Genomic DNA, 56,462 nt, shown 5'->3' on the forward strand with positions numbered 1-56,462 from the left:
CGAGCAGGTATCGCGCGTATCGGGATCCGCCGAACGGAGCGGCGACGGCCACCATGGACCACACCCGGTCGGCGTGCCGCCCGAACGCCATCACGTGCTTGCCGATGAGCCCGCCCTTGCTGTGCGCCAGGAGCACGACGTCGGCCAGCCCGGCCGCGGCGAGATACTCGTCCACGATTCGCGCCCCCTCGGCGACGGGAACACGGTTGTTGCGCAACGGGTCGAGCACGTGCACGGGGTGCCCGTCGCGATGCAGCCGTCGGATCAGCGGCAGCATGAACCGCCAGGGCTCGTACACGCCGGGAATCACGACGACCGGCGATTCCGAGCCGTTCAGGAAATCGCGCGGACCCGAGCGATCCCAGAGCGCGCGAGCCTGCCGGCGCACCGCGTAGACATAGTCAGCGGCCCACCAGGCCAGGCGCCGCACGGTGCTGAAGCGGCGCTCGGCCGGGGCGCTCGTCGACGCGCGAGGCGCTGGGACTCGCGGCGCGTTCGTGTTCGTCGTTTCCCCCCGAGATCGTCATCGCACCGCGGCCCGAGGTCACTTGGTCGCCGTGGCAGTACGTTCTTGCTCGCGTGCGACGGTATCGCGCTCAGGCCCGCGTGACAAGCGCCAGGCCTCCCACATCGCGGCCGACACGGGGGCATGGCGCGACCCATCCTGTCGGCCGTGGTACGCGCGCGATAAGATTGCTGCGGGCGACTCGCGTCGCCCCCTCGCTGTGGCCCATCGCGTTCTGTGCGACTTTGTGTCGATGGCATTTTTGAAAGGTACGCAATGAACGTCAGTACGAGCAGCCTCGCGGGAGCGATCACGTGGGCGAGAATCGAAGACGATTTCTTCGTCGGGAGCAGGGACGGCGAGTTCCTCGGCTTCATCGATATCGAGGAATCCGGCATGTACGTGGTCTGCAACCAGTTCTCTCGTCCGGTCGGGCAGTACTCGGAGCTCGACAGCGCGATGGCCGCGCTGAGCGACGCATCGCTCGCCGCTCTCGAACAGACAGGAGTCGCCTGATATGCAGACCAACATCGCATCCACCGAGACGCGCACCGAGACGCTCAAGTCGCTCGTCTATTCGAGCGTCGCCGTCGCCCCCTTCAGCGATGCCGAACTCGACGCCCTGCTGCTGCAGGCGCGTGCGCGCAACGAGGCACTGGGTGTGACCGGCATGCTCTCGTACCGCGGTGGCAGCTTCATCCAGTTCCTCGAAGGCTCCGAGGAGCACGTCGCGGAACTCATGGCCGATATTGAGGCCGACCCGCGCCACACGGACGTGCGCATTCTCATCGACGAGCGCATCTCGGAGCGGCAGTTCTCCAGTTGGACCATGGGGTATCAGCGCATGCGCACGACCGAGACACCCGTTCCCACGGGGTTCCGCGATACGTTCACGGACCTCGAGCAGGGCGCAGATGACGTGATCACCGCTCGCGCGGCGCGCGAGCTCACATTCTGGTTCAAAGTTCGATCCGCTCGCTGACCAGTCGGAAAGCCGCTGTCGCAGGCGACCGGAAGCTCGTAGGCACTGGAATAGTCGTATTCTGTACTAAAACCTGACTTAAAATGGTCAAGGGACCAAGAATACGCGCGTGAAGGAAGTGTCGTGAAGAGCATCATCAGCAGCGAAGAGGAGCATCTGTACTCCACGGAGCCCATCACGGACTCCGCGCGCGCGCTCATCACCGCGATGCAGCAGTTGCGAGGCGCCCAGCAGCGCCAGGAGGCCCGGTCGCTCGATCAGTCGGGGTTGCACAGTCAGGACCTGCGCGCGCTGCGATACATCGTGCAGGCAGACCGCAGCGGGCAGCCGATCAGCCCGAAGGATCTGATCACCATGCTCAAGACGTCGAGCGCGAATGTGACCAACGTCATCGACCGCCTCGTGAAGAAGTCGCTGGTCACGCGCGATCCGCACCCGACCGACCGGCGCGCGCGGTTCTTGAAGCCGACCGGGGTCGCGATCAATGAAGTCGATGCCGCGTTCGAAGAGCATCATGCCGCACTGATCGCCGCCGCGAACGGCATTCCGCAGAAGGACGTGGATACCACGATTCGCGTGCTCGGCGAACTCACCGCCGCACTGAACGACGTCGCGTAACCGCCCGGACCCGGAGCGTCTGGCCCGAGCTACCGATCGAGGAGCCGCGGTCGCCGACCCGCCCGGCGGTCGAAGTGACTGCGCACTTCGAAGTGCGCCCGCACGGCATCAGCCATCTGCTCATCGAGCACCCAGGGCTGGTGGCTCGGATGATCGGGGTAGCGGAGGCGCAGAAACTTGCGCACGCGATGCCCGGGATGCACCCCTGGGGTGTGGCCGAGTTCATCGGCGAGTTCGCTCGGGCTCATCGGGTACTGCAACGCTGGTCTCCCCTCGGGCGCACGGCTCACTGAGGCTGTGCCGGTGCGCCATTGATCGTTCGCCGCTCACCCGTTCGAGGGGTACGCGGATCAAAGTCGCCGTCACCGACTCCACCGGTAGCGTGCCAGGAGATCACAGTTCGGTCACGCGGCGCGCCGCGAAAGGTAAGAAGTTGACTTTAATTCTTTCTTAAACCAAATCCAATTTTCGCGAGGGGCCACGCTCTCCCGCGAGCGTCGAGCCGCCGCTGCATCCCGCGAACACGCGAGCGCAACGGCGGCTCAGATCACCTCGCTTAGGGCTGCAACCCTGCGATCGCCGGTTTGAAGCCGAGCCGCGGGTTCTCGCAGCACCCGGGGCGGCAGACGTCGAACCACGGACCGATCGAGGTGGCGTTCGCACGCTCCTCGACCGGCCGCCCCTCGATGCGCTCCTGCACCAGATCGACGAGGGCTTCGACGAACGCGGCGTGCACCCCCGGAGTGGGCACGCGCGTCACCCAGAGCCCGCGCTCGGTCGCCGTCTCCGTCGCCTCCTCGTCGAGATCCCACATCACCTCCATGTGATCGCTGACGAACCCGAGCGGAACGATGACCACAGCCGTGCGGCCCTCGAGTGCAGTGATCGCGTCGTTGATGTCGGGCTCGAGCCACGGCTGCGACGGCGGGCCGGAACGGGACTGATACACCAACTGCCACGAGAACTCCGGGGCGGCCTGAGCGATGATCTCGGCGGCTGCGGCCAGGTGCTGCGCGGCGTACCCTCCGCCATCAGAGTCAGGGAAGAGACCGGCGCCGGACAGCTCGGCGTCAGCGGTCGGAATGCTGTGCGTCGCGAACATGATCTCGACCTGATCCCCGCGGTTCCCTGCGGCGAGCGCCTGCTCGACGCCGGCACGCACCCCCTCGACGAACGGCTGCAGAAAGCCCGGATGGGAGAAGAACTGCCGCACCTTGTCGATGCGGAGCGTCTCCTGCAGGCCAGCACTCTCGAGCGCATCCGCCCAGTCCTCCCGGTACTGACGGCACGACGAGTACGAGGAGTACGCGCTCGTCGGAATCGCCAGCATCGTGCGCACCCCGTCCGCGGCCGCTGCCGCGAGCGCCTCATCGAGATACGGCGCCCAGTTGCGGTTGCCCCAGTACACGGGCAGGTCGATACCCGCGGCGCTCAATGCCGAACGCAACTCCGTGAGCAACTCCCGGTTGTGATCGTTGATCGGGCTCACGCCGCCGAAGTGCCGGTAGTGGTGCGCCACCTCTTCCAGACGCTCATCCGGGATTCCGCGGCCGCGTGTGACGTTGCGCAGAAACGGCAGCACGTCGTCCTGACCCTCCGGTCCGCCAAACCCCGAGAGCAGGATCGCGTCGTAGGCGAACGGCACGGTGGTGTGCTCTGGTCCGTCCTTCGTCGCAGAGGTCGCACTCGGCACGCGTGCGCCCGGGTCGAGATGCACCCGAGTCGCTGCGGGCGGCTTCGTCTCCCGGCGACCCGTAGGCCGGTAGCCCGTTTCCCCTGGAGCGCTCTCGGTCAACGATGCGTCACTACTGTCCATCACGGTTCCTCCCATCACACCTGCTCCAATCAGCATAGATCTGATCTATGAGCATTCTTGCCAGGCTTCTCAGCAGCAGGCGCCGGCTCACGGGATCGACGCCACTCAGCAAATGAGAAAGAAACTGTGTTACAAAGTGAGTGTTGGAACGCGGTGGTGCCATCGCAAGCGGGCTCCGGCTCGAACCAACCGACGAAAGGGGATCATCATGGGACTCGACGACAAGATCAAGAATGCAGCTGAAGACCTCGGCGGCAAGGCGAAGGAAGCCGCAGGCAAGGCGACGGGCAACGAGAAGCTCGAAGCTGAAGGGCGCGCCGATCAGGCGAAGGCCGATATGAAGCAGGCCGCCGAAAAGGCGAAGGACGCCTTCAAGAACTGATTCTCGGGAATACGCAGGTGGGGCGCGGAACGCGAGTTCCGCGCCCCACCTGTGCGTGAGGCCCTTCTTCGAGCGACTGCCAGCACCCGGCTACTCTGGCACTGGTTCGAGATGCACGACCTTCACCGTCGACATCTCGTCCAGCAATTCCGGCCCGTACCCGAACCCGGCACCGCTGCGGCCGCGAGGCTGAGCGGCCCCTCCGGGAGCGCCGCCGAAAACATTGTTGATCTTCACGGTACCCACCGCCAAGCGATCGATCGCGGCGTGCGCGTGCCTCAGGCTCGGCGTCAGCACCGACGCCGAGAGACCGTACTCGTCTGCTGCGGCACGCTCGAGCGCCTCCGCGAAATCATCGACGACCATGACCGGAGCGACGGGCCCGAACGTCTCCTCCCGCATCACGGCCATATCGGGTGTGCACGCTTCGAGCACCGTGGCGGGATACCGACTCCCCGGCCCCTCCGGCACCACACCTCCGACGCGCGCTCGCGCCCCGCGATCCATCGCCGAGCGCACCTGCTCATGCACCTCGTCCCGCATCCGATCGTCGACGAGCGGAGGAACACGCTCTTCGGCGTCCCACCGCTGCGCCTCGGCGGCGAGCGCATCGATGAATTCGGTCGCGATGTCGCGATGGACGAAGATGCGTTCGACAGAGGTGCAGATCTGGCCGGCGTTCGTGAACGCCCCGATCGCCGCCTGCTCGGCAGCCCAGCGCACGGGAACGCCGGAATCGACGATCAAGGCGTCGTTTCCGCCGTTCTCGCGCACCAGGTGGGCTCCGGTGAGCGCGACGCTCCGCGCGATCCGCTCACCGGCATGCGTGGACCCCACGTGGGCGACGAGGTCCACCTCGGCAGAGCCGACGAGCACCTCGCCCTCTCGGGCGCCGCCGGTGACGGTCGAGAGCACGCCGTGCGGGAAGTGCTCGGCGAGAATCTCACCCAGCAGCCCTCCCAGGTGCGGGCAGCGCTCGCTCGGCTTGTGGACGACGGTGTTCCCCATCGCGAGCGCGGCTCCGAGCAGACCGGCGCTCACCGCGACCGGGTCGTTCCACGGCGTCACGATCGCCGCGACCCCGCGGGGCTCTGGGCGCATCATGTCGAGCGACGTGCCAGAGCCCAAGAGGCTCTTCCCCCGGTGCACGGGTGCCAGTTCGGAGTACTGCAGCAGGGTGTCCACAGCTGCCCGCACTCCGCCGAGCGCGCCTTCGAGATCCTTCCCCGTCTCTCGGCGGTGGAGCTCGGCGACCTCCGCTTCACGTTCCGCCAGCGCGCGACCGGCTGCGCGAAGCATCTGTCCTCGCTCGCCCGCTGAGGTTCCCCGCCATCCGGGAAGCGCCTCCCGCGCACGCTGAATGGTCTCGCGGATCTCAGCCTCCCCGGTCTTGGCGATACTGCCAACGCTCGTGCCGTCTGCCGGATTCGTGATGTGCAGTTCGCTCTCGGCGGCTGCGTTCGTGTCGCTCTGATGCACGCGCATCCCTTCTGTACTTGGATCAGTGGTTGGTGGGGAGTTCTCGGGGGTCTCTGCCGCAAGCGGGCTGTGCGCTGTGGCCAGCGCGGGCCTCACTGCTCAGCGGCTGCGGCGATGTGCTCGTACGCTTCGAGGAGACGAAGCGCCTCGGTGCCGCGAGCGCCTTCGGCATCGAGGCCGGCCCGAACCGACGACAGCTTCTCCTCCGCCCCCGGGAACGGCGGCAGGAGCGGAACGTGCTGGGACACTGCCGCTTCGATGACGACCGGGCGCTGCGCCTGAAAGGCCTCGTCCAGCGCAGATCCGAGCTGCTCGGGGGCTTCCACTCGGATCCCCTCCAGCCCGAGCAGCTTCGCGTACTCGGCGTAGGCGAACTCGGGCAGCTCCTGGGACGGAACGAAGCGCGGCTGCGCCCCCATCTCGCGTTGCTCCCAGCTCACCTCCGCGAGATCTCGGTTGTTGAGCACCAGCACGATGAACTGCGGGTTCTCCCAGCTCTGCCATCGCTGCGCGACGGTGATCAGCTCAGCGTTTCCGAGCATCTGCATCGCGCCGTCGCCGGCCAGTACGGCGACAGGCCGACTGGAATCGGCTTCCTTCGCAGCGACGCCGTAAGGTACGCCGCAGCCCATGCTGGCCAGCGTGCTCGACAGGTGCGCCGGCACCTCACCCGAGAGCGGGATCTGCCGCGCGTAGTGGTAGACGCAGCTGCCGACGTCGCAGGCCAGACGCATCGGCGGCGCGAGGCGCGACCCGAAATCCCGCACCGCGAGCTCCGGGTTGATGGGAGGAGCCGGCACCTCGGAGCGCAGTCGCACCGTCTCGCGCCACTGCGTCACGCTGCCTTCGACCTCGTCGCGCCACGGCGTCCGGTCGCGCGGCTTCACTCGAGCAAGCAGCACCTCGAGGGTTTCGCCGGCATCGCCGACGAGACCCACTTCGACCGGGTATCGGTTGCCGAGCACGGCTGCGTCGACGTCGATCTGCACCGCCCGAGCGCCGCCGGGGGCGGGGTAGAACTCCGTCCACGGGTCATTCGAGCCGACGATCACCAGGGTGTCGCAGTGCTGCAGTGCGAAGGCCGACGCGTCGGAGCCGAGGTGCCCCATCGTTCCGGCCACGAGCGGGTGCGACTCGTCGACGTACGGCTTCCCGAGCAGACTCGTGGTGACGGCCGCTCCGAGGTGATCTGCGAGGCGGAGCAGCTCCGACTGCGCATTCGCGACTCCCCGCCCGGCGAGGATCGTGATGCGCTCCCCCGCTTCGAGCACGTTCACGGCGGCATCCAGATCCGCCGCGAGCGGGCGCGGCGTTCCTCGCGTGGAGAGCGGCGCGGTCACCAGGTGGCCGTGCTCCTGTCCGAGGTCGGGGGCGGGGGCCTCCTGCACGTCGTGGGGAAGGATCACCACGGTCGGCTGCGATCGGGCGCGCGCCGATCGGAAAGCGCGGTCGATCGCGAGGTAGATCTGCTCGGGAGAGCTCACGAGCTGCACGAACGGCGCGGCGACATCGTGGAAGAGGGTTTGGAGGTCCACCTCCTGCTGGTAATCCGATCCGAGCACGCTGCGGTGCTGCTGCGCGACCAGGGCGACGACGGGAACGCTGTCGAGCTTCGCGTCGTAGAGCCCGTTGAGCAAGTGGATCGCCCCGGGGCCCTGCGTCGACGTGACCACTCCGACTCCGCCGGAGTATTTGGCGTCGCCGACGGCCATGAATGCCGCGCTCTCTTCGTGCCGGGCTTGGATGAACCGCGGCGCACGGTCACTCCGATCGAGCGATCCGAGGAGCGGGTTGTTCCCGTCGCCCGAGTAGCCGTACAGTCGCTCGACTCCCCAGGCCGACAAGCGCTCGACGATCGCGTCTGCGACGGTGCCGCGTTCTTCCTCTGACTGTCCCATTACCGTTCCCTCCGTATTCGACGTGCTCGTCCCACCGCGGCGCGGCCCTACCAGCGCAGCAGCGCGAACGGCGGGCGCGGCTCGCGGGCTTCCCGGGCCGCGTCATCGGCCTCGGGTTCGTCTTCGATGATCCGAATCTGGGCATCGGTGAGCACCGCGGCCCGCGCGAGCGCTTCGGCGACAGGCACTCGCGCGATCTCGTGCGCCGCCGCGAACGTACCGCTCTCGGAGGCGACCCACGGCTCCGCATCCAAGACGCAGAGCGTCGCGGCCGAATCCTCGGTCGGACCCGGGATCAGACGCGCGTCGAGGAAGAGCTGCGCGACCTGAGCCTGCTGCAGCGCGGCGACGACCGCTTCCACGCCTTCCGCTCGGAGGCGCCCGCCTTCGGCGTGGGATGCGTCGATCGCTCCCGCCGTCTCCTCCGCGATGACGCGATCGAGCGCGGTCTCGATCGCCTCCGTCAACGCCGCATCATCCGCGCCGTCTGCTCGGGTGTTCGCGTCGACTTCGACGACGAGCGCCGAACTGTCGGGTGACAGCTGATCGCGCAGCAGCTGACGCGCCCGCACGTCGCCGGAGAGCGCGATGAATGCCGGCGACGCCTGCCGCGTCAATCGCTCGACGACCTCCGCCACTTCTGACTGGGTGTGCTTCCAGATCTCCTCCGAGTGGCGTTGCCAACGCGGCTGAGACCATCCGCCTGCCTGCACCTTCGGAAGGGAATCGGTGCGCCCCTCAACGCTCTCAGCCGATTCGACGCCGCGCTGCCCGGCGGTCTCGAGGCGCACATCGGCTCCGTCGCGAGCGGTCTCCACGACGAGATAGCGAAGCATCGTGCCTCGGTGCCTGATGAGCGGGAGGAGCTGGGGAAGGCGCCCGTGCGCGAAGATTTCCGGGCCGCGACGGGGGCCCGCGAACGCTTCGCGGATCACGATGCTCCCGTCGCGCGCGAGGAGAAACAGCGTCGTCGGGTCGACCGCTCCAGTGCGGTCGCGAAGCACTTCGCGGATCGCCTCCACATCTGCGTCGGGCGCGCCGGCGGTCGCCACTCCGCGCAGCGTCCGCTCCTCGCGGGCCTCTGCTACGACCTGGGGCTCATCGCTGGTTCCGTCGGTGTACACCGTCGTCCACGGCCCAGGCGCCTGCGCTGCGTCCCGAAGTTCTCGTCCTGCGGTCATCACATCTCCTCTCGGTGATCGAAAGGCCTCGGCATCGAAGCTCCACTTCTAACCTGGGGCGTCGGGGTCGTCTTCGCGACGGCCTTGAAGCAATGCCGGAGTCCCCCTAAACTCCCCCATCACCGGCTCATGAGGCCGCCGCACGAGGCGGCGGCCAGACTCCGCTGATGCAGCCGGTCAGGATCCGCGCCGGCAGGCGCACCGATCCGCACCGAGAGAAAGGGAATCCGATGGAAGACCAGAATCCAGAAGTGATCCGTGACAGCGCGGACAAGGCCGAAGAGGACGTCGAGACCACTCAGGAGAGCGACACTCCCCAGCAGGCGGAATCCGAGCGCGACGAGGAAGACGGGGGGCAGCAGGTGCTCCCGGAGACCGACCTCGGATAGCCGGATCGAAGCGCAACCCCGCCCAGAGGATCTCACTGCTCAGTGAATGCGCGGCTCGCCGGTCGCGGTGATCGTCCTCTGGGCGACACGGGTGGGTCTCCCGGCGTGGAGTGATCCGGCGTCGGGAGGCGCACGTCGCGACCCGGTTCGAGCTGCGCCTCGTCACCGAAATGCCGGATGCGGAGCGGTGGCCCCTCGCGCAGCCGATACGTCGTCGCGTCCGGGGTGATATCCAGTTCGATCACGGAGCCGTGGAGGCGCACCGCGAAACTGAGACGGCTGAGGCGCGCAGGCAGCCGCGGGCTCAAGCTCGGCGCTGCAGCGCTGTCGCGGAGGCCCCCGAATCCGCACACGAGCGCCGTCCATACGCCTGCGAGCGCCGCGACGTGGAGGCCCTGGTCCGTGTTCTCGTGGAGGTCGTCGAGGTCGAGGGTCGCGACCTCCGCGAGATAGTCGTACGCGAGGTCGAGGTGACCGAGTTCTGCGGCCACCACGGCTTGAGCGGCAGCGGAGAGCGAGGAGTCACGCACGGTGAGCGCCTCGTAGTAGGCGAAGGCGCGATCCTTCTCCTCGCGCGAGAAGTGCTCGTGCGCGAAGAACAGCGCGAGTACGAGGTCCGCCTGCTTGACCACCTGCTTGCGGTAGAGATCGAAATACGGGAAGTGATCGTGCAGCGAGTACTGCTCGGGATGCGTCGACTCGAAGTCCCAGCGCTCGAGCTCCGTGTACCCGGCCGATTGCGGATGCACCTCGCGCTGGGCATCGAACGGGATGTGCATCGCATCTGCCGCAGCATCCCAGGCGGCGACCTCGTCGTCCGCGATGCCGAGGCGGCGTGCGACGTCGGGGTGCGCCCGTGCCGCCGACACGGCTCCCCGCAGATTCACCTGAGCCATCAGGTTCGTGTAGACGTTGTCGTTCATGACGGCTGAGTACTCGTCCGGGCCGGTCACGCCGTCGATGTGGAAGGCGCCCTGGCCATCGGTACGGCCGAGCGAGAGCCAGAGCCGCGCGGTCTCGGCGAGCATCTCCACCCCGCACTCGCGTTCGAAGTCGATGTCGCCCGTGGCGCGCACATACTGCACGACGGCGGCCGCGATGTCGGCGTTGATGTGGAACGCCGCGGTGCTGGCCGGCCAGTACCCCGAGCTCTCACGCCCATCGATCGTGCGCCAGGCGAACGACGCTCCCCGCAGATGCAGCAGCTTGGCGCGCTCGCGTGCGTGGTCGAGCGTTGCGTACCGCCAGCGGAGCGCCTGCTCGGCAGCGCCGGGCATGGTGGAGATGAGCACCGGAAGCACGAACGCTTCGAAGTCCCAGAACGTGTGCCCCTCGTACCCCGACCCGGTGAGCCCTTTGCCCGGGATCGAGCGCAGCTCCAACCGCGCTGAGGCTTGGTGCATCTGGAACAGGGCGAAGCGCACCGCCTGCTGCAGCCGTGGCTCGCCTTCGACGCGAACGTCGGCGCCCCTCCAGAACTCGTCGAGGCGCTGCCTCTGGCTCTCCAGCAGGCCGTCCCAGCCCAGGCGCACGGCGCCCGCGACGGCTGCAGCCACCTGTTCCTGCAGTGTGGCGTCGGATGCTCTCGCGGACCATTCGTGGCCGACGAATTTGACGAACTCCAGCGTCTCTCCCGCACCCAATGAGGCTCGGATCGTCGTCCGCGCAACATCGCCCTCGGCGTGAGAGCGCAGGGTCGCTCCGACACCCCCGGCCGTCCGTCCGCCGCAGAGCACGTGATCCATGGAGGTCGCGACCGTCAACCCGCTCTCCCTGGTGCGGTGCACGACGGTGGCACAAGTACCGGCGACCGCACTGGAGCGGCCGATGAGCGGCTGGGCGAGCAGATCCTTCACACGAGGATCGCCATGATCGGTCGGGAGCGGTTCGTTGGCCAGCACTTCGGATTCCACCGTGATGTCGACGGGCGATTCCAGCGCCCGAACGGAGTACCGCACCGCCGCGATGGATCGGTGTTCGAACGAGACCATTCGCGTGGAGCGGATCTCGACAGCTTCGCCCGCCGGCGTCGTCCAGGTCAGACTCCTGCTCAGCGTCCCCTCCCGGAAATCGAGGCGTCGCACGTGGTCGTCGACCGTTCCGTGTTGCACGGTGAACGGCTCCCCATTCACCGTGAGCCGGATGATCTGCCCGTTCGGCACGTTGATGACGCTTTGGCCGGTCTCCGGGTACCCGTAGCCGTCTTCTGCATACGGCATCGGATGCTCTTCGAAGACGCCGTTGAGATAGCTGCCGGCGACACCGCGAGGGTCGCCCTCGTCGAGGTTCCCGCGCCACCCGACGTGACCGTTGGACAATCCGAAGATCGTCTCCTCGTGCGCGAGGTACCCCGCGTCGATCCCGCCGGTGCTGAGGCCCCACGGGTCCACGTCGAACTTCGGTGCCGTCACAGGATCCTCCTCAATTCGGGCAGCAACTCGGTCTCGCATCGCCTCAGAAACGTCAGCTGATCGCGCCCCACGTGATGCAGGTACACGTGATCGAAACCAGCGGCGAGCTGCGCGATGCGATCGGCCATGTCGATCGCCGAATCGGAGATCACCACTGCGTCTTCGAGCGCCCCGTCCGACAATCGGGCGACGGCCTCGTAGTCCTCGGGATCCTCCAGATCCCACATGAGCTCGCTCGAGACGGTGCTGTGCGCCCACTGCTCCTCGGCTTCGCGCGTCGCCTCCTCCGCGGTCTCGCCCAGACTGACATGCACCTGCAGCCGGGCACTCCCCTCAGCGTTCCCTGCTCGAAATCGTTCGAGGATGCCCTGCGTCTCCGCTGGCGTCGACGCCACCGTGATCAGCCCGTCCGCCCAACCTGCCACCCACTGCGCCGTTTCGGCGCTCGCCGCGGCGCCGAGCAGCGGCACACGTTCGTCCGGGCGACTCCACACCCTGGCGTTGTGCACGTGGGTGAGGTCGCCGCGAACACTCACCCGTTCTCCGTCGAGCAGTCGTCGGATCACGTCGTGGCACTCCCGCAACCGGTCCTGGCGCGCAGACTTCACGGGCCAATCTTCGCCGGTGACATGCTCATTGAGCGCCTCGCCGCTGCCCAGCGCTGCCCAGAAGCGGCCAGGGAACATCTCGGCGAGGGTTGCGATCGCCTGGGCGACGATCACCGGATGGTACCGCTGCCCCGGCGCGTTCACGACGCCGAAGGTCAGGTCGGTCGTCGCCATCGCCGCTCCCAACCAGCTCCACGCGAACCCTGATTCGCCCTGCTGTCGTGTCCAAGGCGCGAGATGATCCGAGCACATCGCCGCTTCGAATCCGGCTTGCTCGGCGAGGCGGACCGTCTCCAGCAGCTCTCTCGGAGAGTGCTGCTCGTGCGACGCGTGGTAGCCGATCACTGCCATCTGTCAGACCCCTTTCCGGCCGGGCACGGGCTCGGCCGCTCGCGCCCGTGCGCACGACTGCGCACTGTTGAAACACGAGGCTACTGAGGCCCGCCGGGGTGCATCAACGGCTTGCGCTCGGCCCACCCGATTCCCTATGCGGCGGTTCCGGCCAGTGCCACTGCTGCCGCGGCCCCGTCAATCCCCCTGCGCCCGGCCCGTCGGTGCGTCATGCTCAGACCAGAGAAGCGGGGGGCGAGGAGAGAAGGCGAGGACGCTGTGCGGCAGCATGAACGCAACAACAGAATCTCCCAGGCGGTTCCGTTCTGGGCGTGGATGACGATCGTGGTCGTCGGCCTCGTCGTCATGATCGCACTGCCGCTGATGGGGCGGTGAGGCGTGATGCGGGAGTTCATGCGGAGTACACGACTCAGCCTCGTGTTCCTGATCATCTTCTTGCTGACGCTCATCGGGCAGTCCGTCGTGGGGTTTCTCTACAACAACGAGGAGCTCACCCAGCACGGCCAACCGGAGATCGGCTACTTCGAATTCGTGACCACCTCGGCGTTCCTCGTGGACGTCGCCGAGAACTGGCAGTCCGAGTTCCTGCAGTTCTTCCTCTTCATTCTGGCGACGATCTGGTTCATCCAGAAAGGGTCGCCGGAATCGAAGAAGCCTGGTGACGAAGGGCTCGGCTCGGATGAGGATCAGCTCGTTGGAAGTCATGCGCGGCGCGATTCTCCGCGCTGGGCCCGCGCGCACGGTGTGCGACTGTGGATCTATTCCAATTCCCTCCTGCTCACCATGGGTGCCGTGTTCGTGCTCTCCTGGTTCGCCCAGTCGCTGGCCGGGCACATCGTGGCGAACGATGAGAACATGCAGCACGGTCTTCCGCCCGAGAGCTGGGGCGCATACGTCGTGTCGGCGGAGTTCTGGAACCGCACGCTCCAGAACTGGCAGTCCGAGTTCCTGGCTGTGGGCGCGATGGTGGCGTTCTCGATCTACCTGCGTCAGCGCGGGTCCAGCGAGTCGAAGCCGGTGGGCATGCCGCACCACACGAGCAGCGAGGAGTCGCAATAGGGGGCTCGCGATGTGCACCCCTCGCGGGGAACGCACGCCCTCCTAGACTGACGACCATGTCTGCGCCGCTGAACTTCGTCGGTTCCATTCGCATCTCAGCGGATCCCCTCACCGTGTACGGCGTGGTGTCTGACGTGACGCGCACCGGCGAGTGGTCGCCGACGTGCCGTGAGTGCTGGTGGGATGAGGATCATGGCCCGCGCCAGGGCGCCTGGTTCACCGGGCTCAACGTCACGTCCGAGCGGGAGTGGAAGACCCGCAGCCAGGTCGTCGTCGCCGACCCCGGGGTCGCGTTCGGCTGGAGCGTCGGCCCGGGCCGCGTCGTATGGACCTACCGCATGGAGCCGTCGGGTGACGGGACCCTGCTCAGCGAATCATGGGAGTTCACGCCGGAGGGGCAGGCGTACTTCGCCGAGCGTTTCGGTGAGCACGCCCCAGAACAGGTGGCGGTGCGCAGCGCGGCGGCGCGCGAGGACATCCCCGCGACGCTCGCCGCGCTCAAGCGCATCATCGAGCAGTAGGCCAGCCGCAGTTCAGGATGTGAGGCGGCAACGAGACGCACTCGATGACCACTTGCTCGCGCATCTGAAATAGACCATATATCCCGGTCACGTTTCACTTCTGTGGCAGCAGGGAACCGCCGATGAGTGAAGCGTGGGTGCACTTCTCTGAACGGCTCCCCATGTGTCCCGCGACCTCGTCGTGCTGAGTGGCGCAGTAGCCGAGCAGTACGTCAAGAAGAATGCTGATCTCATGTGAGTGATCCTCCTTCCAAGGACGAAGCCTGCCCACTGTCCTCAGAGGTCCCGTCAGAGATGCATGACTACCGGTCGCGGCGCGCAGAGCACTCAATGTAATCGAGCGAATACGGCTTTTATGCGGGCGAGTGCGCAAATGTGCACCAACGCTGCTGCATGAGCGTCGGCGAGTGCTGTACTTATCGGCGAAACGCTTGAGCGCCGGTGTGCCGTATCCGCGGCACCGCCAGGGCTCATCGAAGCCAGGACGCGCTCGACCTGCAGACGCATGTGGTCGCCCGCCAACCGAACCGTTGCACGAATACGTCGAGAGTTAGATCGCATGCTGGTAGAGAGCTGCCCCGATGGGGAAGCCGCGCGTCGAATTGCAGCGGAGAACCGGGTCGACACTGAGTCGTTCGCTCCACCGTGGGCCGACGCATCTCGCGTGCTCTTTCAGGGCACCTTCGACCAACTGTGGGAAGTGCGTTGCAAGTCCATTCTCGAAACCGTCATCGACCTTCGCGCACTCGAACCACTCGTACTGCTTCCCGACGACATCCAGTTCGACCACTACAGGAGCCGGTACGAGACGCTCTACGGCGATGCCGCGCTCGATGTACTGGCCTCGCTCACGATGGGCGAAACGGACATCGCCCGTGGTCGCTTCATCTTCATCGATCTCGAGCCCGTCATGCTTGCGCTCAGCACCGAGTTCGACATCGCTCTGCACCGACTGCTGCACAGTGGACGGCTTGGCCTCCCGATGGTCGGTGTCGCCACGTCGCGTCCGGAGTGCATTGCCGTCACCGGCTTTGACCATCTCACCGACCAGACGATGCCGGGGCGTGACAGCGGCACGGCCCATTCTTCGACTGCGCAGTGACCGGGATTTCGAGCGCGTAGCCGCCATCGTTGCTGCTGCCGTGCACCGGGTTCCCTGGATCGCGCGCCTCGCTGAACTGGAAGCCGGTCCCCCGGCCGTGCCAGAGTAACCAAAGCACGTCGGTCACCTCTCCCGGGAACCAAGAAACCCCCTCCGAAGAGGGGGTTTCTCAGAGACTCTCTGTAGCTGAGGCGGGGCTCGATCCCGCGACCTCACGATTATGAGTCGTGCGCTCTAACCAGCTGAGCTACTCAGCCAAACTGGCCCGCACGAGTGCGAGCCAGAGAGTCAGAGCCCCGACCGGGATTTGAACCCGGGACCCCTTCCTTACCATGGAAGTGCTCTACCACTGAGCTATCGGGGCGTGGCCACCGTGCGATGACAACCGTTAGAGAATAGCACTGTTCGCGGCACAAAGTGAAATCTGGTTGGCTAGTACTGCGCACCCGGGCGGGTCTTCTGCCGGAGGTGCTGAGCACAGGTGAGGAGCAGGCGTGCGGAGCCCGGTCGTAGTCGTCGTCGGAGTGGTATTGGCGCTGTGGATGGCGGCCGGCCGCTGGCTGTTCGGCATCGGTGGCAGCCTGACCTGGTGGTACCTCCCGACAATCGGGTTGGTGTTCATCTGGTTGCAGGTGTGGCAGGCGCGCCGGCTGCGCGTGACCGCATCCCGCGGGCGTCGCACGAGCCGGAGCACGATCGTCACGCTGATCCTCGCGTGGGTCTGCGCGATCGGTTTCGGCCTGACCGTTCCCGACCGCGTGGGCGACGACCTCGTCTCCATCCTCAGCCTCGCCGGGGGTTCCGCGTTCTCGGCGGAGATGTCGCTCGCGCTCTGCAACCCGTTCGGCATCCTGGCGTTCACGCTCGCGATCGCCTCGCTCGCATTCGCGTATGCGGATGCCCGTGACCCGAAGCCGGAAGAGGACGAGCACCTGGACGAGCACCCGGGTGGCAGCACTGCCATGATGGCTCACCCGCTCGCCTGAGCATTCCCCTCCCGTGAGCACGAGGGTTCCCGTCGACCGTGCACCGAGAAACGCAGCTCAAACCCTCGGAGTCGAGAGGAACCCTCGCTGTCAGCGCGAAGACGCTGGCAGTGCAGCCTCGATCGCCGTGAGCGACCGGGCGAGCGCGGGCCGGGGGTCGATCGCGTAGCTTCCGTCCCCGAACAGTTCCACGGTCATCCAACACGAGTAGCCGTGCCGGTCGAGGGCCACCAGAATGTCCTCGAGCGGAAGCTCGCCGTCGCGCCAGGCGAGGTGCCCAGTCGGCGTGCCGTCGATGAGGTGCACGTGACGCACACGGTCTGCGAGCAGCTCGAAGTATCCGTCCACCGTGTCTCCCGCCGCCGCCATCGCCACGGTGTCGAGCGCGACGCCGAGGTTCGCAGCGCCCACGTCTTCGAGCGCTCGAGCGGCGTCTTGAGCGGTGTTCACGAGGTTCGACTCCACCCGCTGCAACGGCTCGAGGAGGCACTCGAGTCCGAGCGTCTGCGCGTATGCGGCGATCTCCCCGAGTGCGTCGATCGATCGCCGCCACGCCGATTCTCGAGCCTCGCTCTCGAACCCGCGGCCGGGGGTGAGAAAGAGCTTCGGTGCGCCGAGCTCGACGGCCAACTCGGCCGCACGTCGGAACGTTGCAACGCTCGTCGCACGCATCCGGGGATCAGGGGATGCGATATTCACGGGGTACATCACCTGCTCGGGCGTGAAGCAGACGATCTCGAGACCGCGCGATGCCGCAGCACGACGCATCGCCCGAGCATCGGCGCCACTCATCCACGGCACGTGCAACTGCGGTGCGACGCCCCACAGCTCGACGCCGGTGCGGCCGAGAGCCGCAAGATCGTCGAGGCACTGGTCGAGCGGGTGGTGCTGATACGAGAAATTGGATCCACTGACCTGCGTGAGCGCGAGCGACACGATGCGTCTCCTTACTTTCCGACCCCGTCGGCGAGGCCCTTCACGAAATAGCGCTGGCAGGCGAGAAACAGCACGACGACCGGCACCGCCGCGATGACCATCCCGGCGAAGACCACCGGGTAATCAGTGCCGTGCTTGCTCATCAGGCTCGTCAGCCCCACCGGCAGCGTCTGCGCGCCGACGCTGCTGGTGAAGACCATCGCGAAGAGGTATTCGTTCCATGCGAAGAGCACGTGCAGCAGCACCGTGGAGACGAGAATGGGTTTGCACATCGGCAGAATGATCCGCCAGAACGTCGTCCAGCGGCTCGCGCCATCGATCTGCGCGGCCTCGTCGACCTCCATCGGCAAGTCGATCATGTAAGAGCGGATCAAGAACGTCGTGAAGGGAATGCGGAAGGCGGTGTAGAGCACCATGAGCGCCCAGAAGGTGTTGTAGAGCCCGAGCGCCTGGAACATCTTGACGAGCGGTACCAGTGCGACGGCGGGGGCGAGCATGAGCCCGCCGAGAATGATGCCCGACCAGAATGCGCTGAACGGGATCTTCACGCGAGTGAGCCCGTATGCGGCCCAGGCGCTCACGAGCACCGTCGTGACCGTCGAGACGACCGTGACGAGCAGGCTCGTGGTGAGGAAGTCGCTCACGCCGCGATTCCAGGCGTTCGCGTAGTTCTCCCAGCTCCACTGCTGCGGCAGGGCGAACGGATTGCCGAACAGCTCGGTGTTGGTCTTGAAGCCGTTGAAGATCATCCACAGCAGCGGGTAGATGACGATCACCGCGAGGCCGATCAAGAAGGACCAGGCGAAGACACGACCGATGATCCCGAGAAAACCCGCTCTGCCGATGCGAGCTCGCTGCGGTCGCACCGTCAGCAGTACTGCCGTCTCGGTACTCATACCTCGACCCTCCGTTTCCGTGTGTACCAGAGCTGTGCGAGGCCGATCCCGAGCGATAGCAGGAAGATCACGACGGCGATCGCCGCCGCGTACCCGAAGTCGTTCCTCACGAACCCGTTGCGGTACAGCCATGTGCCGAGCACCTGCGTCGAGTTGTTGGGTCCGCCACTCGTCATCACCATGACCTCGTTGAACACCTGGAATGCGCCCGAGATGGTGACGATCATCATAAGCCCCGACATCTCGCGAACGAGCGGGAGGGTGATGGTGAAGAACCGCCGGAACGGGCCGACGCCATCGATCTGCGCCGCCTCGTAGAGTTCGGTCGGGATCCGCTGGATCGCGACGGTGAAGAGCAGGGCGGAGTAGCCGAATCCCTGCCACTGGCTCATCGCGATGATCCCGAACATCGCCGTGCTCTCCTGCCCGAGCCAGGGTTGCGCGAGGGCGTCGAGGCCGAAGAACCCGAGGGCGCTGTTGAGCATGCCGATGTTCGGCTCGTAGATGAAGTAGAAGAGCAGGCCCGAGACCGTGATCGAGATGGCCGATGGGATGAAGTAGATCACCCTCAGTGCGTTGCGCACCCGGGCATTCCTGACGCTCTCCACCATGGAGGCGATGACCAGCGCACCACCGACCTGGAAGATGATCGAGGCGGCAGCGTAGAGCAGGTTGTTGCCGAGCGAGCGCCAGAAGATCGGATCGTGCAGCAGCTTCTCGAAGTTCTTCGCTCCGACGAACTCCTGCGTTCCCGAGTAGATATCCCACTCGCCGGTCGCAAAACCGAAGTTCTGCACGAGGGGAAGATAGACGAAGGCGATGAGGATGAGAATCGCGGGGGCCAGCCACAGCAGCCCTCTGAGCGATGCGAGGCGCTTTTGCATGTCAGTCACCTATCCGTTCAGGATCCGGCGGGGCGGCCGAGCTGCAGCACTCGACCGCCCCGAGCAGGATCACTGCGCCATCGAATTCGCGTTCTGCACGCTCGCGAGGATCTCATCGGGTGACGTATCACCGCTGATCAGCGCCTCACCGCCCGCGAGCCACGCGTCGGCCACTTCCGGAACGGTGACGGTGTCGAGCCAGACCACGAGCTGCGAGGCATCATTGACCTGCTCGATCCCGCTGAAGACCGCTGCGCTCGAGGTCTCCTCGGTCACCGCTCCGATGACGGTACTCGGCTGACCGTAGGGCGGAGATGAGAGTGTCTGGGCGTTGGCCTGGTCGGTAGCGAACTTCATGAAGTCCACGGCGAGCGGAGCACGAGGAGACTTCGCGTTGATGAGGTAGCCCTCGGGCGACCCTTGGATGGCGTCGGTGTCGCCCTTCGCCCCCTCTGGAACCGGCAGCTTGAAGATGCCGAAGTTCTCGGGAGTGAGTGCTGCGCCCTCGGCCGTAACCGTGTCGAATTCGAGGATCTCCTGGTAGTACATGGCCGCTCGGCCCCCGGAGAGGGCCTCCTGCGCGGTGGTGTACAGCACCCCGTTGGTTCCCCTGCCGGAGTCCGTGCACTCCGTGACCAGCTGATCGAACTGCTCGAGCGACTCGACGTAGCCCGGGTCGCTCCACTCGGCCGTCGCGGGGTCGAAATCGGCGTGCAGGGTATCGGATGGCACGTTGTACCCGAATAGCTGCTGCAGGTAGTGCAGGGCGGGCCAGCCGTCCTTGTTTCCGAACGCGATCGGCTCGTATCCGGCCTCGCGCAGGGGCCCGCAGGTATCGATGAGCTCCTCGAACGTCGTCGGCACCTCCACGCCGGCCTGCTCGAATGCCTCGACGTTGTAGCCCATGAACTTGCCATTGTTGTAGAGCGGTACGCCGAAGTACTTGTCATCGAACTTGAAGGCGTCGAGCGAGGCTTCGCCGAACTGCCCGCCCCACTCCGTTCCCGGCGCGATCACTTCGCTAAGGTCTGCGGCGAGCCCGCCCTCCACGAAGTTCTGAGCCCATGTGCCCGCCCACGTGAAGTAGATATCGGGGAGCGCCCCTGAAGCCGTCAGCGTCTTCGTCTTGTCCTTGACCGACTGATCCGTCTCCTGGATGAACTCGAACTCCACGTCCGGGTGCTGCTTCTGGTATTCCTCGGCGACGTCGAGAAAGTACGGCTCGAGTGGTTCGCCGGCGAACTTGGTGAGGACGCTGAGCGTGCCAGAGTACTCAGGCTCGGCCGTGACGTCGACGGCTTCACCGCCGCCACCGCCGCCCCCGGTGCATCCGCTGAGCGCGATCGCCGCCGCGGCGGCCATCACCATGACCGATGTTGTCTTCCGATGCATATTCATGCCCTCCTCGTTGAGAGCGCCGCTGGTGCGCGACGGCCCGCCAGGTGTATTGAACGGCGTCGGCAAGTTTTCGTCCGGCGTACTGATACCGGTCCCACCTGCCTGAAAAGTATTGTGACCGAATGGCGGCGGCACCGCAAGCCCCGATGACGTGAGCACTCGGTATTTTCGGGCATGAAGCCGCGTGTTATGGGAAATGTGTTGACGGGGTCGGATTCGTCATGGCACGATACTCGAACGTGATACCGGTATCAGACCGGGTCAAGGAAGCGTCACGAAAGGAACGTCACCATGCTCGGTTTCAACGAGGAAGAACTGCGTGAGCAGCTCAGCAGTGCGGTCGCCCTCCGCCCGCAGATCGAATCACTCGTCGATCAGCTGCAGAACATCGACAACGTGCTCCTCATCGGCTCCGGAGGCACCTACGCCCAGATGTGGCCCTACGAGTACCTGGCCCGCCGCCACTCCAAGCTCCCCGTGCGCGCCGCCATCTCCCGTGAGCTCATCGAATCGGGCGACGCCTGGCTCGGCACCGGCACGCTCGCGGTGTTCGCCTCGGCATCCGGCACCACCGAGGACGTGCTGCTGGCGATCGACTACGTGAAGAGCAAGGGAGCGACCACGGTCGCGTTCACCGGCATCGGAGACTCCCCGATCGCGCAGAACGTCGATCATGCGCTCGTCTGCGCGCCCAAGACCTGGCCGTTCGATCCGCAGCTGCTGCTCCTCGTGGGCCGCATCATGCACGTTCGGGGCGAATTCGACGGATACCCGTCGCTCGCAGACGAGCTCGTGCACCTGCCCGACGCCGTGATCGAGGCCGCCAAGGCGACGGAGGAGAAGGCCAGGGCATTCGCGGAGACGCACAAGGACTCCGACTACTACTTCCTCATCGGCGGCGGCCCGCTCTGGGGGCTCACCTACCTCTACTCGATGTGCGTGCTCGAAGAGATGCAGTGGCTCCACACCACGCGCGTGAATGCTGCGGAGTTCTTCCACGGCTCGCTCGAGCTGCTCGAAGAGGACACGCCGGTGCTCATCTTCCAGGGAGAAGACGAGACGCGTCCCCTCACCGATCGCGCCGAGGCATTCGCGAAGCGGATCTCGAAGGACGTCACCGTACTCGACAACCGCGATTATGAACTCGCCGGCTTCAGCCAGGAGAATCGGGCACTCATCGCGCCGATCGTGCTCGACATCGCCGTCGGGCGCTTCAGCAAGCATCTCGAGCGAGTTCGGGATCACTCGCTCGACCTCCGCCGCTACTACCGCGTCATGGACTACTGACCCGGATTCCCACCCGGGCCTGCGCAGACCTCGCCGCGCAGGCCCGGGTCACCCCTCCCCTCCGTGCGCGACGCCCGTTCCGCACGACTATCGCGCTTGAGAGGAACGCTCAGTGAAGATCCTCGGATTCGGCGACAACATCGTCGACCGCTTTCTCGATCGCCGTCTCGACTACCCAGGCGGCAACGCCGTCAACGTCGCCGTGTACGCTCGTCGCCTGGGCGCGAGCGCCGGGTATCTCGGAGTCTTCGGCGACGATCCCCTCGCACGCTTTCTGCAGGCCGCGCTCTCGAACGCGGGTGTGGACCATTCCCGCTCCATCGTGCGTCACGGCGAGACCGGCATCTCCACCCTGAATGTGATCGACGGCGAGCGCGTCTTCCTCGAATGGAACGACGGCGGCGTCACCGTGCGGGAGCCCATCGATCTGAATGAGGGCCGGTCTGAGTATGTGGCAACCTTCGACCTCGTGCACTCCAGCGTGTATTCGCGCACCGAACCCGAACTTCCGCGTCTGCGCCAGACCCCCGCGCTCGTGAGCTTCGACTTCTCCTCTGAACCGGAGTTTCGCACGAACGCGTACATCTCCCGTGTCGCGCCGCACATCGACCTCGCGCTCGTCTCGTGCTCCGATCAGAGCGTCACGCAGACGCACCAGTTGCTCGACCGACTGATCTCGGCCGGCGCCGGCATCGCCCTCGCCACTCGCGGCACCGACGGGGCGATCGTGACGGATGGAACGCAGCGCGTCTCGGCGCCCGCCGCCATCATCAGCGATCCGGCGACCATCGTCGACACCATGGGCTGCGGGGACGCGTTCGTGACCGGATTCATGGTGGAGCTGCTCGAACGCGGGTGGAGCCGTCAACACGCGCCGAGCCACGACGCGCTGCGCGCCGGCCTCGACGCCGGGAACGCATCATCACGCGCGCAGTGCTTCGTCGAGTCGGCGTTCGGCGGAGGCCGGGCGATCCCCGACGAGGAACTGCAGCGCTACGCTTCGACCGGCGACGCCGTTCGCAGCGGCCCCTAAACTGGAGTCTTCGGCATCGAGGAGGTAGACCGTGGGCAAGCCTCGCCCTTCCGCCCCGACGATTTCAGAAGTCGCAGCCGCCGCCGGCGTCGGGCGGGCCACCGCAGCGCGCACACTGGGCGGGTACGGCTATGTCAGCGCCGAGATGCGAGACCGCGTGCTCGCCGCGGCCGATGCCCTGGGGTATCGCACCAATCAGCTCGCACGGAGCGTCTCCACCGGCGTCAGTCACACGATCGGCGTGGTCGTCGCCGACATCTCGAATCCGTTCTTCGGCGGCGTCGCGCTCGGCATATCCGAGGTGGCGAGCGCGCGCGGGTTCGACGCGCTGGTGCTGAGCACCGCAGAGCACCTCGAAGAAGAGATCAACGCCGTCAACGTACTCGTGGACAAACGGGTCGACGGCATCATCCTGTCCTCCGCGGCGTGCGCCGCCGATTCGACGGCGCACCTCCAGCTGCCGAACGAGCAGGGCATCCCACTCGTACTCCTCGACCGACTGATCCCGGGGCTCGACCTCGACGCCGTCGTCATCGACAATCGCGCTGCCGCTCGGCATGCGACGACGGAGCTGATCGCTGCGGGACACTCGCGCATCGGCTTCATCTGGGGCCCGCCCGTGCCGGAGCGGATCGAGTACCGTCGAGAGCTCGTCGAGGCCGCCGGCCGCAATCTCTGGTCGGACGGCGAGCGACTCACCGGGTACCTCGACGCCCTCGACGATGCAGCGATTCCGCTCGACCTCGACCACATCATGCTCGGCGAGAAGACTGAGATGAGAGCGTACGAGGCGGTGACCCGCATGCTCGCACTCGATGCAGCGCCCACCGCGTTCTTCTGCACCGAGACCGATGCGCTGACCGGCACTCTGCACGCACTCCGAGATGCCGGCCTCGCGATCCCGAGCCAGGTCTCGATCGTCGGGTTCGATGACAGCTCGTGGGCTGCGGTGATGAACCCTCCGCTCACGATGGTGCGTCAGCCGATGCTCGAACTCGGCCGCCAGGCCGCCGAATTGCTGCTCAGCCGCATCGACTCGGGAGCGGGCGATGCCGAGCCGCCGATGCAGCGCGAGCTCGAGACGGAGTTCATCGAGCGGGAGTCGGTGGCCCCCGCTCCCACGCACAGCTGAACGGCTGAACAGCTGAACAGCTGAACAGCTGAACAGCTGAACAGCTCGAGGGTCAGCGCGACTATCGCTGGCGCAGCACCGTGAACGATATCTCGCTCCCGCGATGGTAGTCCTTCGCGTGCAGCACGCGGCGCCCGGAGATGCTGAGTCCCACCTCGGTGACCAGCAGCCACGGTCCCATGCCGGAGAGATTGAACTGCGCTTCCCAGTCGGCCGGCAGTTCCACCGCTGAGAGGGTCGCGAGCGCGGTCTGCACGTACTCCCCGTGCGCGGCGAGGGCCGCGGTCAACGAACCGCCCCAGTCCCGATGCTCGATCGGACCGGGGAGGAGCTCTCTGGGTACGATGTTCTCGCTCACCACGAGCGGGCGGTCGTCTCCGAAGCGAATCCTCACGAGCCGGATCACAGGCGCACCGATCTCGACTTCGAGGGCAGCGGCCGCTTCGGCGTCCGCCTCCGCTTCAGAGACGCTCAGCACGGCACTCGTCACGCGGTAGCCGCGTGCGGTGAGCACCTCGGTGATGCTCTCGTACTTCGTCACCGGCCGCTCGACGCGCAGTCCGCCGGAAGCGGAGAGAAAGCGCCCCTGCCCCTGCACCGCGACGACGATGCCGCTCTGCTCGAGCTGACGAAATGCCTCCCGTACCGTGGAGCGGGACGTCTTCAGGCGGTCGGTCAGGGCCGCCTCGGTCGGGAGACGCTCGCCCGGCCGAAGGGCGAGCTCGTCGATGAGCGCGGTGATCTGCGATCGAGTGCGGTCGACGGCACTCTCCCGAGCCCCGCTTCCCGCGGTCGTGTCGGACAAGGCTCCTCCTCTGACAGAACATGCTCGGCGGCCCAATGGTGCGCCGCGCATCTCCGCTTCAGCTTAACGAGATTGCGCATCGCATGGAGAATGCGGAGCTTGCGCGGATGTTGTTGCACTTCTAGATTAGTTGTCAGACAATGAACTACATCAACAGACAGGAGCAATGATGCTGAAGTTCGATCCCGAGTCCTATCTCGCCGTGCAGCGCGGAGCCGTCGCGCTCGCCCCCGAGATCCGCACCGCCGTGCGCGCCTGGCTCGACGACGGAGGCAGGAATCTGTTCTTCATGGGCGCAGGTGGAGTGAACTTCCTCATGCTGCCGGCGGCTCGCCTCCTGCAGACCCGATCCACCCTCCCGGTGCACATCGAGATGAGCGCCGAGATCGTGCACTCCGGCAGTGCGCACCTCGGTCCCGGATCACTCGCCGTCTTCCCCTCGGTCTCAGGCACCACGAAGGAGGCGGTGGCCGCGCTTCGATTCGCCCGGTCGCGCGGCGCGACGATCCTGAGCCTCACCTCTCACCCGTCCACCCCGATCGCGGAACTCGCCGACATCGCATTCTCCAACGCTTGCGCCGATCCGACCTCGAGCGAGAACTTCCACCTGCAGTCGCTGCTGCTCGCACTCGCCATCATGGATGCCCGGGGCGAACTCGACGACTACGACGCCGTCGTGGCAGAGCTGCGCCGACTCCCCGATCTCCTGGTCGCGGCGAAGCAGGCCTTCGAGGCGCGCGCCGAAGCGCTCGCGATCGAGATCGCCGACGAACAGCATCACATCATGACGAGCGCGGGCGGCTCCTGGTTCGAGGCGATGTATTACGGCATGTGCATTCTCGAAGAGATGCAGTGGATCTGGACCCGCCCCGTGCACGCGTCGGACTTCTTCCACGGCACCCTGGAACTTCTGGAGTCAGACACGAGCGTGTTCATCCTCAAGGGCGAGGACGAGCAACGACCATTGACGGATCGAGTCGAGCGCTTCGCACGCACGGTGACCGAACGCGTCAGAGTCATCGACACGCTCGATTTCGAACTCCCCGGACTCAGCCCGCGTGTGCGGGCGCTCGTCTCACCGATCGTGCTCGCCGCCGTGCTCGAACGCCTGAGCACGCACTTGGAGCGCGTGCGCGGCCACGACCTCACGATCCGCAGGTACTACAAGAAGGGAGACTTCTGAGCGGCACCACCACCGTGCCGAACCCGAGGGTTACAGCCGCAGCACTCAGCGCACGCAGCCGCAGCAGCCGGTCAGGCGGTCGTCGGCGCCGCCTCGGACTCGACGGGACGGCGCTTCCGCCCGATCTCGTTGAACAGCAGGTTCAGCAGTACCGCGGCGATCGCGGCCGAGCTGATCCCCGAGTGGAAGATCGTGCTGAACCAGGAGGGGAACTGATCGAAGAAGTCGGGTGCGACGACCGGGATGCACCCGATGGCGAGTGATGCCGCGACGATCAAGAAGTTGAAGTTGTTCTCGTACTGCACCTTGCTCAAGGTGCGGATGCCCGACGCGGCGACCGTGCCGAAGAGCAGAATGCCCGCCCCACCGAGTACGGCCATCGGCAGGGTGGCGACGACGCGGCCGAGCACGGGCAGCAGGCCGAGAACGAGCAGGATCCCGCCTCCCGTCGCGACGACGAATCGGCTTTTCACGCCGGTGATCGCGACGAGCCCGACGTTCTGGGCGAACGCGCTCTGCGTGAACGTGTTGAAGACGGGGGCGACGACGCTCGACAGCATGTCGGCGCGGAGTCCGTCCGCGATGCGACGCGAGTCGACTCTCGATCCGGTGATCTGCCCGACGGCGAGCATGTCGGCCGTCGTCTCGGTGAGGATCACGAGCACGACGATGACCATCGAGATGATTCCGCTGATCTCGAAGACGGGCAGCCCGAAGGCGAAGGGCTGCGGAATCGCGAAGATCGCTCCGTCACCGACCGACGAGAAGTCGGTCTTGCCCGCGATGAAGGCGATGACCGTGCCCAGCGCGAGGGCGAGCAGGATCGCCATCCGGTTGATACCGAAGGCTCGCACGCGAGAGAGCACGAGCGCGATGAGCAGCGTGGCCCCGGCGAGCGCGATGTTCCCCACACTGCCGTAGTCGTCGGCGGTCGCCGATCCTCCCATCGCCCAGCGCGCCGCGACGGGAATGAGGGAGATGCCGATCGTGGTGATCACGACGCCGGTGACCACGGGCGGGAAGAACCGCACGATCCTCGCGAAGAAGGGTGCGATCAGGAGGCCGATGGCGGCGGCGCCGAGCACCGCTCCGAACACGGCTGGCATGCCGCCGCCGCCTCCGACGATGGCGACGAGAGTCGCGACCGAGGCGAAGGAGGTGCCCTGCACGAGCGGGAGCTGACTGCCGAAGAACGGGAGGCCGATGGTCTGCAGGATCGTCGCGAGCCCTCCGATGAAGAGGCAGCTCGCGATGAGCACGCCGATCTCCGTGCTCGACAGGCCCGCGGCGGTGCCGATGATGAGCGGTGGGGCGATGATGCCGCCGTACATGCTCAGCACGTGCTGCATGCCGTGGGCGAGGTTCTTCGTCCAGTGCAGTCGTTCGTCCTCGGGACGAGGAGCTCTGCGGGAGATTCGCGTATTCACAGCCGATGACTCAACTCTCGGTAGAGACTGATGCAGAGACGGAGCCGATGCCGCTTCCTTACCCGTCAGATGATGACCTACCGCGACAATAGCTTAGAATTTGTGTAAAACACATCTAAGCTTAAAATCTAAGCAATTATCGACAGGACGTGGGTGCGGCATGACAGTGGAATCGCTGCTGCGAACGATGCGCGAAACGGGCAGTCTCACCCAGGTGCTCATGGCGTCCGAACGGCTCTCCGACGCGGCGCGAGACGAGCCGACGTCCGTCGATGCCCTGACCGCGGCGATCGAGGGCGAAGATCAGGCCGTCGCAATCGCGGCATTGCACGCCGTCGCGCACATCGAGCACGACGGGCCCGACCCCCACGGAGCTGCCGGTGCGGCCGACGCGGTACTGGCAGAAGCACTGCGCGATCCTCGAGCGTTCATGCGCGCGCACGCAGCCTGGGGCGCCGCGCGGCGGCGCACGCACCTCCCCTCCATCGCCCCGCTCGTCGCCCTGCTGACTGCGGGAGGTCTGGACGGCATGCTCGCTCAACGAGCGCTGGAGGCCTGGTGCATCGACGCGAGCGACGCGATCGTCGACCATCTGACCGTCGCACTCCAGACGCGATCGGACGCACCCGTGCGACGCCGGTTGACGGAAACCCTCGGGCTCATGAGCGGCCCGAGCGCGATCGCAGCACTCGAGAGCATCGCACTCGATACCGGCGAGGCCGACGCAGTGCGCGAAGCCGCACGAGACGCGCTTGACGACGCCCGACGAGGCGACGCCGCACCTCGCGCAACCACACCCGTGGACCCGGGCGCAGACGAAGCGCTGACCGTCGCCCAGCTCTTCCTCGGCGCCGACATCGACTCCGGCCTGCGCACCGTGGGGAGCGGCAACAACGGGGGCATCGCCACACTCCTGGTCCGGCTCGGCGATGCGCTCCTGGCCGGCAGCGATGCGGGTGCAGAAGCGCACTCCGAGAACCCCGCCATCGGCCGTGTACTCACGATCTCCCGAGGCGGTGACGCGGCGGCCGACGGCGATGCGAAGGCCGCCCCGGACGGTCACGCCTACTCGCAGATCGGGCTCCCCGTCGCCGTCACGCGCGCCGAAGACGCCTGGTCGAACTACGTCGCCGCGCGACGCGGCATCGCCCGGGCACTGGCCGCGCACGGCACCGTCCACGCGATCCACCTGCGCATGGCCGACGTGGGAACGCTCGCGGCATGGGATGTCGCTCGTGCAGCCGGGATACCGGTGATCTTCACCGCTGCGCCCGATCCTCACGCGCTCATCGAATCATTGGAGCTCGCAGGCGCCCTCACACGCGAGAACTTCGGAGATCACGACGCGCAGGATCGCTACTGGTTCCGAGCCCAACTCGTCCGAGAGCTCGCGGAAGCCGCCGCGCACACCGTGCTCATGCCGCGCGAGCACCTGCAGGCCGACCTGCAGCGTCTCGTCGGAATCGACATCGACGACCCCGCACAGTACACGCCCGTCGCCGAGGGGATCGACGTGTCCGTCATCGACGCCGCCGTTGCCGAGGCCCGCGCAGCCGCGGCGGGTGCGCCTGCCGGCACCGCACTGCGGGAGCTCACCGGCCTGCTCGAGGAGCTTCCGCCGCACCGCCGCGGCCTCCCACTCCTCATCAGTGTGGGACGCCTGCACCGCGTCAAGGGCATGTCGACGATCGTCGACGCCTGGGCCGACCCCGCACTGCAGGAGCGCTGCAACCTGCTGATCGTGGGAGGCAACCTCGCGCGTCCATCAGCCGACGAAGCCGACCAGCTCGCGCTGATCGACGCCGTGGTGGACCCGCAGGCGCGCGCAGCGCGCGGCCTGCTCATCGTTGGGCACCGCCCGAATCAGGTCGCCGCCCAGTGGATCGCCGCCGCCCGCTTCGGCGTTCCGGGACTCGCCGCGCCGCACGGCGTGTACGTCTGCGGCAGCATGAAGGAGGAATTCGGTCTGGCGATCCTCGAGGCCATGGCCGCAGGGCTCTTCGTCATCGCCCCGCGCCGCGGCGGCCCGGCGACGTACATCGAGCCGAGACGCACCGGGATCCTCACTGACACGACGGACGCCGGGTGCCTGCGAGCCGCGATCGTGGAGGGACTCGGCCTGGCTGCGGAGCGCCCCGACGATCGCGCCGCCGCATCGCGCACGCTCGTATCCGACCGATTCTCCATTCACACGATGGCCCGCACGCTCGCGGGCATCTACGCAACAGCTCATCGACGTCGCACTGCTGCTGGGCTCCCCAGAGACTTGGAAACGAACGCATGACCCTCCTCATCATCAGTCCCGACTACGCATCGCACCTGTACCCCCTGGCAGCCATCGGCCAGGCCTGGCGGGATCACGGGCACCGCGTCGTCGTCGCCACAGGCCCGGCGACGGCGCCCATCGTGCGGTCATTCGACTACGAGCACGTGCCGCTGAGTCTCGGCAAGGGATCCAACCCCGGAACGATTCGCGCCGAGCAGCAGCCGAAAGGTGAGGACGACGTGCTGCGCGGCTTCTTCGATGCGACCCGCGCCGGGATGATCGAGACGCTCGCCTTCCAGGCGCGTGCGCGGCTGCACGACCTCATGTGGCAGCCCGTCCAAACCGCGCGCCGTGTGCTCGACATCGTCGCGGAGGTGCAGCCCGACGAGATCGTGGTGGATCACCTCGCATTCAGCGCGCGACTCGCCCTGCGATCGGCCGGCATCGACTCCATCGACATGGTGCTGGGGCACCCGACGGCGCTGCCGCTGCCCGCGTTTGGCGAGCTCTACGGATACCCGTCGGCGTGGCCTCGGGCGTTCTCGCCGAGCGCGCACGAACTCGATGCGCTTCGCGAACTCTGCTCCCGTGTCAGCGCGTCGTTCACCGCTGAGTGGAACCACGCGCTCGCGGAATTGGATCCTGCACTGCCCCCCTCGCACGAGGCGTTCGCCGAGCACGGCGACTTCTTGGTCTTCAACTATCCGGCAGAGCTCGTGCCCGAGGAGCGCCGCGAGATACTGCCGCCGCACACCTTCATCGGCTCGTCACTGCGACCAGAACAGCCCGACGCCGCAGTGCAGCGTTGGCTCGATGCGAGCGCCGAGCCCTTCGTGTACGTGAGCTTCGGCAGCTTCCTGTCGGTGCGGGGCGACGTCCTGCGGAAGATCGTCGAAGCGCTGCGCCTGCTCGGCGTGCGGGCGGCGATCGCCCACGGCTCGTCGGATGTCGACTCACTCGGGGAGCTGCCCGCCGACTGGCTCGTGCAGGAGTTCCTGCCGCAGGTGACGCTGCTCGAACGCGCGGCAGGCGCGGTGTCGCACGGCGGCAACAACAGCGTGACCGAGTCCTTCTCGTTCGGCACTCCGCTTGTGGTGCTCCCCTTCTCCACCGACCAGTTCGCCGGCGCCGAAGCGCTCGAGCGGGCCGGGCTCGCCGAGGTGCTCGCACCGAACGAGGCGACCGTGCCCGAGCTGCAAGAGGCGATCGCGTCGATGCTCACGCGGCGTCCGCCGCGTCGCACGCTCCCCGAGGCGCTTGCCGATAGCCGCCGCAGCGCCGAGGCGGCGTACGGCGCGCGCCAGGTGGTGCGCGCCTAGCGACGTCGTGGCGCTCAGCGACCGTTCAGCCCAGGAGATAGATCCAGACATTTTCCGCGCCCTGCTCCACTGGCTCGACGGCGCGAACAGCAAGAGCTGACGGTGAGGAGGTGACGGTCAGGCGCTGACCGTCAGGAGTACCCGCTGCCAACCGCTCGACCCGTCGGGGGCAATCGGCGTGCGCTCCTCGGTCTGGGTCTCGCCGTTCTTGTTGATGGCCCGCACCTCGACGTAATGGGTTCCGGCGGTGGCCTCCCACGGCATCATCCACTGCACCCACGTGTCGGAGTTGATGGGATTCGAGAGGGTGGCGGACTGCCAGTCGCCGTCGTCGATTCGCACCTCGACGCGATCGATGCCGACGGTCTGGGCCCACGCGACGCCCGCAACGGCGACTGTGCCCGCCACGACCGGCTTACCGGTACGAGGCGTGTCGATGCGCGAGGCGAACTTGATGGGCGCTTGCGCGGCGTATCCGCGAGGTGTCCAGTACGCCTCGTCGGCGTCGAACGTCGTGACTTTCAACTCGGTGACCCACTTGGTCGCCGAGACGTAGCCGTACAGGCCGGGCACGACCATGCGCACGGGGAAGCCGTGCTCAAGGGGCAGCGGCTCGCCGTTCATCGCGACAGCGAAGATCGCGTCGAGCCCGTCGTCGGTGAGTGATTCGAGCGGGGTGGATGCCGTGTAGCCGTCGACGCTGCGCGAGAGCACCATGTCGGCTCCTGCTTGAGGCCCCGCCATCTTCAGGATGTCGCGGATGGGGACGCCCTGCCAGATCGCGTTGCCGACGAGCCCGCCGCCGACCTCGTTCGAGACGCACGTAAGCGTGACCGAATACTCGTCGAGCCCCATGCCGACGAGATCGTCGAAACTCAGCTCCACCCGCTCGCGGACCATCCCGTCGATCACGAGCCGCCATGTGGTGGGATCGACCGCGGGCACCGTCAAAGCCGTGTCGACGCGGTAGAAGTCGGCGTTGGGGGTGATGAGCGGTGACAGACCATCAACCTCGAACTCGGCACCTTGAGGGATCGTGACGGTCGTCCGCGGCTCAGGCAGCCGCAACTCGCGGCGGGCGGCGTCAATGGAAGCGCTCGTGGCGTTGAGCATGCGAGCCCCGATCCCGACAACCACGGCCGACAGGCCCACAGCGCCAGTGACGATCAAAAACGACCGGCGGCCGACCTCGCGTGCTGCGGGTGTCTCGGCGTCAGGCGGCCCGGTCCGAGCCGCGGAACCCGCGACGACGTCACCCGACCACACGCGCAGCCGGGTAATGAGCAGGATGAGCACGGCGCAGCCGACTAAGGTTCCCAGGACCGGCGGGGCGGCGGCGAGCACCGATGCACCGGAACGAGTGACGGTCGCGGCAGTCGAGAGCGCTCCGGCGATGACGAGGACGACGAGCCCGAACGGGCGCGCGAAGAACTGCAGGATGCCGCCGATCGCGGCGGCGACGGCGACCGCCAGGCCGAGACTGCAGAGCAGAACGACCTTGTCGGCTTCGCCGAAGGTCGCGATTGCGAACTCTTTGATGGGTTGCGGCACGATGTCGATCACGAACGACCCGACCGCGAGGATCGGGCTGCTCTCAGGGGCGACGAGCAGAGTGACGAGTTCGGCGACGGCGAGGAACGCCGCAGCGCTCACAATGCCGGCGAGCGCGCTCCAAAGGGCCCAGACCCCGCGGCGGTTCTTCGACTTGGTCGTTGGTGCCGTCGATTTCGCCATCATCGTCGCCTCTCGATCGGCAGATCATTTTTGCCCTGCACAGTGTGTTCGTCGCCGAGCACGCAACGGATGGAATTTCCGCCGCGCACGGTATTCCAAGAACGCACCGACCAGGCGAGAGGGGACGCTGCGCGGTACACCCTCGCCGTGACGGCACGTTCTCAGCGTCGGATGCCGCTCGGACTCCAGATACTGCTCACGAGTCGATACCCGCGCGTACCCAACGACGTCGACCATCTGACGCCCTCTTCGTGAGCATCCCAGACCACTTTTTCGACGCCTTGGACGCCGCCGTCGCGGAGTAGTCCCTGAAGCGAGAATCCTCCCGACCGGAACTCGGTCGGGAGGATTCACTGGTGGCGGAGGGTAGGGGATTTGAACCCCTGACTGGGGGTTACCCAGTGCTTGTTTTCAAGACAAGTTCCTTCGGCCGCTCGGACAACCCTCCGCGAACGAGCTTAGCAAACGGGGCGCGGCCAGAATGACGGCGAAGCGCGCCGCGAGCTATCGGATCACGGGGAAGCGATCGCGCAGCGCGGCGAGCAGACCGACCTCGTCGATCGTGCCGGTGACGCGACTGGCGACTGCCCGCACATCGTCGACGGCCTGGCCCATGGCGACCGCGTCACCGCGCTTCGCAGCCCACTGCAGCATCTCGATGTCGTTGCGCCCGTCACCCGCCGCGAAGACGCGCGATCCGTCGATCCCCAGGTGCGAGGCGACGACCTCGAGCGCGCTCGCCTTGGTGACCCCGTGGGGGGCGATGTCGAGCCACGACGTGCTGCCGACCGCGTACGACACGTGCGTCAGCCCGAGCGTGTTCACCACGTCGAGGAACTCCTCGAGCCGATGGTCGGGCGAGACGACGACGACGCGCGACGCCTGCACGCCGAGCAGCTGCTCGAACGGCACCCGCCGCTGCCGCGACGGCAGCGTGCCCGTGGGGATGTCGTCGGTGTACAGGAATCCGCCGTCTGCGAGTTCCACCGCGAAACGCGCCGTCACGAGCTGCGTGCGGATCTTCCGCAGGGCATCGCTCGGGTCGAAGGCTTCGACGAACTCGCGTCGGTACGCCCGGTGGGCGAGCGGGTCGCGACGCAGCGTCACCGCGCCGTTCGCCGAGACCACCCACTCGGGGCGGATCCCGAGCCGCTCGACGATGGGCAGCGTCGCGTCGACCGAGCGCCCGGTCGCGAAGACGACCTCATGCCCCATCTCATGGAGGGCGAGGATCGCGTCGGCCAGGTCGGGGTCGATGTGACCGCCGGCGGAATCGTCCCCAGCGCCCGCGCCGAACCCGTGGTTGAGCACGGTCCCGTCGATGTCGAGCGCGATGAGGTGCCGTTCATCGGCGGAGATGCGAGGCGCGGCACTCATCGGCTCACACCCCCGCGATCGGTGTGAGCACGTCGAGTCCGCCGAGGTACGGGCGGAGCGCCTCCGGCACGATGACGCTGCCGTCGGCCTGCTGGTGCGTTTCGAGGATCGCGACGATCCATCGCGTGGTGGCGAGCGTACCGTTCAGCGTCGCCACCGCAGCGGTCTTGCCGCTTTCCGTGCGGTAGCGGGTCGACAGCCGGCGCGACTGGTACGTGGTGCAATTGCTCGTCGAGGTGAGCTCCCGGTACGCGTCTTGCGTCGGCACCCAGGCCTCGATGTCGAACTTGCGCGCAGCGCTCGAGCCCAGATCACCTGCGGCGACGTCGATCACGCGGTAGTGCAGGCCGAGCGCCTGGAGGATCTCCTCCTGCCAGCCCACGAGCCGATCATGCTCAGCTTCCGCCTCTGCGGGGTCGGCGTAGACGAACATCTCCAGCTTGTTGAACTGATGCACGCGCAGGATCCCGCGCGTATCCTTGCCGTGCGAACCGGCCTCGCTGCGGTAGCACGTCGACCACCCGGCGTACCGGATCGGGCCGGCAGAGACGTCGATGATCTCGTCGGAGTGGTAGCCGGCCAGTGCGACCTCGCTCGTGCCGGTGAGGTACAGATCCTGCGCGGGAAGGTGGTACACCTCGTCCGCGTGCTCCCCCAGGAATCCGGTGCCCTGCATGATCTCGGGCTTGACCAGCGTCGGGGTGATGAGCGGCGTGAATCCGTGCTGCAGGGCGCGATCGAGGGCCATGTTCATGAGCGCCAGTTCGAGCCGTGCGCCGACGCCGCGCAAGAAGTAGAAGCGCGCGCCCGACACCTTGGCGCCGCGCTCCATGTCGATCGCCCCGAGCATCTCGCCCAGTTCGAGGTGGTCGCGCGGTGCGAAGTCGAAGGTCGGCTGCTCGCCCACCTCGCGCAGCGTGACGAAGTTCTCCTCGCCGCCCGCCGGCACGCCGTCGATGACCAGGTTCTCGATGCGCAGCGAGATCGCATCGAATTCGGCTTCCGCCGCCTTCGCGCGAGCGTCGGCCGCCTTGACCGAAGCGGCGAGCTGCTGGGCCTGCTGAATCAGTGCCGGCTTCTCGTCTTTGGAGGCCGCCTTCACGCGCTTGCCGAACTCGTTCTGCTCGGCGCGCAGCGTCTCGAACTCTCCGAGCGCGGCTCGGCGAGTCGCGTCGGCGGCGAGCGCCTCATCTACCACCGCCTCGTCATTTCCTCGAGCGCGCTGCGAGCGCTTCACGGCTTCGGGATCGTTGCGGAGGAGGACTGGATCGATCACGCGCTCCAGCTTACCCGCGCCCAGCATCAGAACTGCTGCCCGCCGTTACGCTGGACGCATGCCAGATACCCGCTCGCACCACATTCCGTGGGCGGCGGTCGTGTATCAGCCGTTCAAGACCGACCTCTCGGCACTGCGAGCGGCCGTCGCGCAGCAGGAGCAGGCCTCCGGGTGGGGTGCAGCCCGGTGGTACGAGACCAGCGCGGAGGATGCGGGCGTCTCGGCGGCTCGCCGAGCGGTCGACGACGGCGCGAATGTCGTGCTCGCGAGCGGCGGCGACGGAACGATTCGGGCAGTGGCCGAGGCGCTCAGGGGCAGCGGGGTTCCGGTCGCCGTCGTCCCGCAGGGCACGGGCAACCTGCTCGCGAGGAATCTCGGCGCCCCGCTGAATCGCCTCGACGATGTCGTGCGTGCCGCGTTCACCGGGCGCAACCGACCGATCGACCTCGGCATCGTGCGCATCGTGCGAGAGGACGAGTCGGAGAGCGAGCACGTCTTCCTCGTGCTCGCCGGGATGGGCCTCGACGCGCGCGCCATCTCGGCGACGAAGTCAACGTTGAAGAAGCGGCTCGGGTGGCTGGCCTACGTCGACGCCGGCGTGCGCACCATGATCTCCGACCGACCGCTGCAGATCCACTACTCCATCGACCGTTCGCCGGTGCGGCCGTTGTCGGTCTACACGGTGATGATCGGCAACTGCGGGTTGATGCCGGGAGGCGTGCTGCTGATCCCCGACGCCCAGCTCGACGACGGCAAGCTCGATGTCGTCGCCCTCCACCCGCTCGGCGCGTTCTCGTGGCTGCGCATCTGGCGCAAGATCGGATGGGAGAACGGGGTGCTGCGCCGCTCGCGCACGGGGCGGAAGATCATCGATCTCGTGCGCGACACACGGAGCGTCTCGTACATGCGCGCCGAACGCTATGCGCTCGCGGTGGCGGAGCCGGAGCCCGTGCAGCTCGACGGCGACGATTTCGGGTTCGCGCTCACCGTGAGCGGCGAGGTGGACCCGGGATCGCTCATCGTGCGCGTGCTGCCCGAGTGGCAGGCGCGCGCGTAGGCGTCACGCCTCGCCGTCGCGGGTGCCCTCGATCACTCCGCGCAGCCAATCCCGCGCATCCCGGAACGTGTCGTCGTCGTGCAGGTCGCGGATGGTCGCCGCAACCCGGTCGGCGCGCGGGTACGAACCCAAGAACGAGACCTTCGGGCTAAAGCGCTTCACGCCGAGCAGCGCGTCGGCGACGCGCTCATCCTTGACGTGCCCTTCAGCGTCGATCACGAAGCGGTACCGGCCCATGCGATCCCCGATCGGACGCGATGCGAGCAGCGTGAGGTTCACGCCGCGCGCTGCGAACTGCTCGAGCAGATCGAGCAGAGCGCCCGGCCGATCCTCCGGCAGTTCCACCATGAGCGACGTCTTGTCGGCTCCGGTGGGCTCCCCCACCGGCACGCTGCGGCTCACGAGCACGAAGCGCGTCACCGCGTCGGGGTTCTCGGCGATGCCCTCCGCGAGCACCTCGACGTCGTAGTGCGCCTCGATGCCGGGCGGCGCGATCGCGGCGTCGACGCCCTTCGTCGGGTCGAAGAGGTCGGCGGCGGCCTGCACGTTCGACGTCGCCACCAGGTGGCGATGCGTGGGCGCCGCTCCGTCGAGCCATACGCGGCACTGCCCGTACGCGACCGGGTGCCCGGCGACGACGCTGACGTCGGAGAGCGCGGTTCCCGGCCTCGCCACGAGCACGAAGCGCACCGGCACGAGGTATTCGCCGATGATGCGGAGGCCGGGGATCGTGGCGAGCGCATCCTGCGCGACGGTGACTCCGCCGTCGATCGAGTTCTCAATGGCGATCATCGCCGCGTCGCTGGCGCCCCTGACGACATCGTTCAGCGCCTCGCCGAGGTTGTCGACCGGGTTCCAGACCTGCCCCTCGGCCTCCGGCACCTGCCGCAGCGCCGCCTCGGTGAACGTTCCAGCCGGCCCCAGGTAGGAGTACCGGCGGGGGGCTGCTGAGGCGTGCGACATGCCTCTTAGCGTACCGGCGTCAGTCGGAGAGCACGCGCCCGACCAGCGCCTGCGCGGCTGCCTGCACCTCCGCGAGATGCTCGGCGCCGCGGAAGGACTCCGCGTAGATCTTCATGACGTCCTCGGTGCCGGAGGGTCGGGCAGCGAACCACGCGTGCTCCGTCTGCACTGTGAGCCCCCCGATCGGCGCACCGTTGCCGGGAGCCTCGGTGAGGATCGCCGTGATGCGATCCCCCGCGAGCTCGGTGTCGGTGACGTCGTCGGGCGATAGCGCACCGAGCCGGGCCTTCTGCTCGGGAGTCGCCGCCGCGTCGACGCGCGCGTATGCCGGTTCGCCGAACTGCGCAGTGAGTTCTCGGTAGCGCTCTGACGGGGACTGCCCCGTCACCGCCTGGATCTCGGCGGCGAGCAGTGCGAGCAGGATGCCGTCTTTGTCGGTGCTCCACGCGCTGCCGTCGAAGCAGAGGAATGAGGCGCCAGCACTCTCCTCGCCGCCGAAGACGACGCTCCCGTCGGCGAGCCCCGGCACGAACCATTTGAAGCCGACCGGAACCTCGAGCAGGTCGCGGCCCTGGGCGGCGACGACGCGATCGATGATGCCGGAGGAGACGAGCGTCTTGCCGATGCCCGCCTCGGCAGACCAGTCGGGGCGGTGCCCGAGCAGGTAGTCGATGGCGACGGCGAGGTAGTGGTTGGGGTTCATCAAGCCGTCGCTCGTGACGATGCCGTGACGGTCGGCATCCGCATCGTTGCCCGCGATGATGGCGAACGGGCCGCGGTGCTCGTCGACCGTCGACATGACGTTGGCCGACGACGGATCCATGCGGATCTTGCCGTCCCAGTCGAGATGCATGAAGCCCCACTGCGGGTCGACGCCCGGGCCGAGCACGGTGAGCTCGATGCCGAGTCGATCGCGGATCGCCGCCCAGTAGGCCACGCTCGCCCCGCCCAGCGGGTGCACGGCGAGCGGCACCTTCGCGGCGCGGATCGCGTCGAGGTCGATCGCCTCGCCGAGGGTGTCGACGTAGGCGTTCACGAAGTCGTACCGCTCGACGGCGGCGACCGCTCCCGCGTCCGCGCGCGCGATGTCGGCGCCGGCCTCGAGCAACTCGTTCGCCCGAGCTGCGATCCAACCGGTCGCGTCGCTGTCCGCCGGGCCGCCGTGGGGCGGGTTGTATTTGAACCCGCCGTCGCTCGGCGGGTTGTGGCTGGGGGTGACCACGATGCCGTCGGCTCGGCCGGCGTCATCGGCGTCGCGACCGCGGTTGTGGCGCAGGATCGCATGGCTCAGCGCTGGTGTCGGCACGAAGGCCGCGTCGCCGTCGCCCGCAGCGGCGATCACGCGCACGCCGGCCGCGAGCAGCACCTCGATGGCGGTGCGCTGGGCGGGCGCCGAGAGCGCGTGGGTGTCTGCGCCGATGAACAGCGGGCCGTCGATGCCCTGCGCGGCTCGGTACTCCGCGATCGCCGCGCTGATCGCAGCGATGTGCGCCTCGTTGAAGGAGGCGGCGAGCGCCGAGCCGCGGTGACCGGACGTGCCGAACACGACGCGCTGCGCCGGGTTCGCGGGATCAGGGACGATCTCCGTGTACGCCGCGAGCAGCGCGTCGACGTCGATCAGGTCTTCGGGGCGGGCGGGCGTGCCGGCTCGTTCGTGCATGCTTCCAGTGTGCCAGGCGCCCGGCTGGCGCGGGGCGGGCTTGACGCGCGCCCGGCTAAGTCTCGTGCCGCGTTCGAACGCCCGGCGATCCGCACAGGCCCTTCTCCCTCGCCCCACCCCTATCCATCAAGAGATCGGCGAAACAAAGTCGGTGCAAACGTCTCTCATGAACGGACTTTCTGTCGCATCTCTGGGCATCGGGGAGGGCGGACCGGGAGCGGGAGCGGGAGTGCGCCGCGAAACTGCCTGTTCACACGTGCGAGATACGCTGTGGGCATGACTCAGAACGAACCGCACCCTCGCCGCGCTGAGATCGAATGCTGGCTCACCGATATGGACGGCGTGCTGGTGCACGAGAACCGCGCCGTTCCCGGCGCCGCCGACCTCATCAAGCACTGGCGCGAGAACGAGATCCCCTACCTCGTGCTCACGAACAACTCCATCTTCACCGCACGCGACCTCAGTGCCCGTCTCGCCGCCTCGGGAATCTCGGTGCCCGAGGACCGCATCTGGACGAGCGCGCTCGCCACGGCCGCCTTCTTGAAGCAGCAACAGCCCGGCGGCTCGGCGTTCGTGATCGGCGAGGCCGGGATCCTCACCGCGCTGCACGATGCGGGCTACGTCATGACCGAATCGAACCCCGACTTCGTGGTGGTCGGCGAGACCCGCAATTACTCGTTCGAGGCGATCACGAAGGCGATCCGGCTCATCATCAAGGGCGCTCGCTTCATCTCGACCAATCCCGACGCGACCGGGCCGAGCCACGAAGGGCCCCTTCCCGCAACGGGAGCGATCAACGCGCTCATCACGAAGGCGACGGGCAAGCACCCCTACATCATCGGCAAGCCGAACCCGATGATGTTCCGCTCGGCTCTCAACCAGATCGGCGCCCACTCGCACAACACCGGCATGATCGGCGACCGCATGGACACCGACGTGGTGGCCGGCATCGAGGCGGGCCTGCACACGGTGCTCGTGATGACCGGCATCTCGGACCGCGCAGAGATCGAGCGCTTCCCGTTCCGCCCCGACGAGGTGCTCGGCTCGGTCGCCGACCTGCTGTAGACGCTGTTACCCCTTTCTCTTCTCCCCCTCCCCCGTGCGAGCGGGGTCACTCTTCGTGCGTGTCGGCGGTGCAACACGCACGAAGAGTGACCCCGCTGCAGAGGGCAGTGGTGGCAGTGGGCAGTGGTGCCACGGCCCAGTCCACCCAGCCTGACCCAGCCCAGCCCAGCCCCGCCCAGCGAGGCGGGTCACTTCGGGAGCGTGTCGGAGTTGTGACCGGCCGCGACACCCTCCCGAAGTGACCCGGCTACCGGCCGGACGGGCGGGCGGGCGGCTACCGGGCGGGCGCGGGGCGGCTACGGCGCCGGCGGGGCCCCGGCGGCGGGTGCGACGGGATCGAGCGATTTCGGGTCGATCTCGGGGAGCAGGCGCGGGCCCGGTCCGTCGACGGACAGCGCGTCTCCGGGATTGAAGACCCGACAGGTACCGAGTGACAGGCATCCGCAACCGATGCAGCCCGTGAGTTCGCGCTCCATGCGTTCGATCTCGAGCCTGCGCGCTTCGAGCTTGCCGCGCCAGTGCTCGCTGATGCGCTCCCAATCGCGTCGACTCGGCATGCGGTCCGCCGGCAGGCTGGAGAGTTCCTCTGCGACTTCGGCGAGCGGCACCCCCATGCGGGCCGCCACCCGGATGATGGCGATGCGGCGCAGCACGTGTCGTGCGTAGCGGCGCTGGTTGCCCGCGGTCCGCACGCTGCTGATGAGGCCCTCGCGCTCGTAGAAGTGGAGTGCTGAGACGGCTACTCCCGTGCGCGCGGCCACCTCGCCGACGGAGAGCAGGTCGGTCGGTGCACGCGTCACGGGCTCGGATTCAGGCATCTTCCCTCCCACCAGCAGTCGACACCACATCGACCACTTGACCTCAACCTTAGTTCAGGTTTTACGGTACAGGAATGCCGAATCACACCGCTGACCTCCCGATCATCGCAACCGATGCCGCCGCCCAGGGGCGCGGCCGCCTCCGCAGCGGGCGACCGCCGAGGCCGGGGAGCTGGAGCGAGTTGTTCAGCCCAGGCCACCTCCCGGCCGCCCTCGTTCTCGCGGGCGGCGTCGCACTGTACGCGACGAACGTCTACGTGACAGCCGCGCTTCTGCCATCCGCGGTGGACGAATTCGGGGGCGCTCAGTACTTCGCGTGGGCAGCGACCGTGTTTCTCACCGCCTCAGTCATCTCATCGATGCTCGTGACGCGCACCGTCGCCCGCTCGGGTGCGGCGAGAGCGTACGTCGGGGCGTTCGCGGTGTTCGCCCTGGGCACGCTCATCAACATGCTCGCACCATCCATGGAGCTGCTGCTCGTCGGGCGCACCGTGCAGGGCCTCGGCGGCGGCCTGCTCGCGGGCCTCGGGTACGCGGTGATCCGCACGGCGCTGCCCGAGCGGCTGTGGACACGAGCTGCGGGCCTCGTCTCCGCGATGTGGGGCGTCGGCAATCTTCTCGGGCCGGCCCTCGGAGGGCTCTTCGCGCAGATCGGACTCTGGCGAGGGGCGTTCGCGACGATGGCTCTGCTCGCCCTCGTTCTCGCCTGGGTGTCGCGCAACGCGGTTCCGGGTGGCGCCGAGCAGACGGGGGAGGTTCCGTCGGTGCCGGTGCTCTCGCTCGCGCTCCTCGCATCGACGGCGGCCGCGTTCAGCGTCGCATCGGTGCTGCCCCGCGGTGCGAGCACGGTCGCGTGCCTGGCGGCCGCAGTGCTCCTGCTGTTCGCCTTCGTGCTCCGTGAACGATTCGGCGCGACGACGGTGCTGCCGAAGCTCACGTACCGACGCGGCAATGCGCTGAAGTGGGTGTATCTCGCGCTCGGGCTCTTGAGCGCCGGGGCGATGACCGAGGCCTTCATTCCGCTGTTCGGACAGGAACTCGCCGGCCTGCCACCGCTCCTCGCCGGCTTCCTCGGTGCGTCGCTCTCCGTCGGGTGGACCGCCGCGCAACTCTGCAGCGTCAACATCGAGTCACAGCGCGGCCGAAACGCGGTCATGCTGCTCGGCCCGGCGATCCTCGCCGCCGGACTCTTCGGCTACGCAGCTCTCGTCACTCCTGAAGCCGGCGCCTGGCTCGTCGTGGCCTGGGCGGCTGTGCTGTTCGCAGCCGGAAGTGGCATCGGCATGGCATTCCCCCATCTCAGCGTCGCGGCGATGCGCAGCACCGATGACCCGGTCGAGGGCGGGAAGGCGGCGGCCGGTGTCAGCACCACGCAGCTCATCGCCAACGCCGTATCGTCGTCCGTCGTCGGCATGCTCGTCGTGGCTGGCGGCCCGACCGCGGCGGGTTCGGCTCAGACGATGGCCGTCGGGATCGGGATCGTCGCCGTGCTCGGTGCGGCGTGCGCTCTCCAGGCGATTCGCGGACGCGCCACGCGATGAGACGGGCGCTCTTCGGGCGCTTTTCGGGCGGCGAGCGGGGTCACTCTTCGTGCGTGTCGGCGGTGCAACACGCACGAAGAGTGACCCCGCTGCCACGCGCGCGCCGAGGCGGGTCACTTGCGGAGGGTGTTGCTGTCGCGCACCGCTGCGACACCCTCCGAGAGTGACCCCGCTCGCAGCGGCAGCGGGGCGGAGCGCGCCGGGGCGCTACTTCTTCTTGCGGAGCTTGCGCACCAGCATCTGGATGAGGATGAAGACGAGGTAGATCGAGAAGGCCACGTTGCCCCAGAAGGGGTCGATCAGCACGGCGAAGAGGTTGCCGACCGGCACGAAGACGCACGCGCCGAGCCCCACGATCGCCGCAGCGCGCAGGTCGACGTTCTGCCTGCGGAAGTTGCCGATGGTGCCCGAGATCGATCCGGGAATCATCATGAAGAGCGAGGTTCCCTTCGCGATGAGGTCGCTCGAGCTGAAGAAGAACATGAGCACGGGCACGACGACGACGCCGCCGCCGACGCCGAGCAGGCCCGACAGCACACCCGTGATGAAGCCGGTCACGATGAGCATGATCACCGTCAACACGGAGATCTCGATCTCGTCACCGCGCTGCGGCACGACGAACCAGAGACTCACGATCACGATCGCGAGGAAGCCCATGAACCCCCACTGGATCGCGCCGACCGGCAGTTTCGCGAGCAGCGCGGCGCCCAGCTGCGCCCCGGCAACGATGCCGACGGCGAGGCAGGCGCCGGCGATCCAGTCGACGTGGCCCTGCAGCCCGTAGGTCGTCGCACCGACGATCGCGGTGGGCAGGATCGCCGCTACCGACGTTCCGGCCGAGAGCTTCTGGGGCATGCTCAACCAGAGCGCGAGTGCGGGCACGATGATGGTGCCGCCGCCGATTCCGAAGAGCCCGGACAGAATGCCGCCGGCGATGCCGACGAGGAGGAGCGGGAGAAATCCGGGGCGGACAATCTGGTTCATGTGCTGCTTTCTCGCTGAAGCTGGTGCTGAGAGTTCGTGTGGGACGCGCGCGTTCGGGTGCATGCCGGCTGGTCGTTTCAGACGACGATCGCGGAGCCGTCGGATCGCGGATCGCTCGCGGCGTCGACGCCGTCGGCCCCGTGGACGCCCTCCTGCGCGAGTCGGATCAGGTTCGAGTGGCCGAGATCCTCGTCGACGGGAGGCACGACCTTCAGTGGGAATCCGGCCTCGGCGAGCGCTTGGTGCACCGCGGCGGGCACGTCCTCTTCGATGGTAACGCGCACGACCCCGTCGGCGCCGGGTTCGTCGACGATCCAGCGCGGCGCGTGCGTCGCCTCCTGCGGGGTCGCACCGGCGAGGGACCGCACCAGCAGCTGCGTGTGGATCTGCGGTTGCGCCGACCCGCCCATCGTCGCGGGCACCCATGCGAGTTCGTCGCCTCGGAGCACGAGCACGGGCATGAGCGTGTGCCGCGGCCGCTTGCCGGGGCCGAACGCGTTCGGGTGCGCGGGGTCGAGCGAGAACGACGTCCCGCGATTCTGGAAGAGAATGCCCGTCTCCGGCTCGAGCACGGCAGCGCCGAATCCGAAGTACACGGAGTTGATGAGGGAGATGGCCCAGCCGTCGGCGCTCACGGCGCTGAGCCCGACCGTGTCGCCGCTCGGTTTGGCCTCCCGCACGGGCGGGTGCGCGGGGGCCTCCGCGTCGATCAGGTCGCTCCCAGTCGCGCCGCCGAAGCGCGGGTCGGCGAGGGACGCCGCTCGCACGGCGTTGCTCGCGCGGAACGAGCGGGCGAGTTCGCCGGCACCGCGCCCGAGCGGATCCTCGATGCCCGCCTCGATGTCTCGGAGCGCGCGCAGGAGCATGAAGCCTGAGGTGTTGGGCGGGCCCGTGAGCACGCGGTGCGCTCGGAACGATCCTTCGAGCGGCTCGCCCCACTCCGCGGAGTACGCGGCGGTGTCGGCGAGGGTGATGCGTGAACCGAGCTTCTGCAGGCCGGCGACCCATCGCTCGGCGAGCTCGCCTTCGTAGAACGCGGCGGATCCGCCGGCTGCGAGCGCCCGCAACGATGCGGCGAGCGCCGGTTGCACGAACGGGGCGCCTTCGACGAGCGGCAGCCCCTGATCGAAGAACACTCCGCGGCACCCCTCGTCGAGCTCCAGCACCTCGCGGTTCTCGACGATCGCGGCGGCGACCGACCGGGCGGTGGGCACGCCCGCCTCGGCGTGCCGGGTCGCCGCTTCGAGGTGCTGCTCCCATCGACGTGTGGCGCCGTACTCGTGCAGGGCGTTCCAGCCGCAGATGCCGCCGGGCACCGTGACGGTGTCGATGCCGCGCACTGGGAGCAGGTCGCCGTAGCGCTCCCGCAGCACGTCGATCGACTGGCCGGCCGGAGCGGTGCCCGTCGCGTTCAAGAACCGCACCTCGCCCTCGGGGTTGCGCACGAGCGCCACGAGATCTCCGCCGAGTGCGACGTTGTTCGGGTAGACCACGCAGAGGGTGGCTGCTGCCGCGATCGCCGCGTCGATGGCGTTGCCGCCGGCCCGCAGCACCGCGGCACCGGCTTCCGTCGCCAGGTGGTGTGAGGTCGAGATGGCGCCGCGAGCGGCAGATGCGGTCGTCATACGGGGAGTTCCTCCTGGGTCGTCGCGGCATGCGCGATCTGGTTGCTGATGTCGAGCACGTGAGCGCGCGCTTCGTCTTCGGCGAGCGCTGCGTCGCCGGCGGCGATCGCTTCGAAGATGCGTCGGTGGGCGATGCTCGAAGCCTGGCGTCGTGCCCGCGTCTGATAGCGGCTCGCCCGACTCGGCGCGATGCGCTGCGCGATCTGCTCGTTGATGAGTTCGAGGAGCGGGTTGTGGGCGTACTGCGCGATGGCCTGGTGGAATGCGCGGTCGAGCTCGGCGTAGCGCTCTTTCGTGACGTCGACTTCCATGGCCTCCACGAGTTCGCGCAGCTGCGCGATGTCGCGGTCGGTCGCGCGTGTGGCGGTGATGCGGGCGATCGGCGGTTCGACGATGGCGCGCAGCTCCATGATGTCGTGCAGTTCCGGGCGCAGGGCGGCGAGCCCTCCGAGCGCCCCATCCGCGACGTCGGCGCGTTCGCCGGGTCCGAGGACGATCGTGCCCCGACCCGGGCGGCGGTCGATGAGGCCGCGGTTCTCGAGTTCACGCAGCGCTTCGCGGATCGAGACGCGCGAGACGCCGAAGTGATCGGCGAGTTCGCGCTCGGGTGGAAGGCGCTCCCCCGGGGCGAGTTTGCCGTCGAGGATGAGTCGCTCGATGTCGACCGAGAGCCGATCCGGCAGCGACAGCGTCGTCGCCCGACCGATGTCGTTCCAGTCCACGTGTGCCTCCATCGTGCTCGCGGGATGCGGTCTGCGTCCTCGTGATGCTATCCGACCCCGTGATGGGGCCGGTTGTGTTTCAGTTGCATTTCGGCTCGGCCTGCCCGTTGACGTGGGAGCCGAACCCGGGGTATGTTCCATTCAGTTCATCGGTTGGTCTGACCAACTGCTGATCGAGCATACACCCGAACGAATCGGAGTATGCAATGTTTCTCCCGGCACCAGCCGGGGTCCACCGAACGGAGAAATCATCGTGGCTTTCCCCCCATCCGCGCGGCGCATCGCTCCCGCGCTGGCACTCACCGCGGCCGCCGGCCTCATGCTGTCGCTCGCCGCGTGCACCGTGACCTCGAACGACGCCGGCGACGCAGGCGGCTCCGGCGACACGAGCTCCGCGGAAGCGACCCTCGCACCCCCGACCATCATCAAGGAGGGCACGCTCACCGTCTGCACCGGCGATAGCGCACCCAACATCTTCTACGACGACAACAACGAGCTGCAGGGCGTCGAGATCGACATCGCGAACGCGCTCGCCGACAAGCTCGGCGTGAGCACCACGCTCGGCGAGTACTCGTTCGCCGGCCTCATCCCCGCGTTGCAGGCGAAGCAGTGCGACGTCATCATGGGCTCGCTCTACATCAAGCCGGAGCGCGAGGAGATCGCGAACTTCGTTCCCTACCTCTACTCGGGCACTGCCGTCGCGGTGAGCAAGGACAACCCGAAGGACGTCACCGGGTTCGACGACTCGCTCTGCGGCACCAAGGTCGTCGGCATCACGGGCGCGACGGGCGCCGCATCCGCCCAGGAGAAGTCTGACGAGTGCGTCGCCGACGGCAAGGAGCCGATCGCGATCACCCTCGTCGACGAGGCGACCGGCGCGCTGCAGCAGGTGCTCGCCGATCAGGCCGACGCCTTCATCGACACCACCGAGATCATGAGCTACTACGAGCAGCAGTCCGACGGCGACCTCGTCGCGGTCGGCGAGCCCTTCGGCAAGATCCGCATCGGCGCGGCCACGCTCAAAGACAACACCGAGCTGAACGACGCGCTCGACGAGGCCTTCGCGGCCATGATCGACGACGGCACCTACACCGACATCCTCGCCGAGTGGGGCGTCGAGAGCAACGACATCACCCAGCCCGAGTAACCCGATGTCTGCGGTGGCCCAGCCGGCCGCCGCAGACATCGGCAACAGGAAAGACACTTCATGAAATTCGACTGGGACTACTTCTGGCAGAGCCTCTTCACGCCGAGCGAGAGCTTCCTCAACGGACTCGCGCTCACCATCGTGATCTCGATCGCCGCGATGGCGCTTGCACTGGTGCTGGGCCTGCTCATCGCGCTCATGGGCCGAAGCCGCTTCGTGCCGCTCCGCATCTTCGCGAGCCTCTACATCTGGATCGTGCGCGGCACCCCGCTGCTCGTCCAACTCGTCATCATCTACACCGGTTTCGCCGCGGCGAACCTGTTCAGATTCGAAGATCTGAACCTGACCATGCAACTCCAGGACGTCACAGTCGGCTTCCTCATCAAGGGAGCCGTGCAAGCGGCGATCGTCGCGCTCATGCTCAATGAGAGCGCGTACATCTCGGAGATCGTGCGCGGCGGGCTCGAGTCGATCGAGAAGGGTCAGACCGAAGCGGCGCTGTCGCTCGGCATGACTCCCCTCGCCTCGATGCGGTGGATCATCGTGCCCCAGGCGATCCGCGTCATGGTGCCGCCGCTCGGCAACTCCTTCAACGGCCTGATGAAGAGCACATCGATCCTCTCCATCATCGGCGTCGCCGAGATGTTCCAGGTGGGCAGCTCGATGAGCGCTGCAACGTTCAAGGTCTTCGAGATCTACATCGTCGTCGCGCTGTACTACTTGCTCCTCACGACGGTGTGGACGGTCATCCAGACCATGATCGAGAACTGGTTGAACGCGAAGGCCGGCCTGCCGAAGGCGGAGTCGATCTGGAAGCGCCTGTTCGGCTTCCGCAGCAAGCGCGATCGCGTCGCACCGAAGAGCCCGATCGCCGACCTGGAAGGAGTCGCGGCATGAACGCGCTCAGCGAGTACACCGCCCCCGTCTCCGTATCGGACGGGCCGATCGTTCGCACCGTCGACATCAACAAGTGGTTCGGCGACCGGCACATTCTGACGGATGTGTCGCTCGAGATCGAACGCGGCGAAGTGGTCGTGCTCGTCGGGCCGTCCGGCGCCGGCAAGACGACCTTCCTGCGCACCCTCAACCGGCTCGAACCGATCGACAGCGGCGAGATCTACGTCGACGGGCAGCGCATCGGCGAGCGCGTGAACGAGAACGGCAAGGTCACCGAGATCTCGGCGAAGGCCTTAGCCGCGCAGCGCGCCGACATCGGCTTCGTCTTCCAGCACTTCAACCTGTTTCCGCACATGACGGTGCTCGAGAACATCTGGCATTCGCCGGTGCGGGTGAAGGGCGAGAAGAAGGCCGAAGCGATCGCCTACGCACGGGAACTGCTCGACCGCGTCGGGCTCTCCGACAAGGCCGACGTGCGGCCGCGCTCCCTCTCGGGCGGGCAGCAGCAGCGCGTCGCGATCGCTCGGGCGCTCGCAATGCGCCCGGCTCTCATGCTGTTCGACGAGCCAACGAGCGCGCTCGACCCCGAGATGGTGGGAGAGGTCTTGCAGGTGATGCAGGATCTCGCGAAGGCGGGCATGACGATGATCATCGTGAGCCACGAGATGGGCTTCACCCGCGAGGTGGCGGATCGCCTCATCGTCATGGATGCGGGAGCCATCATCGAGCAGGGCGACCCCGAGCTGGTCTTCTCGAATCCGAAGCAGGAGCGCACGCGGCAGTTCCTGTCGAAGGTGCTCTGAGCCCGACTGAAGCGGCGACGGCCTCCGATCCTCTGGCGGGTTCGGAGGCCGTCGCCGTCTCGGCGCGTGCAGCGCACGGGCCGCGCGCGCTACTGCGGGTCGAGCCCGAGGTCGTCGAGGCCGATCGCGTAGCGGTACTCGAAGCCCGCTGCCTCGATGCGCTCCTTGGCAGGCGCCTGGCGATCCACCACGACCGCGACCGCCGCGATCTCGGCGCCCACCTTCTGCAGCGCCTCGATCGCCTGCAAGGGGGATCCGCCCGTCGTCGACGTGTCCTCGACCACGACCACGCGCTTGCCGGCGAGGTCGGGGCCCTCGACCTGGCGGCCGCGGCCGTGATCCTTCGGCTCCTTGCGCACCACGAACGAGTCGTACACCTTGCCTTGCGCGACGCCCTGGTGCATGATCGCCGAAGCGATCGGGTCAGCGCCCATCGTGAGCCCGCCGACCGCGACGACGCCGTCGATATCCTCGATGAGGTCGAGCATGACCTGCCCGATGAGCGGCGCCGCACGGTGGTCGAGGCTCAGCTTGCGCAGATCGATGTAGTAGGTCGCCTGCTTGCCGCTGGTGAGCGTGAAGTCGCCGTGGAAGACGGCTTCGCTCGTGATGAGGTCGATGAGCTGTTCGCGCGCGCTGGTCATGAAGCCGATTCTACCGGCGGAGAAGCGCGTGCCTCGCGTGCGCCCTCGGCGGAAGCCCCTGACCTCGCGCGCCTGCGTGCGCTAGCGTGAATGCCGGAAGAGGAGGCACATGGCGCATTCGATCGCACTCGAGCGGCTCGCGGGACTCTTCGGAGCCGCACCGCTCGCGGTGCTCACGGGCGCCGGCATCAGCACGGACTCGGGCATTCCCGATTATCGCGGTGCTGGTGCTCCCCCGCGCACGCCCATGAGCATCTCGCAGTTCATGGAGGACCCGGCCTACCGCCGCCGCTTCTGGGCCGGCGCGAGAGTCGGCGCGCTGCGAGCTGCGGGTGTCGCGCCCAATGCCGGTCACCTCGCTCTGGCGCGCTTCGAAGCCGCCGGGCTGACGAACGGCGTCATCACGCAGAACGTCGACAACCTGCATCGACGGGCAGGATCCCGAAGCGTCGTCGAGCTGCACGGCAACGGGAGCGTGATCAGGTGCGTTGAGCACGACCATCGCTTCACCCGCGATCAGGTGCTCGGCTGGTTCGATGAGCTCAACCCGGGATTCGCCGCGCGCAATGCCGCGGCCGAGATCGCACCGGATGGTGATGCGATCGTGAGCGGCACCGACTCCGTCGAAGCCCCGACGTGCCCGGAGTGCGGGTCGATCCTCCGCCCCGACGTCGTCTACTTCGGCGAGCTCGTACCGAAACCCGTGTTCGAGACCGCCGAGTCACTGGTCGCCTCCGCAGGCGGCCTCGTGCTCATCGGAACCTCGCTCGCGGTGAACACCGGCATCCGTCTCGTGCATCGCGCGCAGCTGCGGGGCATCCCGATCGCCGTCATCAACCGCGGGCCGACCGCGATCGATGCGCGCGAGTCGGTCACGGTGCGCATCGACGCCGGGGCGGCCGAGACCCTCGAGCAGCTCGAGCAGCTCCTGCGCTGACGACGCGCCGCCCGCGCCTCAGCTACTCGCCGCGGGAGATGCGAGTCATCTCGTCTCGGGGCACGACCTTGACGCGCGCGCGACCGTGCGGCTCTCCGAGGCCGAGTTCGTGCGCGTCGAGGCGGTGCCAGCCCTCGATCGTCGTGTACGGCACGCCTCGCGCTTCGAGGAGCGCGGGAATGACCTGCGGCTCGGACTCCTCCGGAGTCCAGAGGTTGTCGCGATCCTCGAGCAGGCACTCGAGCGTTTCCATCGCGTCGGACTTGGTGTGCCCGATGAGGCCGACCGGGCCGCGCTTGATCCAACCGGTGGCGTAGACGCCGGGAATCTGCTGCCCTTCGAGGTCGAGTACGCGCCCCTGCGTGTTCGGGATCACGCCCTTCGCATCGTCGAACGGAATCTCGTCGAGCGGGGAGCCGAAGTACCCGACCGCGCGGTAGATGGACTGGATCGGCACGATCTCGAACTCGCCGGTGTCGACGATGCCGCCCTGCCCGTCGGGAGCTGTGCGCTCGACTTTCAGCCCCGCGACGCGGCCGTCCTCGACCACGACCTCAACGGGCTTCGACCAGAAATGCAGGTGCAGGCGACGCGAAGCGGGCGCCACTTCGCCTGCCTCGCGTGCGCGCTGCTCGTCGCGCCACTTGTCCATGATGCGAGTCATCACGATGACCTGTTTGTTCTTCATGAGCGTCTCGTCGGCGAACGCGTCGTCGTGCGAGAAGTCGCGCTCGTCGATCACCATGTCGACGTCGCGCACCTCGCCGAGCTCGCGCAGCTCGAGGGGCGTGAACTTCACGTACTTCGGGCCGCGCCGGCCGAAGAGGTGCAGTTCTTCGATGGGGTTCGCTTCGAGGCCCTCGTGCACGTTCTGCGGAATCTCGGTGGGAAGCAGGTCTTCGGCGTGCTTGATGAGCATGCGGGAGACGTCGAGCGCGACGTTGCCGTTGCCGATGACGCCCACCGACTTCGCTTCGAGCGGCCAGGTGCGAGGAACGTCGGGGTGGCCGTCGAACCAGCTCACGAAATCGGCGGCCCCGTAAGAGCCCGCCGCATCGATGCCGGGAATATCGAGCGCCGCGTCGCGGATCGCGCCGGTCGAGAAGATCACCGCGTGGTAGTGCCGTTTGAGGTCTTCGAGCTTCAGATCCTGCCCGTACCGGACGTTGCCGAAGTAGCGAATCGAGTCCTCGCCGGTCTCCCCTGAGCTCGCGCGATCGAGCACGTCGCGCAATGCGGTGATGATCCCCTTGATGCGCGGGTGGTCGGGTGAGACTCCGTAGCGCACCAGCCCGTACGGCGCGGGAAGCTGCTCGAAGAGGTCGATCTCGACCGCGAAATCGCGTTCCGCCTTCAGCAGCAGGTCAGCAGCGTAGATACCCGCAGGTCCCGCTCCTACGATCGCCAGTCGCATCTTGCTCATCGCTCGGTTCTTCCTTCCATTCCCCTGACGGTATTCTCCGCGGGGAGTCGAGAATTGAGGTGTTCGTAGGGCGCCGCAGCGCGCCGATGTCAGCCCTCGCGGTTGACGATCGAGTCGGCCATGCGCTCGAGCGCACGCTTCACCGAGGACTTCGGCAGCGCATCGAGCGCGCGAACGGCATCTGCGGCCCAGCGGTGCGCGGTGGCCTCGGTCTCACGGGTGACGGCGTGCGTCTGCAGTGCCTGCACCTCGGGATCGAGCAACGCCGGATCCGCGCCGCCCCGAATCTCGGCGACGCCCGCCTCGATGCGTGCGAGCAGCGCCGCATCTTCAGCATTGCCGGCCGCCGCGCTGTCTTGCAGCAGCAGATACGGCAGCGTGACGACGCCGGCGCGCAGGTCGGTGCCGGCGCGCTTGCCCGTCTGCTCCTTCTTCGGCGACAGGTCGATGACGTCGTCGATGAGCTGGAAGGCGACGCCGATGCGCTCGCCGTACTCCGTGACCGGATCTGCGAACTCCGCCGGAGCCTCGCCGAACATCACGCCCATGCGCGCGGCCGTCGAGATGAGCGCGCCGGTCTTGTCTGCGAGCACTTGGATGTAGTGCCCCTTCGGATCATCGCCCTCCTGCGGGCCGACCGTTTCGTGCAGCTGCCCCAGGCAGAGCCGCTCGAAGGTGCGGGCCTGCAGCAGGATCGCCTCCTCGCCCATTCCGGAGACGAGCGATGACGCGCGCGCGAAGAGCAGATCTCCGGCGAGGATCGCGACCGAGTTCGACCACACCGTCTGCGCCGCGTCGACACCGCGACGGAGCTTCGCATCGTCCATGACGTCATCGTGGTAGAGCGACGCGAGATGGGTCATCTCGACGGCCTCCGCCGCGCGACGAACCAGCTCGTTCGGTCCGGAGCCGAGCTCGCTCGTCAGCAGCGTGAGCATGGGGCGGATCCGCTTGCCTCCGGCACCCATCAGGTATCGCGCCGGTGCGTCGGCGACCGGTGAGGCGAAGCGAAGGTGCTCGAGAAGTTCGGATTCGACGAGCTCGAGCTGCTGCTGGATCTCCTTGGCGTGACGACGGTCGGCCGCCCCGCGGAACAGGCGCATCGGCAGCGCCTGGGTTGCCGTGTCTTCGGCGATGGGACGACTCACGGGGTGTCTCCAGGTCGAGGGGCGGTCTCGCCTGCGGCTTCTGTCGAGGCTTGCGGCTGCGGAGCAGCGGGCTTCGGCGCGGCCGGTTTCGGCGCAGTCGGCTTCTTCGCGGAAGCAGGCTTCGCGGCCGCAGGCTTCGCGGCCGCAGGCTTCGCAGCCGCAGGCTTCGCGGCCGCAGGCTTCTTGGCGGCGGTCGGCTTCGCGGCAGCGGATTTCGCAGCAGCGGGCTTCGCGGCAGCGCTGGGCTTCGCAGCAGCGGCCGCCTTCGCGGCAGCAGGCTTCGCTGCAGCGGGCTTCTTCGCGGCAGCGGGCTTGGCAGCAGCCGGCTTCTTCGCGGCAGCCGGCTTGGCAGCAGCGGGCCGCATCGGCGCTTCACGCGGAACGAAGCCGCGATGCAGCGCGACGATGCCGAACGTGAGGTTGCGGTAGGCGACGCGTTCGAACCCCGCCTCGCGCATCCACGCAGCGAGTTCACCCTGGTCGGGCCACGCTTCGATCGATTCGTTCAGATAGCGGTAGGCGGCGGCGGCATCGCGATTGATGGCCCCGGCGATGCGGGGCAGCACGTGCCGACCGTAGAAGGCGTACGGCCCCCGCACGACGGCGGCGGGCGGCGTCGAGAACTCGGCGATGACCACTCGCCCGCCGGGCTTCACCACACGACGCATCTCACGCAGTGCCGCCTTCGGGTCGTTCACGTTGCGCAGCCCATACGAAATGGTGGCTGCATCGAATTCGTCGTCTGCGAACGGCAACTGCGTCGCGTCGGCCCATTGGAACTCGATGAGGTCGTTGCCGGCATGCCGTCTGCGCCCCTCGGCGAGCATCCCCTCGGAGAAGTCCGCGGCGACGACGTGCGCCCCGTGCGCGGCGATGGCAGCCGACGATGTTCCGGTGCCTGCCGCGAGGTCGAGCACCCGCATCCCCTTGCGCGGTGCGATCGCTTTGGTCGTCGCCACGCGCCACAACCGGTCGTTGCCGACCGTGAGCACGTCGTTGATCAGGTCGTATCGCGGCGAGACCTCATCGAACATTGCGGAGACGTCTGCTGCGTGCTTGGTCGCGGTATCGGGGCGGGTCACCCCTCCATCGTATCCCGAACGGCTATGCAACTCCTGGAGCAGTGCTGGCGGCAGCGCTCGGGCCAGTGCGCCCAGGAGGGAGGAGTAGATTGGCACTGTGACGAGCACTCCCCCGGCGCCCCGCCTGCGCGCGACGACCCGGCCTCTGGAGCACGCCCCCGATCTCATCTCGCTCGCCGACCCGAACGCCCCGATGATCTGGACGCGAGGGGATCGCGGCTGCGTGGGGGTCGGCGAGGTGCTGCGCCTGTCGTTCTCCGGTCCGCACCGGTTCACCGATGCTGCTGCCGCATGGCGCCGGATCGCTGAGACGGCGATCGTCGACGACTCCGTCCGCATGCCCGGCTCGGGCCTCATCGCGCTGGGAACGTTCGCGTTCGCCGACGAGAGCTCTGCCGAGAGCGTGCTCATCGTGCCGCGTCTGCTGGTCGCCCGTCACCGCGGGCAGGCTTGGATCACGGAGATCGCCGCCGTCGATGCTGATCCTGCACCGCTCGCCGTACCCGATGCTCCGGCGAGCCGCGCGTGGGAGGGCGTCCGCTTCGGAGATCGCGCGCTCGCCACCGGTGGAGACTCGGTGGCGTCATACCTCGCGGGCGTGCGCGAAGCGGGAGCTCGCATCGAGCGCGGCGAGTTCGAGAAGATCGTCATCGCCCGCCAGCTGGAGGGGGCGCTGCCCGGGGCCTCCGACCTGCGGGTGCCCCTCACCCGCCTCGCCGAGCACTACCTCGATTGCTGGACCTTCGCGGTCGACGGACTCATCGGCGCGAGCCCAGAGACGCTCATCAGGTCGACGAGCGGCGCCGTCTCGGCGCGCGTGCTCGCGGGGACCAGGGGCCGCCACTCCGAGGACGCCGCGCGAGACGCCCGCGCCAGGGACGAACTCCTGACGAGCGCGAAAGAGCAGCACGAGCACGCATTCGCAGTGCAGAGCGTCGTCACCGCACTGTCCCCCCACGTGCGGGACCTGCGCACCAGCGAGGAGCCCTTTCCGCTGCAACTGCCGAACGTCTGGCATCTCGCGACCGACCTCGGAGCGGCGCTCGGCGAGCAGAGCTCGTCGATCGAGCTCGTCGGCGCGCTGCACCCGACCGCCGCAGTCGCGGGCACTCCGACAGCGACCGCTGTCGCAGCGATCGCCGAACTGGAGCCCTTCGACCGCGGCCGCTACTCGGGCGCGGTCGGCTGGATCGACGCCGATGGCGATGGAGAATGGGTCATCGCGCTCCGCTGCGCGCAACTCGGAGCGCCCGATGCGCAGACCGGAGCGCGGCCCGTGGTGGCGAGTGCCGGCGGAGGCATCGTCGCCGGGTCCGATCCCGACCACGAGCTCGGGGAAACCGTGTCGAAGTTCCGCCCCATCACGGAGGCGTTCGCGCGCTGACGGCGTCCGGCACTGCCGTCTCCAACCTGTGGTGAGCAGGCCGGCGGGGACGGGCGGGCCCGGGATCCGCTACGCGGGCCAGCGCATGTCGAGCGAGTCGACCACGCGCTGCCGCTCGGCGGCGACGTCGAACTCCGGCTCCGGCCAATGCGGGCTGAGCTTCGCGAGCTCCGCTGTCACAATGCGCTGCACCGCGACGCGCGCGTACCACTTGGCGTTGGCGGGTACGACGTACCAGGGCGCCGTCTCCGAGTGGGTCCGCTCGATCGCGGTCTGGAACGCCTCCATGTACGCGGGCCAGTGCAACCGCTCATCGACGTCCCCGGGATTGTACTTCCAGTGCTTCTCGGGGTCGTCCAGCCGTGAGATGAGCCGCTCCGCCTGCTCCTCCGGCGAGATGTGCAACATGATCTTCACGATGCGCACGCCCTCAGCCGTGATCCTCGATTCGAATTCGTTGATGGCACCGTATCGCCGCTCGATCTCTTCGGGCGTCGCGAAACCGCGCACCTTCTGGATGAGCACGTCCTCGTAGTGCGAACGATCGAACACCCCGATCACGCCCGCCTCCGGCACCCGACGCTCGACGCGCCAGAGGAAGTCGTGCGCACGCTCCTCAGCGCTCGGCGACTTGAAGGCGGTCAATGCGAGCCCGTAGGGCTCGGTCTGCCCGAAGACGTGGTTGACGATGCCGCCCTTGCCGGCAGCATCCATCGCCTGGAGCACGACGAGCAAGCGATCCTTCGCCCCCAAGCGGCTCTGCGCGAAGAGCTTCTCCTGCAGCACACGCAACTCCTGAGCGGCTCGCTCGAGCTCCTGATATCCCTCGCGCTTGCGCGCATCCGTGCCCGGAGTGGCCGAAGGATCGACCTCGCTCAGCTGGAAGCCGGGCCGCACGCGCAGCAGCTCTCCCACTTCATCGGTCCAGAACGCCTGCGTCATGGTGTCTCCTTCTGTGTTCGTCGCTGTCCACTGTAGGGGCGCACCGACTCGCCGGGTGGCGTCACTCGGCCAGCGGAATCTCCACGATGCTCGGCCCGGTGACCGGCTCGGTGAGCAGCCGCTCGAGCTCACTGCGTGCGGCGACCCGGCGGTAGTCCCACTCATACGCTGCGGCCAGGGAAGCGATATCGACGCGCTGCGGGGTGCGCATCACCCGCGCGAATGCGTCGGCGTCCGCGGTCTCGGCGACCTCCAGACCGTCGAAGATCGTTCCGCCGCCGTCGTTCGCCACGAAGACCTGGATGCGCGGACGGGGCTCCCCCTCGAGCAGCAGGAGCGATCCGGCATCGTGCAGCAGCGCGAGGTCCCCGATGAGCAC

Annotated in this window: 51 protein-coding genes and 3 tRNA genes (1 of these 54 cut by a window edge); 23 read left to right on the forward strand and 31 right to left on the reverse strand. The window is 67.6% G+C overall.

The annotated features are described in order from the left end of the window. Window positions 1–781: 781 nt before the first annotated feature. From WFH23_RS05385 to WFH23_RS05395, 3 genes are all read left to right on the forward strand, one after another. Window positions 782–1,021 (forward strand): hypothetical protein, encoded by a 240-nt coding sequence (locus tag WFH23_RS05385; RefSeq protein ID WP_090152312.1) that lies wholly within the window; start codon window positions 782–784, stop codon window positions 1,019–1,021. Window position 1,022: 1 nt separating this feature from the next. Continuing rightward, entirely contained in the window at window positions 1,023–1,487 is a 465-nt protein-coding gene (locus WFH23_RS05390) for a BLUF domain-containing protein (RefSeq protein WP_200332222.1), read from the forward strand. Between the two features lie 123 nt (window positions 1,488–1,610). Beyond that, window positions 1,611–2,105: a MarR family transcriptional regulator gene (locus WFH23_RS05395; protein WP_090152316.1), complete on the forward strand. Its 495-nt coding sequence runs from the start codon at window positions 1,611–1,613 to the stop codon at window positions 2,103–2,105. 29 nt (window positions 2,106–2,134) lie between these two features. Here WFH23_RS05395 and WFH23_RS05400 read toward each other — a convergent pair whose 3' ends face one another. Continuing rightward, window positions 2,135–2,365 carry a hypothetical protein gene (locus tag WFH23_RS05400; protein WP_336661820.1) on the reverse strand — a complete coding sequence of 77 codons (231 nt, stop codon included), beginning with the start codon at window positions 2,363–2,365 and terminating at the stop codon, window positions 2,135–2,137. A gap of 296 nt (window positions 2,366–2,661) precedes the next feature. Next, window positions 2,662–3,921: a ferrochelatase gene (locus WFH23_RS05405; RefSeq protein ID WP_336661821.1), complete on the reverse strand. Its 1,260-nt coding sequence runs from the start codon at window positions 3,919–3,921 to the stop codon at window positions 2,662–2,664. A 208-nt stretch (window positions 3,922–4,129) separates the two neighbouring features. On the opposite strand from WFH23_RS05405, the gene WFH23_RS05410 reads away from it, so the two are divergent. Continuing rightward, entirely contained in the window at window positions 4,130–4,303 is a 174-nt protein-coding gene (locus WFH23_RS05410) for a CsbD family protein (protein WP_200332220.1), read from the forward strand. Window positions 4,304–4,393: 90 nt separating this feature from the next. Here the strand turns inward: WFH23_RS05410 and WFH23_RS05415 are convergent, their stop codons facing one another. From WFH23_RS05415 to WFH23_RS05425, 3 genes are all read right to left on the reverse strand, one after another. Then, on the reverse strand, window positions 4,394–5,788 hold the full coding sequence (locus WFH23_RS05415; protein WP_442918699.1) for an aldehyde dehydrogenase family protein: 1,395 nt from the start codon (window positions 5,786–5,788) through the stop codon (window positions 4,394–4,396). Between the two features lie 86 nt (window positions 5,789–5,874). After that, on the reverse strand, window positions 5,875–7,680 hold the full coding sequence (locus WFH23_RS05420) for a thiamine pyrophosphate-requiring protein (RefSeq protein WP_336661823.1): 1,806 nt from the start codon (window positions 7,678–7,680) through the stop codon (window positions 5,875–5,877). 47 nt (window positions 7,681–7,727) lie between these two features. Further along, window positions 7,728–8,861, reverse strand: coding sequence for a baeRF2 domain-containing protein (locus WFH23_RS05425; protein WP_336661824.1), 1,134 nt, complete (start codon window positions 8,859–8,861; stop codon window positions 7,728–7,730). A 230-nt stretch (window positions 8,862–9,091) separates the two neighbouring features. Here WFH23_RS05425 and WFH23_RS05430 point away from each other — a divergent pair, with 230 nt between their 5' ends. Continuing rightward, entirely contained in the window at window positions 9,092–9,250 is a 159-nt protein-coding gene (locus tag WFH23_RS05430) for a hypothetical protein (RefSeq protein ID WP_336661825.1), read from the forward strand. Window positions 9,251–9,282: 32 nt separating this feature from the next. On the opposite strand, the gene WFH23_RS05435 is transcribed toward WFH23_RS05430, so the two are convergent. Continuing rightward, window positions 9,283–11,661, reverse strand: a complete 2,379-nt coding sequence (locus WFH23_RS05435; protein WP_336661826.1) for a glycoside hydrolase family 65 protein — start codon at window positions 11,659–11,661, stop codon at window positions 9,283–9,285. After that, window positions 11,658–12,620, reverse strand: a complete 963-nt coding sequence (locus WFH23_RS05440; RefSeq protein WP_336661827.1) for a TIGR03885 family FMN-dependent LLM class oxidoreductase — start codon at window positions 12,618–12,620, stop codon at window positions 11,658–11,660. The genes WFH23_RS05435 and WFH23_RS05440 overlap by 4 nt, the downstream gene beginning before the upstream one ends. Before the next feature lie 393 nt (window positions 12,621–13,013). Between WFH23_RS05440 and WFH23_RS05445 the strand changes: the two genes are divergently transcribed. The 3 genes from WFH23_RS05445 (at window position 13,014) to WFH23_RS05455 (ending at window position 15,302) form a co-directional block, all read left to right on the forward strand. Then, the gene (locus WFH23_RS05445) at window positions 13,014–13,679 is read left to right on the forward strand and encodes a DUF6766 family protein (protein WP_428833661.1); all 666 of its coding nucleotides are present in this window, start codon (window positions 13,014–13,016) and stop codon (window positions 13,677–13,679) included. A 56-nt stretch (window positions 13,680–13,735) separates the two neighbouring features. Beyond that, window positions 13,736–14,200, forward strand: a complete 465-nt coding sequence (locus WFH23_RS05450; protein ID WP_336661829.1) for an SRPBCC family protein — start codon at window positions 13,736–13,738, stop codon at window positions 14,198–14,200. A 559-nt stretch (window positions 14,201–14,759) separates the two neighbouring features. Beyond that, complete coding sequence (locus WFH23_RS05455) at window positions 14,760–15,302, forward strand: hypothetical protein (RefSeq protein WP_336661830.1); 543 nt, start codon at window positions 14,760–14,762, stop codon at window positions 15,300–15,302. Between the two features lie 183 nt (window positions 15,303–15,485). On the opposite strand, the gene WFH23_RS05460 is transcribed toward WFH23_RS05455, so the two are convergent. Together WFH23_RS05460 and WFH23_RS05465 are read right to left on the reverse strand one after the other, a co-directional pair. Further along, window positions 15,486–15,559 (reverse strand) — tRNA-Met (locus tag WFH23_RS05460). Between the two features lie 35 nt (window positions 15,560–15,594). Continuing rightward, window positions 15,595–15,666, reverse strand: a tRNA-Thr gene (locus WFH23_RS05465). Window positions 15,667–15,796: 130 nt separating this feature from the next. Between WFH23_RS05465 and WFH23_RS05470 the strand changes: the two genes are divergently transcribed. After that, window positions 15,797–16,288 carry a hypothetical protein gene (locus WFH23_RS05470; RefSeq protein ID WP_336661831.1) on the forward strand — a complete coding sequence of 164 codons (492 nt, stop codon included), beginning with the start codon at window positions 15,797–15,799 and terminating at the stop codon, window positions 16,286–16,288. Between the two features lie 90 nt (window positions 16,289–16,378). Here WFH23_RS05470 and WFH23_RS05475 read toward each other — a convergent pair whose 3' ends face one another. From WFH23_RS05475 to WFH23_RS05490, 4 genes are all read right to left on the reverse strand, one after another. After that, the gene (locus WFH23_RS05475; RefSeq protein ID WP_336661832.1) at window positions 16,379–17,224 is read right to left on the reverse strand and encodes a sugar phosphate isomerase/epimerase family protein; all 846 of its coding nucleotides are present in this window, start codon (window positions 17,222–17,224) and stop codon (window positions 16,379–16,381) included. Window positions 17,225–17,235: 11 nt separating this feature from the next. Further along, window positions 17,236–18,120, reverse strand: a complete 885-nt coding sequence (locus WFH23_RS05480) for a carbohydrate ABC transporter permease (protein WP_090152389.1) — start codon at window positions 18,118–18,120, stop codon at window positions 17,236–17,238. After that, window positions 18,117–19,004 carry a carbohydrate ABC transporter permease gene (locus WFH23_RS05485; RefSeq protein ID WP_090152392.1) on the reverse strand — a complete coding sequence of 296 codons (888 nt, stop codon included), beginning with the start codon at window positions 19,002–19,004 and terminating at the stop codon, window positions 18,117–18,119. Before WFH23_RS05485 ends, WFH23_RS05480 begins: the two co-directional genes overlap by 4 nt. A 69-nt stretch (window positions 19,005–19,073) precedes the next feature. After that, on the reverse strand, window positions 19,074–20,396 hold the full coding sequence (locus WFH23_RS05490; protein ID WP_090152516.1) for an ABC transporter substrate-binding protein: 1,323 nt from the start codon (window positions 20,394–20,396) through the stop codon (window positions 19,074–19,076). Between the two features lie 297 nt (window positions 20,397–20,693). Here WFH23_RS05490 and WFH23_RS05495 point away from each other — a divergent pair, with 297 nt between their 5' ends. The 3 genes from WFH23_RS05495 to WFH23_RS05505 all read left to right on the forward strand — a co-directional run bounded on the left by WFH23_RS05495 (window position 20,694) and on the right by WFH23_RS05505 (window position 23,854). Further along, a complete protein-coding gene (locus WFH23_RS05495) occupies window positions 20,694–21,689 on the forward strand; it encodes an SIS domain-containing protein (protein ID WP_336661833.1) in 996 nt (331 codons plus the stop codon). 112 nt (window positions 21,690–21,801) lie between these two features. Continuing rightward, a complete protein-coding gene (locus WFH23_RS05500; protein WP_336661834.1) occupies window positions 21,802–22,722 on the forward strand; it encodes a PfkB family carbohydrate kinase in 921 nt (306 codons plus the stop codon). Between the two features lie 31 nt (window positions 22,723–22,753). Beyond that, the gene (locus WFH23_RS05505; RefSeq protein ID WP_090152400.1) at window positions 22,754–23,854 is read left to right on the forward strand and encodes a substrate-binding domain-containing protein; all 1,101 of its coding nucleotides are present in this window, start codon (window positions 22,754–22,756) and stop codon (window positions 23,852–23,854) included. A gap of 61 nt (window positions 23,855–23,915) precedes the next feature. Here the strand turns inward: WFH23_RS05505 and WFH23_RS05510 are convergent, their stop codons facing one another. Next, on the reverse strand, window positions 23,916–24,659 hold the full coding sequence (locus tag WFH23_RS05510; protein WP_336661835.1) for a GntR family transcriptional regulator: 744 nt from the start codon (window positions 24,657–24,659) through the stop codon (window positions 23,916–23,918). Between the two features lie 166 nt (window positions 24,660–24,825). On the opposite strand from WFH23_RS05510, the gene WFH23_RS05515 reads away from it, so the two are divergent. After that, on the forward strand, window positions 24,826–25,842 hold the full coding sequence (locus WFH23_RS05515) for an SIS domain-containing protein (protein WP_336661836.1): 1,017 nt from the start codon (window positions 24,826–24,828) through the stop codon (window positions 25,840–25,842). Between the two features lie 71 nt (window positions 25,843–25,913). Here the strand turns inward: WFH23_RS05515 and WFH23_RS05520 are convergent, their stop codons facing one another. After that, window positions 25,914–27,269 (reverse strand): nucleobase:cation symporter-2 family protein, encoded by a 1,356-nt coding sequence (locus tag WFH23_RS05520; RefSeq protein WP_442918700.1) that lies wholly within the window; start codon window positions 27,267–27,269, stop codon window positions 25,914–25,916. 160 nt (window positions 27,270–27,429) lie between these two features. Here WFH23_RS05520 and WFH23_RS05525 point away from each other — a divergent pair, with 160 nt between their 5' ends. Then, window positions 27,430–29,553: a glycosyltransferase gene (locus tag WFH23_RS05525; protein WP_336661837.1), complete on the forward strand. Its 2,124-nt coding sequence runs from the start codon at window positions 27,430–27,432 to the stop codon at window positions 29,551–29,553. Continuing rightward, window positions 29,550–30,854, forward strand: a complete 1,305-nt coding sequence (locus WFH23_RS05530; protein ID WP_336661838.1) for a glycosyltransferase — start codon at window positions 29,550–29,552, stop codon at window positions 30,852–30,854. The genes WFH23_RS05525 and WFH23_RS05530 overlap by 4 nt, the downstream gene beginning before the upstream one ends. Before the next feature lie 117 nt (window positions 30,855–30,971). Here WFH23_RS05530 and WFH23_RS05535 read toward each other — a convergent pair whose 3' ends face one another. The 4 genes from WFH23_RS05535 to serS form a co-directional block, all read right to left on the reverse strand. After that, complete coding sequence (locus tag WFH23_RS05535) at window positions 30,972–32,588, reverse strand: molybdopterin-dependent oxidoreductase (protein WP_336661839.1); 1,617 nt, start codon at window positions 32,586–32,588, stop codon at window positions 30,972–30,974. A 357-nt stretch (window positions 32,589–32,945) separates the two neighbouring features. Then, a tRNA-Ser gene (locus tag WFH23_RS05540) sits at window positions 32,946–33,036 on the reverse strand. Between the two features lie 56 nt (window positions 33,037–33,092). Next, entirely contained in the window at window positions 33,093–33,965 is an 873-nt protein-coding gene (locus tag WFH23_RS05545; protein WP_336661840.1) for an HAD family hydrolase, read from the reverse strand. Window positions 33,966–33,969: 4 nt separating this feature from the next. Further along, window positions 33,970–35,241, reverse strand: a complete 1,272-nt coding sequence (gene serS / locus WFH23_RS05550) for a serine--tRNA ligase (RefSeq protein ID WP_336661841.1) — start codon at window positions 35,239–35,241, stop codon at window positions 33,970–33,972. A 58-nt stretch (window positions 35,242–35,299) separates the two neighbouring features. Here serS and WFH23_RS05555 point away from each other — a divergent pair, with 58 nt between their 5' ends. Further along, window positions 35,300–36,298, forward strand: a complete 999-nt coding sequence (locus WFH23_RS05555; RefSeq protein ID WP_336661842.1) for a diacylglycerol/lipid kinase family protein — start codon at window positions 35,300–35,302, stop codon at window positions 36,296–36,298. 3 nt (window positions 36,299–36,301) lie between these two features. On the opposite strand, the gene pheA is transcribed toward WFH23_RS05555, so the two are convergent. Then, on the reverse strand, window positions 36,302–37,261 hold the full coding sequence (gene pheA, locus WFH23_RS05560; RefSeq protein WP_336661843.1) for a prephenate dehydratase: 960 nt from the start codon (window positions 37,259–37,261) through the stop codon (window positions 36,302–36,304). A gap of 19 nt (window positions 37,262–37,280) precedes the next feature. Further along, a complete protein-coding gene (gene pgm / locus WFH23_RS05565; RefSeq protein ID WP_336661844.1) occupies window positions 37,281–38,921 on the reverse strand; it encodes a phosphoglucomutase (alpha-D-glucose-1,6-bisphosphate-dependent) in 1,641 nt (546 codons plus the stop codon). A gap of 276 nt (window positions 38,922–39,197) precedes the next feature. Between pgm and WFH23_RS05570 the strand changes: the two genes are divergently transcribed. Then, entirely contained in the window at window positions 39,198–39,986 is a 789-nt protein-coding gene (locus tag WFH23_RS05570; RefSeq protein WP_336661845.1) for an HAD-IIA family hydrolase, read from the forward strand. A gap of 296 nt (window positions 39,987–40,282) precedes the next feature. On the opposite strand, the gene soxR is transcribed toward WFH23_RS05570, so the two are convergent. Next, the gene (soxR, locus tag WFH23_RS05575) at window positions 40,283–40,804 is read right to left on the reverse strand and encodes a redox-sensitive transcriptional activator SoxR (RefSeq protein ID WP_336661846.1); all 522 of its coding nucleotides are present in this window, start codon (window positions 40,802–40,804) and stop codon (window positions 40,283–40,285) included. Window positions 40,805–40,878: 74 nt separating this feature from the next. On the opposite strand from soxR, the gene WFH23_RS05580 reads away from it, so the two are divergent. After that, window positions 40,879–42,345 (forward strand): MFS transporter, encoded by a 1,467-nt coding sequence (locus tag WFH23_RS05580; RefSeq protein ID WP_336661847.1) that lies wholly within the window; start codon window positions 40,879–40,881, stop codon window positions 42,343–42,345. Between the two features lie 207 nt (window positions 42,346–42,552). Here the strand turns inward: WFH23_RS05580 and WFH23_RS05585 are convergent, their stop codons facing one another. The 3 genes from WFH23_RS05585 to WFH23_RS05595 all read right to left on the reverse strand — a co-directional run bounded on the left by WFH23_RS05585 (window position 42,553) and on the right by WFH23_RS05595 (window position 45,676). Then, on the reverse strand, window positions 42,553–43,329 hold the full coding sequence (locus tag WFH23_RS05585; protein ID WP_090152535.1) for a sulfite exporter TauE/SafE family protein: 777 nt from the start codon (window positions 43,327–43,329) through the stop codon (window positions 42,553–42,555). A 77-nt stretch (window positions 43,330–43,406) separates the two neighbouring features. Further along, the gene (locus tag WFH23_RS05590; RefSeq protein WP_336661848.1) at window positions 43,407–44,954 is read right to left on the reverse strand and encodes a gamma-glutamyltransferase family protein; all 1,548 of its coding nucleotides are present in this window, start codon (window positions 44,952–44,954) and stop codon (window positions 43,407–43,409) included. Continuing rightward, window positions 44,951–45,676: a FadR/GntR family transcriptional regulator gene (locus tag WFH23_RS05595; RefSeq protein ID WP_336661849.1), complete on the reverse strand. Its 726-nt coding sequence runs from the start codon at window positions 45,674–45,676 to the stop codon at window positions 44,951–44,953. Before WFH23_RS05595 ends, WFH23_RS05590 begins: the two co-directional genes overlap by 4 nt. Window positions 45,677–45,929: 253 nt before the next feature. Between WFH23_RS05595 and WFH23_RS05600 the strand changes: the two genes are divergently transcribed. Genes WFH23_RS05600 through WFH23_RS05610 form a run of 3 tightly spaced genes read left to right on the forward strand, consistent with a single transcriptional unit; the run spans window position 45,930 to window position 48,523 of the window. Next, window positions 45,930–46,823, forward strand: coding sequence for an ABC transporter substrate-binding protein (locus tag WFH23_RS05600; RefSeq protein ID WP_336661850.1), 894 nt, complete (start codon window positions 45,930–45,932; stop codon window positions 46,821–46,823). A gap of 60 nt (window positions 46,824–46,883) precedes the next feature. After that, a complete protein-coding gene (locus tag WFH23_RS05605) occupies window positions 46,884–47,720 on the forward strand; it encodes an amino acid ABC transporter permease (RefSeq protein ID WP_090152548.1) in 837 nt (278 codons plus the stop codon). Beyond that, window positions 47,717–48,523, forward strand: coding sequence for an amino acid ABC transporter ATP-binding protein (locus WFH23_RS05610; protein ID WP_090152551.1), 807 nt, complete (start codon window positions 47,717–47,719; stop codon window positions 48,521–48,523). The genes WFH23_RS05605 and WFH23_RS05610 overlap by 4 nt, the downstream gene beginning before the upstream one ends. An 89-nt stretch (window positions 48,524–48,612) precedes the next feature. Here WFH23_RS05610 and pyrE read toward each other — a convergent pair whose 3' ends face one another. Then, entirely contained in the window at window positions 48,613–49,167 is a 555-nt protein-coding gene (pyrE, locus tag WFH23_RS05615) for an orotate phosphoribosyltransferase (protein WP_336661851.1), read from the reverse strand. Between the two features lie 109 nt (window positions 49,168–49,276). Here pyrE and WFH23_RS05620 point away from each other — a divergent pair, with 109 nt between their 5' ends. Continuing rightward, the gene (locus WFH23_RS05620) at window positions 49,277–50,104 is read left to right on the forward strand and encodes a Sir2 family NAD-dependent protein deacetylase (RefSeq protein ID WP_336661852.1); all 828 of its coding nucleotides are present in this window, start codon (window positions 49,277–49,279) and stop codon (window positions 50,102–50,104) included. A 22-nt stretch (window positions 50,105–50,126) separates the two neighbouring features. Here the strand turns inward: WFH23_RS05620 and WFH23_RS05625 are convergent, their stop codons facing one another. From WFH23_RS05625 to WFH23_RS05635, 3 genes are all read right to left on the reverse strand, one after another. Then, window positions 50,127–51,527, reverse strand: coding sequence for an FAD-dependent oxidoreductase (locus WFH23_RS05625; RefSeq protein WP_336661853.1), 1,401 nt, complete (start codon window positions 51,525–51,527; stop codon window positions 50,127–50,129). An 89-nt stretch (window positions 51,528–51,616) separates the two neighbouring features. Further along, window positions 51,617–52,630, reverse strand: coding sequence for a polyprenyl synthetase family protein (locus WFH23_RS05630; protein ID WP_176698417.1), 1,014 nt, complete (start codon window positions 52,628–52,630; stop codon window positions 51,617–51,619). 41 nt (window positions 52,631–52,671) lie between these two features. After that, window positions 52,672–53,757, reverse strand: coding sequence for a class I SAM-dependent methyltransferase (locus WFH23_RS05635; protein ID WP_336661854.1), 1,086 nt, complete (start codon window positions 53,755–53,757; stop codon window positions 52,672–52,674). A gap of 97 nt (window positions 53,758–53,854) precedes the next feature. On the opposite strand from WFH23_RS05635, the gene WFH23_RS05640 reads away from it, so the two are divergent. Beyond that, entirely contained in the window at window positions 53,855–55,141 is a 1,287-nt protein-coding gene (locus tag WFH23_RS05640; protein WP_336661855.1) for an isochorismate synthase, read from the forward strand. Window positions 55,142–55,210: 69 nt separating this feature from the next. Here WFH23_RS05640 and WFH23_RS05645 read toward each other — a convergent pair whose 3' ends face one another. Together WFH23_RS05645 and menD are read right to left on the reverse strand one after the other, a co-directional pair. Then, window positions 55,211–56,083: a PPK2 family polyphosphate kinase gene (locus WFH23_RS05645; protein ID WP_336661856.1), complete on the reverse strand. Its 873-nt coding sequence runs from the start codon at window positions 56,081–56,083 to the stop codon at window positions 55,211–55,213. A gap of 61 nt (window positions 56,084–56,144) precedes the next feature. After that, window positions 56,145–56,462 carry the final stretch of a 2-succinyl-5-enolpyruvyl-6-hydroxy-3-cyclohexene-1-carboxylic-acid synthase gene (gene menD, locus WFH23_RS05650; protein WP_336661857.1) on the reverse strand. It continues 1,473 nt past the right edge of the window, so 318 of the gene's 1,791 nt are visible here — the last part of the coding sequence; the start codon falls outside the window, past its right edge — the gene reads right to left on this strand; the stop codon is at window positions 56,145–56,147.

This window comes from Leucobacter sp. USHLN154 (assembly GCF_037145595.1).
GTDB lineage: Bacteria > Actinomycetota > Actinomycetes > Actinomycetales > Microbacteriaceae > Leucobacter > Leucobacter alluvii.

What these genes read in the sequence shown, in the direction of transcription:
- WFH23_RS05385 (WP_090152312.1), top strand. Translation starts at nt 782, where the DNA reads ATGAACGTCAGTACGAGCAGCCTCGCGGGAGCGATCACGTGGGCGAGA.
- WFH23_RS05390 (WP_200332222.1), top strand. Translation starts at nt 1,023, where the DNA reads ATGCAGACCAACATCGCATCCACCGAGACGCGCACCGAGACGCTCAAG.
- WFH23_RS05405 (WP_336661821.1), bottom strand. Translation starts at nt 3,921, where the DNA reads ATGGACAGTAGTGACGCATCGTTGACCGAGAGCGCTCCAGGGGAAACG.
- WFH23_RS05410 (WP_200332220.1), top strand. Translation starts at nt 4,130, where the DNA reads ATGGGACTCGACGACAAGATCAAGAATGCAGCTGAAGACCTCGGCGGC.
- WFH23_RS05415 (WP_442918699.1), bottom strand. Translation starts at nt 5,788, where the DNA reads ATGCGCGTGCATCAGAGCGACACGAACGCAGCCGCCGAGAGCGAACTG.
- WFH23_RS05420 (WP_336661823.1), bottom strand. Translation starts at nt 7,680, where the DNA reads ATGGGACAGTCAGAGGAAGAACGCGGCACCGTCGCAGACGCGATCGTC.
- WFH23_RS05425 (WP_336661824.1), bottom strand. Translation starts at nt 8,861, where the DNA reads ATGACCGCAGGACGAGAACTTCGGGACGCAGCGCAGGCGCCTGGGCCG.
- WFH23_RS05430 (WP_336661825.1), top strand. Translation starts at nt 9,092, where the DNA reads ATGGAAGACCAGAATCCAGAAGTGATCCGTGACAGCGCGGACAAGGCC.
- WFH23_RS05440 (WP_336661827.1), bottom strand. Translation starts at nt 12,620, where the DNA reads ATGGCAGTGATCGGCTACCACGCGTCGCACGAGCAGCACTCTCCGAGA.
- WFH23_RS05445 (WP_428833661.1), top strand. Translation starts at nt 13,014, where the DNA reads ATGCGGAGTACACGACTCAGCCTCGTGTTCCTGATCATCTTCTTGCTG.
- WFH23_RS05450 (WP_336661829.1), top strand. Translation starts at nt 13,736, where the DNA reads ATGTCTGCGCCGCTGAACTTCGTCGGTTCCATTCGCATCTCAGCGGAT.
- WFH23_RS05455 (WP_336661830.1), top strand. Translation starts at nt 14,760, where the DNA reads ATGCTGGTAGAGAGCTGCCCCGATGGGGAAGCCGCGCGTCGAATTGCA.
- WFH23_RS05480 (WP_090152389.1), bottom strand. Translation starts at nt 18,120, where the DNA reads ATGAGTACCGAGACGGCAGTACTGCTGACGGTGCGACCGCAGCGAGCT.
- WFH23_RS05485 (WP_090152392.1), bottom strand. Translation starts at nt 19,004, where the DNA reads ATGCAAAAGCGCCTCGCATCGCTCAGAGGGCTGCTGTGGCTGGCCCCC.
- WFH23_RS05490 (WP_090152516.1), bottom strand. Translation starts at nt 20,396, where the DNA reads ATGCATCGGAAGACAACATCGGTCATGGTGATGGCCGCCGCGGCGGCG.
- WFH23_RS05495 (WP_336661833.1), top strand. Translation starts at nt 20,694, where the DNA reads ATGCTCGGTTTCAACGAGGAAGAACTGCGTGAGCAGCTCAGCAGTGCG.
- WFH23_RS05515 (WP_336661836.1), top strand. Translation starts at nt 24,826, where the DNA reads ATGATGCTGAAGTTCGATCCCGAGTCCTATCTCGCCGTGCAGCGCGGA.
- WFH23_RS05525 (WP_336661837.1), top strand. Translation starts at nt 27,430, where the DNA reads ATGACAGTGGAATCGCTGCTGCGAACGATGCGCGAAACGGGCAGTCTC.
- WFH23_RS05530 (WP_336661838.1), top strand. Translation starts at nt 29,550, where the DNA reads ATGACCCTCCTCATCATCAGTCCCGACTACGCATCGCACCTGTACCCC.
- WFH23_RS05535 (WP_336661839.1), bottom strand. Translation starts at nt 32,588, where the DNA reads ATGGCGAAATCGACGGCACCAACGACCAAGTCGAAGAACCGCCGCGGG.
- WFH23_RS05545 (WP_336661840.1), bottom strand. Translation starts at nt 33,965, where the DNA reads ATGAGTGCCGCGCCTCGCATCTCCGCCGATGAACGGCACCTCATCGCG.
- WFH23_RS05555 (WP_336661842.1), top strand. Translation starts at nt 35,300, where the DNA reads ATGCCAGATACCCGCTCGCACCACATTCCGTGGGCGGCGGTCGTGTAT.
- pheA (WP_336661843.1), bottom strand. Translation starts at nt 37,261, where the DNA reads ATGTCGCACGCCTCAGCAGCCCCCCGCCGGTACTCCTACCTGGGGCCG.
- pgm (WP_336661844.1), bottom strand. Translation starts at nt 38,921, where the DNA reads ATGCACGAACGAGCCGGCACGCCCGCCCGCCCCGAAGACCTGATCGAC.
- WFH23_RS05570 (WP_336661845.1), top strand. Translation starts at nt 39,198, where the DNA reads ATGACTCAGAACGAACCGCACCCTCGCCGCGCTGAGATCGAATGCTGG.
- soxR (WP_336661846.1), bottom strand. Translation starts at nt 40,804, where the DNA reads ATGCCTGAATCCGAGCCCGTGACGCGTGCACCGACCGACCTGCTCTCC.
- WFH23_RS05580 (WP_336661847.1), top strand. Translation starts at nt 40,879, where the DNA reads ATGCCGAATCACACCGCTGACCTCCCGATCATCGCAACCGATGCCGCC.
- WFH23_RS05585 (WP_090152535.1), bottom strand. Translation starts at nt 43,329, where the DNA reads ATGAACCAGATTGTCCGCCCCGGATTTCTCCCGCTCCTCCTCGTCGGC.
- WFH23_RS05590 (WP_336661848.1), bottom strand. Translation starts at nt 44,954, where the DNA reads ATGACGACCGCATCTGCCGCTCGCGGCGCCATCTCGACCTCACACCAC.
- WFH23_RS05605 (WP_090152548.1), top strand. Translation starts at nt 46,884, where the DNA reads ATGAAATTCGACTGGGACTACTTCTGGCAGAGCCTCTTCACGCCGAGC.
- WFH23_RS05610 (WP_090152551.1), top strand. Translation starts at nt 47,717, where the DNA reads ATGAACGCGCTCAGCGAGTACACCGCCCCCGTCTCCGTATCGGACGGG.
- pyrE (WP_336661851.1), bottom strand. Translation starts at nt 49,167, where the DNA reads ATGACCAGCGCGCGCGAACAGCTCATCGACCTCATCACGAGCGAAGCC.
- WFH23_RS05620 (WP_336661852.1), top strand. Translation starts at nt 49,277, where the DNA reads ATGGCGCATTCGATCGCACTCGAGCGGCTCGCGGGACTCTTCGGAGCC.
- WFH23_RS05625 (WP_336661853.1), bottom strand. Translation starts at nt 51,527, where the DNA reads ATGAGCAAGATGCGACTGGCGATCGTAGGAGCGGGACCTGCGGGTATC.
- WFH23_RS05630 (WP_176698417.1), bottom strand. Translation starts at nt 52,630, where the DNA reads ATGCGCCTGTTCCGCGGGGCGGCCGACCGTCGTCACGCCAAGGAGATC.
- WFH23_RS05645 (WP_336661856.1), bottom strand. Translation starts at nt 56,083, where the DNA reads ATGACGCAGGCGTTCTGGACCGATGAAGTGGGAGAGCTGCTGCGCGTG.